Annotated in this window: 53 protein-coding genes (2 of these 53 running past the window's edge); 36 read left to right on the top strand and 17 right to left on the bottom strand. The window is 62.2% G+C overall.

The window, feature by feature from the left end:
• The 3 genes in view from betB to DESFRDRAFT_RS07460 are tightly spaced (at most 10 nt apart) and all read right to left on the bottom strand, a layout consistent with a single transcriptional unit that may run on beyond the window.
• On the bottom strand, positions 1–228 hold the 5' portion of the coding sequence (gene betB, locus DESFRDRAFT_RS07450; protein ID WP_005992650.1) for a betaine-aldehyde dehydrogenase. The gene continues 1,266 nt to the left of window position 1, outside the view; only the first 228 of its 1,494 coding nucleotides appear in the window; the start codon lies at positions 226–228; its stop codon lies off the left edge, out of view.
• A gap of 10 nt (positions 229–238) precedes the next feature.
• Positions 239–1,903: a choline dehydrogenase gene (gene betA / locus DESFRDRAFT_RS07455; RefSeq protein ID WP_005992651.1), complete on the bottom strand. Its 1,665-nt coding sequence runs from the start codon at positions 1,901–1,903 to the stop codon at positions 239–241.
• Positions 1,900–2,658 carry a FadR/GntR family transcriptional regulator gene (locus DESFRDRAFT_RS07460; RefSeq protein WP_005992652.1) on the bottom strand — a complete coding sequence of 253 codons (759 nt, stop codon included), beginning with the start codon at positions 2,656–2,658 and terminating at the stop codon, positions 1,900–1,902. Before DESFRDRAFT_RS07460 ends, betA begins: the two co-directional genes overlap by 4 nt.
• Positions 2,659–3,145: 487 nt before the next feature.
• Between DESFRDRAFT_RS07460 and DESFRDRAFT_RS07465 the strand changes: the two genes are divergently transcribed.
• The 7 genes from DESFRDRAFT_RS07465 to DESFRDRAFT_RS22890 all read left to right on the top strand — a co-directional run bounded on the left by DESFRDRAFT_RS07465 (position 3,146) and on the right by DESFRDRAFT_RS22890 (position 12,213).
• On the top strand, positions 3,146–4,276 hold the full coding sequence (locus DESFRDRAFT_RS07465; protein ID WP_005992654.1) for a class II glutamine amidotransferase domain-containing protein: 1,131 nt from the start codon (positions 3,146–3,148) through the stop codon (positions 4,274–4,276).
• Complete coding sequence (locus DESFRDRAFT_RS07470) at positions 4,240–5,874, top strand: glutamate synthase-related protein (RefSeq protein WP_005992656.1); 1,635 nt, start codon at positions 4,240–4,242, stop codon at positions 5,872–5,874. The genes DESFRDRAFT_RS07465 and DESFRDRAFT_RS07470 overlap by 37 nt, the downstream gene beginning before the upstream one ends.
• 50 nt (positions 5,875–5,924) lie before the next feature.
• The gene (locus tag DESFRDRAFT_RS07475) at positions 5,925–8,255 is read left to right on the top strand and encodes an FAD-dependent oxidoreductase (RefSeq protein ID WP_005992658.1); all 2,331 of its coding nucleotides are present in this window, start codon (positions 5,925–5,927) and stop codon (positions 8,253–8,255) included.
• Between the two features lie 158 nt (positions 8,256–8,413).
• Positions 8,414–10,492 (top strand): pentapeptide repeat-containing protein, encoded by a 2,079-nt coding sequence (locus DESFRDRAFT_RS21200; RefSeq protein ID WP_005992660.1) that lies wholly within the window; start codon positions 8,414–8,416, stop codon positions 10,490–10,492.
• Positions 10,489–10,689, top strand: a complete 201-nt coding sequence (locus tag DESFRDRAFT_RS07490; protein ID WP_005992663.1) for a hypothetical protein — start codon at positions 10,489–10,491, stop codon at positions 10,687–10,689. Before DESFRDRAFT_RS21200 ends, DESFRDRAFT_RS07490 begins: the two co-directional genes overlap by 4 nt.
• A gap of 190 nt (positions 10,690–10,879) precedes the next feature.
• Complete coding sequence (locus DESFRDRAFT_RS07495) at positions 10,880–11,491, top strand: GNAT family N-acetyltransferase (protein ID WP_005992665.1); 612 nt, start codon at positions 10,880–10,882, stop codon at positions 11,489–11,491.
• 530 nt (positions 11,492–12,021) lie between these two features.
• Positions 12,022–12,213 (top strand): hypothetical protein, encoded by a 192-nt coding sequence (locus tag DESFRDRAFT_RS22890; RefSeq protein ID WP_233489579.1) that lies wholly within the window; start codon positions 12,022–12,024, stop codon positions 12,211–12,213.
• A 43-nt stretch (positions 12,214–12,256) separates the two neighbouring features.
• Here DESFRDRAFT_RS22890 and DESFRDRAFT_RS07505 read toward each other — a convergent pair whose 3' ends face one another.
• Positions 12,257–13,174: a DMT family transporter gene (locus DESFRDRAFT_RS07505; protein WP_005992669.1), complete on the bottom strand. Its 918-nt coding sequence runs from the start codon at positions 13,172–13,174 to the stop codon at positions 12,257–12,259.
• Between the two features lie 54 nt (positions 13,175–13,228).
• Entirely contained in the window at positions 13,229–15,493 is a 2,265-nt protein-coding gene (gene topA, locus DESFRDRAFT_RS07510; protein ID WP_005992671.1) for a type I DNA topoisomerase, read from the bottom strand.
• Positions 15,494–15,640: 147 nt separating this feature from the next.
• Between topA and era the strand changes: the two genes are divergently transcribed.
• The 7 genes from era to fliQ are packed head-to-tail and all read left to right on the top strand — an operon-like array spanning position 15,641 to position 20,007.
• A complete protein-coding gene (era, locus tag DESFRDRAFT_RS07515) occupies positions 15,641–16,558 on the top strand; it encodes a GTPase Era (RefSeq protein ID WP_005992673.1) in 918 nt (305 codons plus the stop codon).
• A gap of 57 nt (positions 16,559–16,615) precedes the next feature.
• On the top strand, positions 16,616–17,329 hold the full coding sequence (locus tag DESFRDRAFT_RS07520; protein ID WP_233489580.1) for a YggS family pyridoxal phosphate-dependent enzyme: 714 nt from the start codon (positions 16,616–16,618) through the stop codon (positions 17,327–17,329).
• A gap of 31 nt (positions 17,330–17,360) precedes the next feature.
• The gene (locus DESFRDRAFT_RS07525; protein ID WP_005992677.1) at positions 17,361–17,933 is read left to right on the top strand and encodes a flagellar basal body-associated FliL family protein; all 573 of its coding nucleotides are present in this window, start codon (positions 17,361–17,363) and stop codon (positions 17,931–17,933) included.
• A 25-nt stretch (positions 17,934–17,958) separates the two neighbouring features.
• Positions 17,959–18,567 carry a flagellar motor switch protein FliN gene (gene fliN, locus DESFRDRAFT_RS07530; RefSeq protein WP_005992679.1) on the top strand — a complete coding sequence of 203 codons (609 nt, stop codon included), beginning with the start codon at positions 17,959–17,961 and terminating at the stop codon, positions 18,565–18,567.
• Positions 18,560–18,979, top strand: a complete 420-nt coding sequence (gene fliO / locus DESFRDRAFT_RS07535; RefSeq protein ID WP_043794166.1) for a flagellar biosynthetic protein FliO — start codon at positions 18,560–18,562, stop codon at positions 18,977–18,979. The genes fliN and fliO overlap by 8 nt, the downstream gene beginning before the upstream one ends.
• Positions 18,966–19,724, top strand: a complete 759-nt coding sequence (fliP, locus tag DESFRDRAFT_RS07540; protein ID WP_005992683.1) for a flagellar type III secretion system pore protein FliP — start codon at positions 18,966–18,968, stop codon at positions 19,722–19,724. The genes fliO and fliP overlap by 14 nt, the downstream gene beginning before the upstream one ends.
• 13 nt (positions 19,725–19,737) lie before the next feature.
• Complete coding sequence (gene fliQ, locus DESFRDRAFT_RS07545) at positions 19,738–20,007, top strand: flagellar biosynthesis protein FliQ (protein WP_005992685.1); 270 nt, start codon at positions 19,738–19,740, stop codon at positions 20,005–20,007.
• 184 nt (positions 20,008–20,191) lie between these two features.
• On the opposite strand, the gene DESFRDRAFT_RS07550 is transcribed toward fliQ, so the two are convergent.
• The 7 genes from DESFRDRAFT_RS07550 to DESFRDRAFT_RS07585 form a co-directional block, all read right to left on the bottom strand.
• A complete protein-coding gene (locus tag DESFRDRAFT_RS07550) occupies positions 20,192–21,010 on the bottom strand; it encodes a sugar phosphate isomerase/epimerase family protein (RefSeq protein ID WP_005992688.1) in 819 nt (272 codons plus the stop codon).
• Positions 21,011–21,225: 215 nt separating this feature from the next.
• Positions 21,226–21,990 (bottom strand): hypothetical protein, encoded by a 765-nt coding sequence (locus tag DESFRDRAFT_RS07555; protein ID WP_005992690.1) that lies wholly within the window; start codon positions 21,988–21,990, stop codon positions 21,226–21,228.
• On the bottom strand, positions 21,991–24,216 hold the full coding sequence (locus DESFRDRAFT_RS20710; protein ID WP_005992692.1) for a L,D-transpeptidase Cds6 family protein: 2,226 nt from the start codon (positions 24,214–24,216) through the stop codon (positions 21,991–21,993).
• A gap of 11 nt (positions 24,217–24,227) precedes the next feature.
• Entirely contained in the window at positions 24,228–24,824 is a 597-nt protein-coding gene (gene pyrE / locus DESFRDRAFT_RS07565; RefSeq protein WP_005992694.1) for an orotate phosphoribosyltransferase, read from the bottom strand.
• Between the two features lie 142 nt (positions 24,825–24,966).
• Positions 24,967–26,268: an adenylosuccinate lyase gene (purB, locus tag DESFRDRAFT_RS07570; RefSeq protein WP_005992696.1), complete on the bottom strand. Its 1,302-nt coding sequence runs from the start codon at positions 26,266–26,268 to the stop codon at positions 24,967–24,969.
• The gene (locus DESFRDRAFT_RS07575) at positions 26,265–26,606 is read right to left on the bottom strand and encodes an FmdB family zinc ribbon protein (RefSeq protein WP_005992698.1); all 342 of its coding nucleotides are present in this window, start codon (positions 26,604–26,606) and stop codon (positions 26,265–26,267) included. The genes purB and DESFRDRAFT_RS07575 overlap by 4 nt, the downstream gene beginning before the upstream one ends.
• A gap of 415 nt (positions 26,607–27,021) precedes the next feature.
• On the bottom strand, positions 27,022–28,188 hold the full coding sequence (locus tag DESFRDRAFT_RS07585) for a homocysteine biosynthesis protein (RefSeq protein ID WP_005992701.1): 1,167 nt from the start codon (positions 28,186–28,188) through the stop codon (positions 27,022–27,024).
• A gap of 198 nt (positions 28,189–28,386) precedes the next feature.
• Here DESFRDRAFT_RS07585 and DESFRDRAFT_RS07590 point away from each other — a divergent pair, with 198 nt between their 5' ends.
• The 6 genes from DESFRDRAFT_RS07590 (at position 28,387) to DESFRDRAFT_RS07615 (ending at position 37,892) form a co-directional block, all read left to right on the top strand.
• Positions 28,387–29,724 (top strand): DnaA/Hda family protein, encoded by a 1,338-nt coding sequence (locus DESFRDRAFT_RS07590; RefSeq protein WP_005992703.1) that lies wholly within the window; start codon positions 28,387–28,389, stop codon positions 29,722–29,724.
• A gap of 187 nt (positions 29,725–29,911) precedes the next feature.
• Entirely contained in the window at positions 29,912–31,102 is a 1,191-nt protein-coding gene (dnaN, locus tag DESFRDRAFT_RS07595; RefSeq protein WP_005992705.1) for a DNA polymerase III subunit beta, read from the top strand.
• Positions 31,099–33,531 carry a DNA topoisomerase (ATP-hydrolyzing) subunit B gene (gene gyrB, locus DESFRDRAFT_RS07600; protein WP_005992706.1) on the top strand — a complete coding sequence of 811 codons (2,433 nt, stop codon included), beginning with the start codon at positions 31,099–31,101 and terminating at the stop codon, positions 33,529–33,531. The genes dnaN and gyrB overlap by 4 nt, the downstream gene beginning before the upstream one ends.
• 236 nt (positions 33,532–33,767) lie before the next feature.
• Complete coding sequence (gyrA, locus tag DESFRDRAFT_RS07605) at positions 33,768–36,212, top strand: DNA gyrase subunit A (RefSeq protein WP_005992707.1); 2,445 nt, start codon at positions 33,768–33,770, stop codon at positions 36,210–36,212.
• Complete coding sequence (locus tag DESFRDRAFT_RS07610) at positions 36,188–36,991, top strand: tetratricopeptide repeat protein (protein WP_005992708.1); 804 nt, start codon at positions 36,188–36,190, stop codon at positions 36,989–36,991. The genes gyrA and DESFRDRAFT_RS07610 overlap by 25 nt, the downstream gene beginning before the upstream one ends.
• Positions 36,992–37,010: 19 nt before the next feature.
• Positions 37,011–37,892, top strand: a complete 882-nt coding sequence (locus DESFRDRAFT_RS07615) for a PilZ domain-containing protein (RefSeq protein WP_005992709.1) — start codon at positions 37,011–37,013, stop codon at positions 37,890–37,892.
• Here the strand turns inward: DESFRDRAFT_RS07615 and DESFRDRAFT_RS07620 are convergent.
• Positions 37,882–38,649 (bottom strand): Mut7-C RNAse domain-containing protein, encoded by a 768-nt coding sequence (locus tag DESFRDRAFT_RS07620; RefSeq protein ID WP_005992710.1) that lies wholly within the window; start codon positions 38,647–38,649, stop codon positions 37,882–37,884. The genes DESFRDRAFT_RS07615 and DESFRDRAFT_RS07620 overlap by 11 nt on opposite strands.
• A 94-nt stretch (positions 38,650–38,743) precedes the next feature.
• Here DESFRDRAFT_RS07620 and coaBC point away from each other — a divergent pair, with 94 nt between their 5' ends.
• From coaBC to DESFRDRAFT_RS07655, 7 genes are all read left to right on the top strand, one after another.
• Positions 38,744–39,964, top strand: coding sequence for a bifunctional phosphopantothenoylcysteine decarboxylase/phosphopantothenate--cysteine ligase CoaBC (coaBC, locus tag DESFRDRAFT_RS07625; protein WP_005992711.1), 1,221 nt, complete (start codon positions 38,744–38,746; stop codon positions 39,962–39,964).
• Positions 39,940–40,566, top strand: a complete 627-nt coding sequence (locus DESFRDRAFT_RS07630; protein WP_005992712.1) for a hypothetical protein — start codon at positions 39,940–39,942, stop codon at positions 40,564–40,566. The genes coaBC and DESFRDRAFT_RS07630 overlap by 25 nt, the downstream gene beginning before the upstream one ends.
• Positions 40,535–41,893 (top strand): NfeD family protein, encoded by a 1,359-nt coding sequence (locus DESFRDRAFT_RS07635; RefSeq protein ID WP_005992713.1) that lies wholly within the window; start codon positions 40,535–40,537, stop codon positions 41,891–41,893. Before DESFRDRAFT_RS07630 ends, DESFRDRAFT_RS07635 begins: the two co-directional genes overlap by 32 nt.
• Positions 41,894–41,903: 10 nt before the next feature.
• Positions 41,904–42,764, top strand: coding sequence for a slipin family protein (locus DESFRDRAFT_RS07640; RefSeq protein WP_005992715.1), 861 nt, complete (start codon positions 41,904–41,906; stop codon positions 42,762–42,764).
• A 61-nt stretch (positions 42,765–42,825) separates the two neighbouring features.
• A complete protein-coding gene (locus DESFRDRAFT_RS07645) occupies positions 42,826–43,833 on the top strand; it encodes an NAD-dependent epimerase (protein WP_005992717.1) in 1,008 nt (335 codons plus the stop codon).
• Positions 43,834–43,909: 76 nt separating this feature from the next.
• The gene (locus DESFRDRAFT_RS07650) at positions 43,910–44,200 is read left to right on the top strand and encodes a GAK system XXXCH domain-containing protein (RefSeq protein ID WP_005992719.1); all 291 of its coding nucleotides are present in this window, start codon (positions 43,910–43,912) and stop codon (positions 44,198–44,200) included.
• Positions 44,201–44,279: 79 nt separating this feature from the next.
• On the top strand, positions 44,280–45,047 hold the full coding sequence (locus tag DESFRDRAFT_RS07655; RefSeq protein ID WP_005992731.1) for a ParA family protein: 768 nt from the start codon (positions 44,280–44,282) through the stop codon (positions 45,045–45,047).
• 138 nt (positions 45,048–45,185) lie between these two features.
• Here DESFRDRAFT_RS07655 and DESFRDRAFT_RS07660 read toward each other — a convergent pair whose 3' ends face one another.
• The gene (locus tag DESFRDRAFT_RS07660; protein ID WP_005992734.1) at positions 45,186–45,617 is read right to left on the bottom strand and encodes a hypothetical protein; all 432 of its coding nucleotides are present in this window, start codon (positions 45,615–45,617) and stop codon (positions 45,186–45,188) included.
• A gap of 154 nt (positions 45,618–45,771) precedes the next feature.
• On the opposite strand from DESFRDRAFT_RS07660, the gene DESFRDRAFT_RS07665 reads away from it, so the two are divergent.
• The 7 genes from DESFRDRAFT_RS07665 to DESFRDRAFT_RS07695 all read left to right on the top strand — a co-directional run bounded on the left by DESFRDRAFT_RS07665 (position 45,772) and on the right by DESFRDRAFT_RS07695 (position 50,925).
• Entirely contained in the window at positions 45,772–46,707 is a 936-nt protein-coding gene (locus DESFRDRAFT_RS07665; protein ID WP_043794208.1) for a ParB/RepB/Spo0J family partition protein, read from the top strand.
• Between the two features lie 89 nt (positions 46,708–46,796).
• The gene (locus DESFRDRAFT_RS07670) at positions 46,797–47,129 is read left to right on the top strand and encodes an STAS domain-containing protein (protein ID WP_005992739.1); all 333 of its coding nucleotides are present in this window, start codon (positions 46,797–46,799) and stop codon (positions 47,127–47,129) included.
• A 211-nt stretch (positions 47,130–47,340) separates the two neighbouring features.
• Positions 47,341–48,105 carry an ABC transporter permease gene (locus tag DESFRDRAFT_RS07675; protein WP_005992741.1) on the top strand — a complete coding sequence of 255 codons (765 nt, stop codon included), beginning with the start codon at positions 47,341–47,343 and terminating at the stop codon, positions 48,103–48,105.
• A 15-nt stretch (positions 48,106–48,120) separates the two neighbouring features.
• Positions 48,121–48,963, top strand: a complete 843-nt coding sequence (locus tag DESFRDRAFT_RS07680) for an ABC transporter ATP-binding protein (protein ID WP_005992743.1) — start codon at positions 48,121–48,123, stop codon at positions 48,961–48,963.
• On the top strand, positions 48,963–49,868 hold the full coding sequence (locus DESFRDRAFT_RS07685) for an MlaD family protein (RefSeq protein ID WP_233489581.1): 906 nt from the start codon (positions 48,963–48,965) through the stop codon (positions 49,866–49,868). Before DESFRDRAFT_RS07680 ends, DESFRDRAFT_RS07685 begins: the two co-directional genes overlap by 1 nt.
• 1 nt (position 49,869) lies before the next feature.
• Complete coding sequence (locus DESFRDRAFT_RS07690; RefSeq protein WP_005992747.1) at positions 49,870–50,508, top strand: ABC-type transport auxiliary lipoprotein family protein; 639 nt, start codon at positions 49,870–49,872, stop codon at positions 50,506–50,508.
• 12 nt (positions 50,509–50,520) lie between these two features.
• On the top strand, positions 50,521–50,925 hold the full coding sequence (locus DESFRDRAFT_RS07695; RefSeq protein WP_005992749.1) for a DnaJ family domain-containing protein: 405 nt from the start codon (positions 50,521–50,523) through the stop codon (positions 50,923–50,925).
• On the opposite strand, the gene DESFRDRAFT_RS07700 is transcribed toward DESFRDRAFT_RS07695, so the two are convergent.
• Positions 50,891–51,514, bottom strand: coding sequence for a TetR/AcrR family transcriptional regulator (locus DESFRDRAFT_RS07700; RefSeq protein ID WP_005992750.1), 624 nt, complete (start codon positions 51,512–51,514; stop codon positions 50,891–50,893). The genes DESFRDRAFT_RS07695 and DESFRDRAFT_RS07700 overlap by 35 nt on opposite strands.
• Positions 51,515–51,630: 116 nt before the next feature.
• Between DESFRDRAFT_RS07700 and DESFRDRAFT_RS07705 the strand changes: the two genes are divergently transcribed.
• Positions 51,631–52,899 (top strand): flavodoxin family protein, encoded by a 1,269-nt coding sequence (locus tag DESFRDRAFT_RS07705; protein ID WP_005992751.1) that lies wholly within the window; start codon positions 51,631–51,633, stop codon positions 52,897–52,899.
• A gap of 170 nt (positions 52,900–53,069) precedes the next feature.
• Here DESFRDRAFT_RS07705 and DESFRDRAFT_RS07710 read toward each other — a convergent pair whose 3' ends face one another.
• Positions 53,070–54,095 carry a glycosyltransferase family protein gene (locus DESFRDRAFT_RS07710; protein ID WP_005992752.1) on the bottom strand — a complete coding sequence of 342 codons (1,026 nt, stop codon included), beginning with the start codon at positions 54,093–54,095 and terminating at the stop codon, positions 53,070–53,072.
• Positions 54,096–54,238: 143 nt separating this feature from the next.
• Here DESFRDRAFT_RS07710 and ilvD point away from each other — a divergent pair, with 143 nt between their 5' ends.
• Positions 54,239–55,915 (top strand): dihydroxy-acid dehydratase, encoded by a 1,677-nt coding sequence (gene ilvD, locus DESFRDRAFT_RS07715; RefSeq protein WP_005992753.1) that lies wholly within the window; start codon positions 54,239–54,241, stop codon positions 55,913–55,915.
• A gap of 166 nt (positions 55,916–56,081) precedes the next feature.
• Here ilvD and bla read toward each other — a convergent pair whose 3' ends face one another.
• Positions 56,082–56,325: the end of a class A beta-lactamase gene (gene bla, locus DESFRDRAFT_RS07720; protein ID WP_407918614.1), read on the bottom strand. Its footprint extends 593 nt past the window's final position; 244 of the gene's 837 nt are visible here — the last part of the coding sequence; its start codon lies off the right edge, out of view; the stop codon is at positions 56,082–56,084.

The following is a 56,325-nucleotide window of genomic DNA, read 5'->3' on the forward strand; positions in this document are numbered from 1 at the left end:
GTCGCCAACGCGTCGCACCATGGCCCCGCGCTTGGGGGCCGGCACGTCGGACCAGACGCCGCGGTCGAAGGCGCGGCGGGCGGCGGCGATGGCGGCCAGCGCATCCTCGCGTCCGGCATCGGCCACCTGGGCGAGCGTCTCGCCCGTGGCCGGGTTGACGGTCGGGCGCGTGGCCCCCGAGGCGGCCGGTCGCCAGACGCCGTCGATAAAGAGCTTGTCGAAAACCATGTTCGCCTCCTTAGACGGCGTCCGGGGAGGACGCGGTTGCGGGTTCGTGGCGGTAAAAGGGTCGCGAGGACGGCTCGGGCGGCGTGTTGCCGAGAATGGCGTCGGCGGCCTTTTCAGCCAGCATGAGCACCGGCGCGTAGATGTTGCCGTTGGTGATCGTCGGCATGACCGAGGCGTCCACCACGCGAAGGCCGCGCAGGCCGTGGACGCGCAGTTTCCCGTCGGTGACGGCCATGGGATCGCTCCCCATCTTGCACGTGCAACTCGGGTGGTAGGCGCTCTCCCCTTCCCGGGCCACGAAATCGAGGATCTGCTCGTCGGTCGCCACGTCCGCGCCCGGAGCCAGCTCGTCGCCCCGCAACTCGTCGAAGGCCGGCTGGTTGAGGATCTTCCTGGCGCAGTGGATGGCCTCGACCCATTCCTTGCGCTCCTTTTCCGTGGACAGGTAATTGAACAGGATGCTCGGATAGACGGCCGGGTCGTGGGAGGTGATCTTCACGCGGCCGCGCACGTCGGTGTTCATGGGGCCGACGTGGACCTGATAGCCGTGGCCGGCGGCCGGGGCCGAGCCGTCGTAGCGGATGGCGATGGGCAGAAAATGGAACTGGAGGTTGGGGTGGCCAACCTCGTCGTTGCCGCGAATGAAGCCGCCGGCCTCGAAGTGGTTGGTCGCGCCGATGCCCTTGCGCAAAAAGAGCCATTCCAGGCCGATTTTCGGCTGGTTCCACCATTTGAGGGCCGGGAACATGCTGACCGGCTTTTTGCAGGCGTACTGGACGTAGAGTTCCAGATGGTCCTGAAGGTTTTCGCCCACGCCCGGCAGGTCGGCCACGGGCGTGATGCCAAGCGAGGCGATCTCGTCGGCGTTGCCCACGCCTGAAAGCTGGAGCAGTTGCGGGGAATTGATGGCCCCGCCGCAGCAGATGATCTCCCCGCCTTTGACCTCGCGGACCTTTCCCCCCCGGCGGTATTCCACGCCCACGGCCCGGTCGCCCTCGAAGAGGATGCGGCTGGCCGTGGCCCGGGTCACGATGTCCAGGTTCTCGCGGTTCTTGATGGGGTGGAGGTAGGCCCGGGCGGCGTTGTGGCGGCGGCCGCGATAGGTGGTGCGGTCGAAGCGGCCGAAGCCTTCCTGGCGCTCGCCGTTGACGTCGTCGGTCAGGTTGTAGCCGGCCTGGACCGTGGCCGCAAAAAAGGCGTCGAAAAGCGGATTGTCGCATTCAGGGGTGGTCAGGGCCAGGGGGCCGCCCACGCCGTGGTAGCCGTCCGCCCCGGCAAGGCGCGTCTCCACGCGCTGAAAATACGGGAGGACATGGGCGTAGCCCCAGTCTTCGAGGCCGTCGTTCGCCGCCCAGTTCTCGTAATCCCCGGCGTTGCCCCGGATGTAGATCATGCCGTTGATGCAGCTCGAGCCGCCGAGGACCTTGCCGCGCGGCTGGTAGATGCGCCGGCCGCGCATGTACGGCTCGGGATCGGATTCGTACCACCAGTTGTAGGTCTTGCCGGCCAGTGGATAGGTCAGGGCGGCGGGCATGTGGATGCGGAAATCGAACCGGCGGTCCCAGGGCCCGGCCTCGAGGACCAGGACCTTGTGCTTGGGATTGGCGCTTAGGCGGTTGGCCAGGACGCACCCGGCCGAACCGCCGCCGACGATGATGAAATCATACTGCTTCATGTCTGCTCCTTTGGTATCCGGTCCGCGTCGTCCTCGCCGCCCCGCTCCAGGCGGCGGCGCAGCCAGGCGTAATGCAGGGAAACGTGGGACAGGGCGGCCAGGGGCTCGCGCGCGGCGATGGCCCGGGCGGTGTCGCGCCAGTTGGCCACGGTGCGTTCCCGGCAGCCAGGGTCTTCGTACAGGGCCATGTCCAGGGAACTGAACCCGAGCTGCACCGCGCGCATGATCCATTCGAAGACCGGGTTGTCGGCCATGCGGGCAAGCGCCAGATTGCACTCGCGGTCGCGCTCGGCCACGAGGTCGAGGTCCGGGGCGTCGCCGGCGGCCGCCGCGGCCAGCGCGTCGGCCAGGCCGGCCAGCTCCCGCATGTCCGCTTCCGTGGCCCGGGCCACGGCCATGACGATGAGCGCCCGGTCCACGGTCTCGCGAAACTCGATCAGCCGCGCCGGCGACACCTGGCGCTGCTTGAGGAAAAGGGCCAGGGACTCGCTGACGTTGTCCACGCCCACGGCCTTGACGTAGGCCCCGCCGCGCGCGCCTTTTCGGATCTCGAGCAGGCCCTTTTGCTTCAGCGCCCGCAAGGCCTCGCGCACCACGCCGCGCGAGGTGCGAAACTGGGCTTGCAGCTCGCGCTCGCTCGGCAGGCTTTGCCCCGGCGCAATGGACCCGTCGGTGATGGCGGCTTCGATTTGCAGGGCCACGTCCTCGCTGGCCCGACCCGGCCGGGCCGGGGAAAACAACAGTACGGCTTCCATGGATGGCATCCTTAATGGTCCTACCTTAATTCCCAATTATTGCGAAAAAATGCCGAATAAACCCATTATCAACATAAAGCCGCGACAATTGGTAGGACCTTTGGTAAGCAGGGGTTGCGGCGCTTGTCAAGCCGTCGGCGTTTGACGCGCGCCATTTCGGTCTTATTATCCACAACTGGGCGTATGGGCCGGGATTGGCGCGGCCCGCGCCGTGACGGGTGGGACGGCGCATGCCTCCGGGAAGGGAGGCTGTGGAAACCGAAGAATCGTCGGCGTGATCGCGGGCGAGGCGCATGCCATCTGGCCTGACTTTTCAAAAAAGTTGAAAAGTCACAGGGGCATCGGATTTCGCTAAAACAATCTTCCGCTGGAAATTATTTACATTTTTCGCAAGAGGACCCCTTTTTTTATTTTTTGCTTTACGCTGCCCTATTTTGTCACTATGAAAAAACCCCCCTCAAATAGATAGCGTTATTCGGAGTAGACCATGTGCCGCTTATTCGCCCTCAGCAGCCGGGACCCCGTGTCCCCCATGCGCGCCATCGAGGCCCTCAACGTTATGAAGGAAGGACACGACGGCTCCGGCGTCGGTCTTTTTCTCCATGACCTGGGAGGACCCTTCGGCGAGATGAAGGATGCGCCGATCCTTTCCGGCATCTTCACGGACGACGGACTCAAGCGCCTCGACGCCTTCATGGACGAACGGGGGTTCGTCACCAAGTCCACCCTCGTGCTCGACCCCAAGACCAAGATTCCAGCCGGCACCCCGGTACGCGGAACCTACATGGCCCGGGCCTACGAGGTCCCGGCCGACCTGAAAAGCAAGGGTCAGGCCGAGCGCGAACTCACCTATATGAGCATCCGCGTGGCGCTCCGGCTCATGGGCGAGGCAAAGGAAGACATCCGCGTCTTCTCGTTCTGGCCGGACACCATCATGGTCAAGGAAGTCGGCGACCCGCTGACCGTGGCCGAATACCTCGGCCTCGACCGGCCGGAGCTTTTTTGCCGCCGCATCCTGGCCCAGGGCCGGCAGAACACCAACTACGCCATCAACCTCTACGCCTGCCACCCCTTTTTCCTCCAGGGCGTCTGCACCATGACCAACGGCGAGAACACGGCTTTCGTTCCTATCAAGGAATACCTGCTCTCGCGCGGGTTCGAAGGCTACATGGGCTACCAGTCCGACTCGGAAGTCTTCGCCCACATCATGCATTTCACGCTCAAGCGCCTAGGCCTTGGCATCGAATACTACAAGCACGTCATCACGCCGCTGTCCAACGCCGAGATGGAAGGCCATTCGGACCGCGAATTGCTTGCCCGCATCAAGCAGACCTGCCGCAAGCTCATCATCGACGGTCCCAACTGCGTCATCGGCTGCCTGCCCGAGGGGACCATGTTCATGGTCCAGGACCGCAAGAAACTGCGCCCCGGCGTGGTCGGCGGAAAAGACGGCATCTTCGCCTTCTCCTCGGAAATCTGCGGCCTCGACGCGGCCATCCCCGATCGCGACGAGCATGCCGACTTTCAACCCATGCACCTGGACACGGCCATCGTGCGCCCCGAATGCCAAGAGGTCACCATATGCAATCAACTGCAGTCATTACCCCGTCCACACTAAGCGTCAACGACATGCCCTGGCAGGTGGACTGGGACATCAACACCTGCGCCCTGTGCGGCCGTTGCACGTCCGTGTGTCCGGTCAACGCCATCGAACTCGGCGTATTTCGCAAGCGTATCCTCAAGACGCCGGAAGCCCTGGAAAAAAAGGGCAAGTCCCGCTTTTCCGTCTATTACGGCATCCGTCAGCGCACCGACCCGGCCTACCACTGCATCGGCTGCTCCATGTGCAACATGGTCTGCCCCAACAACGCCATCACCCCGCGCCTGCGCCCCGAAGCCACCACGCTCAAGTTCCACAACAACCGCGGCGGCCAGGCCCGCACCCGCGGCGGCCGGCGCAACGATCCGGGCAGCCTGCTCGACCAGATCAAGTTCATCCGCATCTCCATGCTCACCGACCCGGCGCTCGACGCCGGCCGGCACGAGTTCGAGCTGCGCACCCTCCTCGGCCGGGTGCAGCCCCCCGAGGAAGGCCTCCACGCCCTGGAAGAACACGCCTGGGTGCCGGCCGTGCGCGAGATCTACCCGCTGATGATCGGCTCCATGTCCTTCGGCGCCCTTTCCCCCAACATGTGGGAAGGGCTGATCATGGGCGTGACCTACTTAAACGAGGAAATGGGCATGCCGGTGCGCATGGCGACGGGCGAGGGCGGCTGTCCGCCGCGCCTTTTGCGCTCCCGCTTCCTCAAGTACGTGGTGCTCCAGATCGCCTCGGGCTACTTCGGCTGGGACGAGATCATAAAGGCCCTGCCGGACATGAAGGAAGACCCCTGCGCCATCGAGATCAAGTACGGCCAGGGGGCCAAGCCCGGCGACGGCGGGCTCCTCATGTGGTACAAGGTCAACAAGCTCATCGCCGCCATTCGCGGCGTGCCCCAGGGCGTGTCCCTGCCGAGCCCGCCCACCCACCAGACCCAGTATTCCATCGAGGAGTCCGTGGCCAAGATGATCCAGTCCATGTCCATGGCCTGGGGATTCCGCGTCCCGGTCTACCCGAAGATTTCCGCCACCACCTCGGCCACGGCGGTGCTCAACAACCTCGTGCGCAACCCCTACGCGGCCGGGCTCGCCATCGACGGCGAGGACGGCGGCACGGGCGCGGCCTACAACGTCTCCATGAACCACATGGGGCACCCCATCGCGTCCAACCTGCGCGACTGCTACGAAGACCTGTGCACCGCCGGCAAGCAGAACGAGATTCCGCTCATTGCCGGAGGCGGCATCGGCAAAAACGGCAACCTCGCCGCCAACGCCGCCGCGCTGATCATGCTCGGCGCCAGCGCCGTGCAGTCGGGCAAGTACATGATGCAGGCCGCTGCCGGCTGCCTGGGCTCCGAGCGCGACCGGTGCAACGTGTGCAACATCGGCGTGTGCCCCAAGGGCATCACCTCCCAGGACCCGCGCCTGTACCGGCGGCTGGACCCGGAAAAGGTGGCCGAGCGCCTGGTGGACGTGTTCCTCTCCTTTGACACCGAACTGCGCAAGATCGTCGCCCCGCTCGGACGTTCCACGTCGCTGCCCATCGGCATGTCCGACGCGCTCGGCATCAGCGATTACCACGCGTCCCAGCGCCTCAAGATCAAGTACGTGGTCTAGGCGGCGGCCCGGCGAAACAGAACCCCAGCAGCAGCAAGGCAGCAACGCACATGGCACAGCAAAGCGTTACCATACACGGCATCGAAAACGGCCACCGGGTGGATTCCCGCATCCTCGAGGAGCGCATCCAGCGGGCCGTGACCCAGGGAGCCCGCGAACTTCTCGTCGAGGCCGACGGCCAGCACGGCATCGGCGGCCGCCTTTTCGTCTCCCGCAACGAACCCATCACCGTGCGCGTCACCGGAGCCCCGGGCCAGCGCACCGGCTCCATGGGCTTCCCGGGCACGAAAATCATCATCGACGCCCCGACCTCGGACGACGTGGGCTGGCTCAACGCCGGGGCCGAGATCGTAGTGCTCGGCAACGCCGGCAACGGCGCGGCCAACGGCATGGCCCAGGGCAAGGTCATGGTCGCCGGCAACCTTGGCGCGCGCGGCATGACCATGACCAAGCGCAACCCCAAGTACGCGGCCCCGGAAATGTGGGTGCTTGGGAGCGTTGGCGACTATTTCGCCGAGTTCATGGCCGGCGGCACGGCCGTGGTCTGCGGCTTTGAGCCGCAAAACCCCGACAATATCCTTGGCTACCGGCCCTGCGTCGGCATGGTCGGCGGCCAGATCTTCTTCCGCGGCCCCTACAAGGGCTTCTCCCTGGCCGACGCCAAGCTCGCGCCCATCGACGACGCGGCCTACGCCTGGCTGACCGAAAACCTGCGCGCCTACCTCGACGCCATCGGCAAGCCGGAACTCTACGAGACCCTGGCCGTGCGCGAAGAGTGGCAGCTTATCGCCGCCCGCACGCCGGTCGAAAAAACCGGCCGGGTCCGCCGCTCCATGGACGAATTCCGCGCCAACGTCTGGGATGCGGAACTCGGCAAGGGCGGACTCATCGGCGACCTGGACGACAGCGACAGAAGCCCCATCCCGCTGATCGTCAACGGCGAGCTGCGCCGGTTCGTCCCGGTCTGGGAAAACAAGAAATACCTTTCGCCCTGCCAGGCCAGCTGCCCCACCGGCATTCCGGTCCAGAAGCGCTGGCAGCTCGTGCGCGACGGGCTCATGGACGAGGCCATGGATCTGGCGCTGGCCTACACGCCCTTCCCGGCCACGGTCTGCGGCTACCTGTGCCCGAACCTGTGCATGCAGGGCTGCACGCGCAACATCGGCCACATGCTGCCCCTCGACACGGCCCTGCTCGGCAAGGCCAACGTCAAGGCCGGCCATCTGCCCAAGCTCCCGCCCCTTTCCGGCAAGCGGGTGGCCGTCATCGGCGGCGGCCCGGCCGGCATGTCCGTGGCCTGGCAATTGCGCCTGGCCGGCCATGACGCCGTGATCTACGACCCGGCCGAAAAGCTCGGCGGCAAGATTTCCGCCGCCATCCCCGCCAGCCGCATTCCCCAGGAGGTCCTGGAGGCCGAAATCAAACGCGCCCAGGAAGTCCTGCCCCATATCCGGTTCCACAAGGCCATCACGGGTGAGGAATTCGCCCAGATCGTGGCCGACTACGACTTCACGGTCCTGGCCGCCGGCGCCAGCATCCCGCGCATGCTGCCCGTTCCCGGCAAGGAGCTGGCCACCCCGGCGCTCACCTTCCTCAAGGCCGCCAAAAAGGGCACGGCCAGGGTCGGCAAGACCGTGGTCATCATCGGCGCGGGCAACGTGGGCTGCGACGTGGCCACCGAGGCCGCGCGCCTGGGGGCCGAATCCGTCACCCTCATCGACATCCAGACCCCGGCCTCCTTTGGCAAGGAACGCAAGGACGCCGAGGCCGCGGGCGCCAAGTTCAAGTGGCCCTGCTTCACCAAGGAGATCACGTCCGAGGGCGTGACCTTGCAATCCGGCGAAGTGATCCCGGCCGACACCGTCATCCTGTCGGTCGGCGACGTGCCCGACATGGACATCCTCGACGGCACCATCGCCACCGAGCGCGGCCATGTGGTGGTCAACGACATCTACCAGACGAGCAACCCCAAGGTGTTCGCCATCGGCGACATCGTGCGGCCGGGGCTCCTCACCCAGGCCATCGGCATGGGCCGCGAGGCGGCCACCGCCATCATCGACATCTTCGCCGGCAAGCGCCCCCATACCGATACCCGCGAGCGCATCGACTACGACCGGGCCAAGCTCGAGTACTTCGATCCGCGCATCATGGAACTGGGCGACCTCAAGAGCTGCGCCAGCCAGTGTTCGTCCTGCGGCGCCTGCCGCGACTGTGGCGTCTGCACCATGATCTGCCCGACGGGCGCGATCTCGCGCAACCAGCTCGAAGACAAGGAATTCGAGATGGTCTCCGACCCCGCCAAGTGCATCGGCTGCGGCTTTTGCGCCAATGCCTGCCCCTGCGGCGTCTGGAGTCTGGTGGAGAATACGCCGCTGGTCTGACCCGGCATCCCGCGCAAATGAAAAGGGCCGTCTCATGCGAGGCGGCCCTTTTTTATCGGAAGCGCATTGACACATACGCAAGGCAAATATAGTGGTGTAAATAGAACTCCAGTCCGTTGCCTGGAAAATCCCCGACGTTCGACGTCCGAGGAATCGCCATGGCAGAGTGCAGCACAAAACATCTTGATGAACTCCGGGAAGCCATTCACCGCGATTCCGTTTTGATTTTCACGCATTTCTTGGCGTATCTCGCGATACTCATCTATTTTTTCATTGCCCTCCTCGGCACGAACGACGAAGCCATCCTCCGCGAAACGGCTAAGGATATTCCATTTATCAACATTACGATTCCCTTTTTTTGGTTCTTCACCCTTGGCCCCTGTTTTATTGCGATGATGCATATCAATCTCTTGATTAACTATTACTATATATCAAAGAAAACATATGGTTACAAAAAGTACCTGTCTTCGTTCAACTCGACGGAGCACCAGCAACAACAACATCTTGATTTGTATTCATATTTTCTATTTACAAGTTTTATTATTGACACTGAGATGTCACCAATATTGAAAATGCTGATTCGAATTATTCTTTGGATCTTTAATATCATTTTCCCCTGGACAATCCTCTTTCTCTTCCAAGCGGTATCCCTTCCTTATCACAGCAATGTTTTCATAACCGTGCAAAGGCTCGCAATATTAATCGACGTAATCATAACATTGAGGCTCATACCAGATATAACGTCAGGTGTTTTTGGAAACTATCCAACGCTAAAGGAATGGAAGAAAAACAAAGGAGAATTCATCAAAAAAACATATGCCGTCCTAAAAAAAAGCATGGTAGTATTTTACTTAGGCATACTATTTATTATCTTAAGTACTTTCTTCCTGACAATACAAGGCGAGTTTGTCGACCATTTCCGGAATGATATCTTAACATACATTGACAAGCGACTTAATGTATGCTCGAGCATACTGGACCCGATCACTTCAATATTCATTGATAAAAAAGCAGCGGAATGTAAAACAGCTGGGACTAAATACAAACACAGTTCCAGCTTTATCACTTTTTTAGACACAATATCTCAAAGAAATATCGATATTCAATATGCCATATTATCATTGCCGGATAAGAATGTGAATAAAATATTTCGGTGCCAAAATGAATATCCTGAAACCAATTGCGCAGACGAAATAGCAAAACAAATCAACCAAAAGCATCTCGATCTTCGAGGAAGGAACTTGGAGAATTCGAATTTTAAGTTTTCATTACTTTCTTCTACACTTTTTATTGGGGCAAATCTTTCTGGATCAAATATGCAAAAAGCGCACGCGCAATATTCTTATTTCATTCACGCAAGACTAGAAAATGTTGACCTGAACAACGGATGCCTTAAACATGCAAACTTCAAAAGTGCAAATTTAAAAAATGTTAATCTAAAAAATGCGAATTTACAGTATGCGGATTTGACCGAAGCGAATTTAGAGGGAGCAAATCTTGAAGATGCCGACCTTCAAGGAGCAATTCTTGATGGAGCAAATCTTTGCGGAGCAAATCTTAGAAACAGCAAGCTTACAGGAGCAACACTAATTAACACTGCACTTTATGGCGCAGACTTATTTAACGCGAATCTAGATATAACATATATCAAAAATTCTACATTTAATGGGAGTAATATTCAACTAACTTCATTTGAAGGATCACTTATTGACGATACACTTTTTGAACTTACAAATATAAAAAATGCAAGTTTTTATCTCGCAACAATTGAAGAATTAAACACCACTGGCAGCCATATAAATATGGAACAGCAATCCACCTGCTGCCCATGTAATAATAAATACATTAAAAACACAGACATAGATCAACAACAAATAAAAACAATAATTGCGAACATACTCACGTCAATATCAGATTCGAAAAAAAAGGAACTTGTCGAACTAAGGCTCCAAGGGATACAAAGCGATATACAACGTGAAAACATCACTCTTTCTTTTAAAGGCCCATGCCGTAATGACCCTAAAAAATGTAAAAAGCTGACAGAGCTGCTGGATGCTATCCTCAAAGAGCACCCACGGGGAGAAAGATACATGACAATACTTAGAGAAAAGTTAAAGAATTGCTGTGCAAACAGCGACATACTCTTGACCGAGCAGCCGTCAAGTTACCCATCTATTACATATCCTCCTCTTTTTTACTTCCCCATGTGTCCGGCAAATGGTGACCTCCAAAATTGAAACAAAGAATTTCCACACAACTGGAGTCTTTTTGCACGTCGCCCCATACTGAAACCCGCCAGTGCATCGACTTCGATCGGGCTAAGCTCAAGTACTTCGATCCGCGCATCATGGAACTGGGCGACCTCAACAGCTGCGCCAGCCAGTGTCCGTCCTGCGGCGTCCGGAGCCTGGTGGAGAATACGCCGCTGGCCTGACCCGGCTTCCCCCGCGCAAACGAAAAGGCCGTCTCGAGTGAGGCGGCTTTTTTTATTGGCGCAGCGCCGCGCTTGGCGCGCGATTCCAGAAGAAAGGCGGGGGCGGCTGCGATAAGGCCGCCACCGCGCAAGTTGCTCTCATGTACCGAAAAAGCTAAAAAACGGCGTTCAATCAGAATGGAGTTCGCCCATGGCAGACACGAACGCGGCTTCCCTTGTTGCCCGGTCCCTGGCCGCCGCCCTTGTGGATGACCCATTTTACCAGGCGATCAGTGTGGAAAGCGGCGACGATGCGTGCCTTATGAACCGGCTGACGCGCTATTTCGAGCATTCCATCACGGAAGGATGCGCAATCGGTGATGTCGCCCGCGCCGGAGACATCGGCGCCGCCATCTGGATCACATCGCGCGATGCGTCCCTTCTGCATAAGGCACGCGACGAAAAACTCGCCGCCATCTCCGAGGTATTGGGCCCGGCAGGCTTTTCAAACTACCAAACCATCGTTGCCGCCATGGAGCGCAACCTTCCGACGGCCATCGACCCGGCCTGCTGGTATCTCTCGATCATCGGCGTCGCGCCGGACAGCCGCAGCCGGGGAATCGGCGGCGGCCTGCTGTCGCCCATGCTGCGCAAAGCCGACTCGCTGACGATGCCGTGCTTCCTGGAAACCTTCAATCCCCGCAGCATTCCTTTTTACCAACGCCTTGGCTTTGCCGTCATCGAGACCCTCGTCGAACCCCTGACAGGGGCCCCCTACCAAGTGATGCTGCGAACTCCCAGACAAGATCGCCTCGCCGCCTGAGAGCAACCGAATGCGCTTCACCGAGCGGCGTCTGGGGATCAATAGTATTCATCCCCTATTCAAAGCGTATGTCCCCGCTGCACCCCATTCCCCATACCTCCCCCGACAAAGCCTTGCGCCGTTGCACGCAGGCGCTCATTTTGACACTGTGCGTCGAAGGCATTTCCTGGCCATTTGACTCTTACGAATTCATAATATTTTCACATCTACCGCCCATACTCTATGACTGGTTGCCTTTTTTACTTTCCTTTACTGTAATCTCCACGGAACTTTACAGCGTCTTCCTGCCAATCCGCTATTTTAGAAAAGCACGTTTTCGCTTACTCTACCAATTTTTCATTGTTCTCCTTGCCCATAGCATCATAAGCCACACCAACCCTTCCTTCACCAATATCCATTCCTACCACGCCTTCCGGAAAAACGAGCGTGAATATATCGCCAAATCGTACTGTTCCGGAAAGCTGCCCCTGGGGCGGGGCGATTGCGAACGCTACGTACGGTTGCCGCAAAAGTGGCAAGCGCTTTCGCTTATGAGCGACCATGTGGATATCGAATGCTACACCATGCGGCCGCAGGCGCTTTTCTACACGCGATGGGGATTTTTCAGTTACTGGGAAGCGCTTCTGTACCGGTTCGACGGCAGCTACCCCGACGATCCGCTCATTCTCAGATCATACAAGATAACGCGGCTCGACGACCATTGGTTCTATATCGTGCATTGATGCGCCCCGGCCGTCCGAAACCGGGGAGGGGCAGAAGTGGCTGCTATGACGCGGCCCGGCGCAACCGAGGCCGCACGCGCCAGGTGGCGATCATGATGCCGCAGGCGATGCAGACGCCGCCGGCCACATGGAAGGGCGCGATGCGCTCGTTAAGCACGAGGGCCGCCTCCACGGCGGTAAAAAGCGGCAGGGAGTAATAGACGAGGCCGGCAAGCACCGGGCCTATGGCCGTAATCGCCCTGGTCCAGAGGAGATAGGCGGCAAAGGAGCAACCTATGCCGACGTAGAGGACGCCGCCCGCCACCTTGGCGCTGACGGTCGGCACAGGCAGGAAGGCCATCTCCCAAACCAGCCCCGGCAGGGACAGCAAAAGCCCCCAGGTGAAGGTGGCGGCGTTAAATCCCTCGAGGGAGACATCCTCCGGCCGGTAACGCGTGCAAAAGGAATACACGCCGAAACAAACGACCCCGCCAAGGGCCCACAAATCGCCGGCGGCAACGTGCACCCGGGCGAGCGCCCGCCAGTCGCCCCGGGAGAACAGTATCAAGACGCCCAGCAGCACCACCAACACGCCGCCCAGCCGGCGGGGCGTTACGGGCTCCCCGTGGAAAATCCGGGACAGGATGATGATGGTGATGGGGGCCGTGGGCACGAGCAGGGCCATGTTGAGGCTGGCCGTGGTCTGGGCGGCCTTGTAGACGAGGGTATTGAGCGCCGTGACGCCAAGGAGCCCCATAAAGGCCATAGAGCGCCAGCTGCGGCGCATGCCGGGCCAGTCGGCCTTGAGCTTCGGCAGGGCCAGGGGCAGCAGGCAGACGAGCGCCACCAGCCAGCGCCAGAAATTGAGCGTGAACGGCGGGATGTCGTGGGCAATGCCCCGGGCGGCCACGAAATTGCCGGACCAGAGCACGGTCGCGCCAAGGGCGGCCAGAATGCCGACCGAACGGGGAGACACGGGCATAGACAACTTCCCGTGCCGCCGCCTGGCAACCGGGCGGCGGCGCTGTCACAGGGCCTACGACTCCCCGTCCTCGTCCTTCTTGTCCGAAACCGACCGCCGGTAGCGGCAGCCCCGGTTGGGGCAGGCGATCACCTCGCCGTCGCGGGTCTTCTTGCGCACCAGGATCTTGGAGTCGCACTGGGGGCAGGGCTCGTTGACCGGCCAGTCCCAGACCGCGAAGTCGCACTGGGGATAGTGGTCGCAGGCGTAGAACACCTTGCCCCGCTTGGAGCTTTTCTCCACCAGCATGCCCTCGCAGCCCTCGCGGGGACAGGGGACGCCGGTGGAAAAGGGCCGGGCGTACTTGCAGTCCGGCCAGCCCGTGCAGGCGATAAACCGGCTGCCCGTGCGGGACTTCTTGACGACCAGCGGCTTGCCGCACTGGGGGCACTCGCCCACGGCCGCCACTTCCTCGGGCTTGCGTTCCCGGGGAATGACCGCGCCGTCCGGGGCGCGGTCGAACTCCTTGGTGTTCTTGCACTCCGGATAGCCCGAACAGCCGAGGAACTCGCCGGCCTTGCCGAAGCGGATGACCATGGGCTTGCCGCACAGCTCGCACTTGACATCCGTTTCCTTGCCGGCCTTGACCTTGGCCATGTCCTTGGCCGCCTTGGCCAGGGTCGGATAGAAGTCGTCGGTGAAGTTCTTTAAAAGCCCCACCCAGTCGCCCCGGCCTTCGGCCACGGCGTCGAGGGCTTCCTCCATTCCGGCCGTGAAGCCCACGTCCATGATCTTGACGAAATGCTCGGCAAGGAGATCCGAAACCGTCTCGCCAAGTTCGGAAGGCACGAAATGCTTCTCCTCGAGCCGGGCGTAATCGCGGTCGAGCAGGGTCGAGATGATGGCCGCGTAGGTCGAGGGCCGGCCGATGCCCTTTTCCTCCAGCTCGCGCACCAGCGAGGCTTCGGTGTAGCGCGGCGGCGGCTGGGTGAACTTCTGGTCCTTTTTGAGCTCAAGGAGCTTCAGTTCCTGGTCCTTGGTCAGCGGCGGCAGCATCTTGGCCGCATCCCCGGCCTCCTGGCCGTAGACCTTGAGGTAGCCCGGGAAGATGAGCCGCTCGCCCTTGGCCTTGAACAGTCCCGGCCCGGCCGTGACGTCGACGGCGGTGTCCCAGAAGCGCGCCTCGCTCATCTGCGAGGCCACGAACCGCTCCCAGATGAGCTTGTAGAGGGAGAAAAGGTCCTTGGGCAGAAGCGTTTTGACATCGGCCGGCGTCAGCGTCACGTCGATGGGCCGGATGGCCTCGTGGGCGTCCTGGGCCCCGGCCTTGGACCGGAAATGGCGGGCCTTTTCCGGGTAATATTCGGGCCCGAGGCTTGCGGTGATGAATTCCTTGGCCGCGTCCCTCGCTTCGTCGGCAATGCGCGTGGAGTCGGTACGCATGTAGGTGATGAGCGCCACCGTGCCCCGCTCGCCGAGATCCAGGCCCTCGTAGAGCTTCTGGGCCGCGCCCATGGTGCGCTTAGCCGAGTAGCCCAGGCGCTGGTTGGCGGCCTGCTGCAGGGTGGAGGTGATAAAGGGCGGGGGCGGCGATTTCTTGCGTTCCTTTTCCGTGACCGACGTCACCACGAAGGGGTTGCCCGTGATCGCGGCCTCGGCCTCCTCGGCCGCCTCGCGGCTGCCGATCTCCACCTTCTTGCCCCTGTACTTGGCCAGCTCGGCCTCGAACTCCGGGGGCGCGTCGCCGGCGAGCCGGGCCTTAAAGACCCAGTACTCCACCGGCTCGAAGGCGCGGCGCTCCTTTTCGCGGTCGACCACCAGCCGCAAGGCCACGGACTGCACCCGGCCGGCGGAAATGCCGCTTTTGACCTTCTGCCACAGGATGGGGGACACCTTGTAGCCGACCAGCCGGTCGAGGATGCGGCGGGCCTGCTGGGAGAGAAAAAGTTTTTCGTTGATGTCGCGGGGGTGGGCCAGGGCCTCGCGCACGGCCCGGGCCGTGATCTCGTTGAACTGGATGCGGTGGATGGGCGCGCCCGCGTCCTTTAAAATCTCGGCCACGTGCCAAGCGATGGCCTCGCCCTCGCGGTCCGGGTCAGGGGCCAGATAGATGGTCTTGGCCGAGGCCGCCGCTTCCTTGAGCTTGGAAACGACTTTCTGCTTGCCCGGAATGATTTGATATTGCGGCGCGAAGTCCTCTTTTTCATCCACCCCGAGCTTTTTGGAGGGCAGATCGCGCACATGGCCAACAGAAGCTTCCACGGCATAGGCATTGCCGAGGAATTTCTTGATGGTCTTCACCTTGGCCGGCGACTCGACGATAATAAGGTCCTTTCCCATGGCAGGCGTGCTATAGCCACCCCAAGGTGGCAAGGCAAGGGTTGCCGTTTGTTTCCTTGCGGGCTACTCGTTATTTTTCGTTGCCGTCATATGACTTTTTAACAAATTAAACAGCGGTTGCCCAAATACCGCGCACCGGAGACGCCCTTGGAGCGCGCCCAACGTTTCGGCCATGTGGTCATGCTCGGCCCCACCAACGCCGGCAAGTCCACCCTGCTCAACCGGGTGATCGGACAGAAAGTGTCCATTGTTTCGCCCAAGCCCCAAACCACCCGCAACAGCATCAGCGGCATCCTGACCGAAGGCGACGCCCAGGCCGTGTTTCTGGACACGCCGGGGCTGCACCGCCAAAAACGCGGCATCGCCCCGCTGCTTTTACGCAGCGCCTACGCGGCCCTGGGGCAGGCCGACGTGGTGCTGGTGCTCCTCGACGGCGCCCGCTACGCCCGGGACCCCGACGCCCTGCGCGCCGACCTGCGCCCCGTCGTCCAGGCGCTGACGAACGCCAAAACGCCTGTTGTGGTGGCGCTCAACAAATCCGACGCGGTCAGGGACAAGGCCCGGATGCTGCCGGTTCTGGCCGCCATCGGCGAAGCCCTGCCCGGAGCCGAACTTTTCCCTGTCAGCGCCCTGACCGGCCAGGGCGTCGCGGAACTCTTGACCGCCCTTTTCGCCCGCCTGCCCGAAGGGCCCCACCAATACGACCCGGACGAGATATCAACGGCCCCGGTGCGTTTTCTGGCCGGCGAGATCGTGCGCGAAAAGCTCTTTTTGGCCCTTGGCGAGGAACTCCCCTACTCCACGGCCGTGACCGTGGAAAACTGGGACGAAAAGAGCAAACCCGGGCTGGTCAAAATTCTGGCCACCATCCTGGTCGGCCGGGAAAGCCACAAGCCCATGGTCATCGGCAAGGGCGGCGAGCGCATCAAGGACATCGGGGCCAAGGCCCGGGCCGAAATCGAAGAGATGATCGGGTCCCAGGTGTTTTTGGAGCTGTGGGTCAAGGTCCGGCCGGACTGGGCCGCCGACCAGGGACTCCTGCGCGAGTTGGGCCTTGGGGAATAGGCCCATGGCCCGGTTTTACATCGCCCGCCCATGCGGGTAGGGTCGGGGAATCAAAAAGTGACGGAAGTCGGAGACAGGTTGGTGGAAACGGACGCGGCCAAACGCCTGGCCCATGTGAAGGGGCGCATTGCCGACGCCTGCGCCGCTTGCGGCCGCGACCCGGCCGCGGTGACGCTGGTGGCGGTGTCCAAGCTTCACGACGTCGCGGAAGTCGCGGCCATGGCCGCCTGCGGCCAACGCATCTTCGGGGAATCCTACATCCAGGAGGCCCTGCCCAAGATGGAGGCCGCCCCGGCCGGGCTCGCCTGGCACTTCATCGGCCATCTGCAGCGCAACAAGGCCAAGCTGGCCGTGGCCCGCTTCGCCCTGATCCACACGGTGGACAATGCCGACCTGGCAGGAATATTGCAAAAAAGAACCGCTGAAGCGGGCCTGACCCAGGATATCTGCCTCCAGGTCAATGTGGCCGGGGAATCGCAGAAGTCCGGCGTCGATCCGCGGCGCCTGCCGAAACTGGCCGAAGCCGTGGCCGCCATGGGCGCCTTGCGCCTTGTGGGCCTTATGGTCATTCCGCCGGTCTTTGACGATCCGGAAGGCGCGCGGCCCGTTTTCGCCCGGTTGCGGACACTTCGCGACGAGCTGGCCAGCCGGCTCGCGCTGCCGCTTCCGGTTTTGTCCATGGGCATGAGCGGCGACCTGGAGGCCGCCGTCATGGAAGGGGCCACCCACGTGCGCGTAGGCACGGATCTGTTCGGCCCGAGACAGCGATAACGCGTTATATTTCCGACACCGGGAGACGCATATGGCAGACGCGCCCGAAGCACCCGAAGAGAAAAAGAAATCCGGTTTCCTCAAATACGTCATCCTGGTGGTGCTGCTGCTCCTGCTCGGCGGCGGGGGCTTCTTCGCCTACCAGTATTTCTTCGTGGCCAAGCCGCCGGCAACGGCGGAACAGGCCAAGGAACAGGCCCAGGCCGAGGAGAAAAAAGCCGAGGAACAGCATGCCCCGGCCGAGGAAAAGAAGGCCGAAGGCGGCCACGGCGAAGCCCAAAAAGGCGGCCATGGCGGCAAGGAAGCGCCTTCCAACCTGGTGGCCCTGCCGGCCTTCGTGGTCAACCTGGCCGACCCCAACGCCCGGCGCTACCTCAAAATCGTGCTCAGCGTGGAGATGACCGGCAACCCGGAACTGCTGGAAGCCAACCAGGCCAAAATCCGCGACGCGCTGTTGATGCTGCTGTCCACCAAAACCTCCCAGGATCTGAGCACGCTCGAGGGCAAGATCCTGCTGCGCAAGGAGATCGTGGACCGCCTCAACCAGGCGATCGGCCAAGCCAAGGTGGCCCGGGTCTATTTCACGGACTTCGTCATTCAATAAGCGCGTCGCCGCGCGAGGGATTTCCATGACTCCCGACGACATCGATCAGGACAAACTGGCCGCCGAATGGGCCTCCGCCCTGGAGGACCAGGAGGACGAAAAACCAGCCTCCCAGTCGGACATCGACGCCCTGTTCGACCAGCCTTCCGGCGATTCCGCCCCGGCGGGCGGAGGTGGAGGTGGAGGCGGGGTCGAAGGCGGTGGCGGTGGCGGTGACGACGCCCTGGCCGCCGAATGGGCCGCCGCCCTGGCCGACGAGGAAGAGCAGTCCATCAAGAGCGAACGGGACCAGGAAACCCTGTCCCGACAAAGCGCCGCCGCCCAATTCAAGAATTTGACGCAGGAAGCCAAGGCGCCGCGCCCGGAAAACGTGCGCCGCGACCTGGACTTCATCCTGGACATTCCGCTCGACGTCTCGGCCGAACTCGGCCGCACCAAGCTGCTCATAAACGAGCTGCTGCAACTCGGCCAGGGCTCGGTCATCGAGCTCAACAAGCTGGCCGGCGAGCCCCTGGAAATCTACGTCAACGGCAAGCTGGTGGCCCGGGGCGAGGCCGTGGTCATCAACGAAAAATTCGGCGTGCGCTTAACCGACATCATAAGCCCCATCGAACGGGTGAAACAGCTTGCCTGATCCCGCGACCGCCGTCACCGCCACCGCGCCGCCGATGCCCCCGGCCTCGGACTACGGCCTAGCCGGGGCGGCCCTCCACATGGGCCTGGCCCTGCTCGTCATTTTGGCGCTCATTTTCGCCGCCTACTGGGTGCTGCGCCGCTTCGGGCCGAAGCTCGGCCTGGGGCCGGCCGGCCGGGGCGGCATGTTGCGGATCATGTCGCACCTGAGCCTCGGTCCCCGTAAAAGCATCATTGTGGTCCGATTCTTGAATGGCAAAAGCGAACCCAAGGATCTGGTCCTTGGCGTCACGGACCACTCCATCACGCTTTTGACCGAGGACGATGCGCCCCATGACACCGCTGCCGCAACCGATTTCGCCGCCGCGCTGGCCGACAAGACCAGCCGCCCGGGCGGCGATGCTGCTTCCTAGCCTCCTCTGTCTCCTGACGCTGGCCGGCCTGCTGCTCACCGCCGCCGCGCCGGCCCTGGCCCAGGACACCCCGAGCCTGACCCTGTCCCTGGCCGCCGGCCAGACCCAGCCGGAACGCGTCTCGACCCTGCTCGAGATCCTTTTCGCCCTGACCGTCCTGTCCCTGGCCCCGGCCTTCGTGCTGACGGTGACGTCCTTCACCCGCATCATCATCGTCTTCTCGTTTCTGCGCCAAGCCATGGGCGTGCCCCAGGTGCCGCCGTCCCAGATCCTGGCCAGCCTGGCCATCTTCCTCACCTGCGTCATCATGTACCCCACGGGCAAGGCCATAAACGACGACGCGCTGCAACCCTATCTCAACGAGCAGATCGGCTTCACCGAGGCCCTCAAAAAGGCCGAGACGCCGCTTCGGGAATTTCTCTTCAAGCATACCCGGGAAAAGGACCTGTCGGTCTTTTACACCGTGACCAAGATGGAGCGGCCCAAGGACAAGGCCGAGGTGCCGACGACTATGCTCGCGGCCGGATTCATCATCAGCGAACTGAAAACCGCGTTCACCATCGGTTTTCTCATCTACATCCCGTTCCTCATCCTGGACATGGTCATCTCGAGCATCCTTCTGGCCATGGGCATGATGATGCTGCCGCCGGCCACCATCGCCATGCCGTTCAAGCTGCTGCTGTTCGTGCTGGTCGACGGCTGGGGGCTCATGGTAGGCTCCATCGTCAACTCGTTTAATACGTAAGGAGGTCCGTACCATGACGACGGATATGGTTGTGGCCCTGGCGCGACAGGCCATCGAAACGGCGCTTTTTCTGGCCCTGCCCATGCTCGGGGTGTCACTGGTCGTCGGCGTGGTGATCTCCGTGCTCCAGGCCGCCACCCAGATTCAGGAAATGACCCTCACCTTCGTGCCGAAGATCCTGTCCATGTTCATCGCCCTTCTCGTCGCCTTCCCCTGGATGATGGACAAGATGATCAATTTCACGAAGGAGCTTTTCATGAACATTCCGAACTACCTGCGCTGAGGCGGCGGAACAGCCTGCCGCCTGCCCCCGCGTCCCGGCCCTGAAAGGGGCCAAACACGCCTTCTCGCCCGCTTTTTACCGAGCGGCGCACCTCTCATCGTTTTATCCTGAAAAAGGCCGTAAGAGGCCGTCCGCGGCCCGTAACGGGTCGACGGCGGTGTTGCCGATCAACGGACTCGCGGCGTCAGCCGGCGAAGAAGTCCGGCCGGGACCCGGCGAAGGCCAGGGCCTGGGCGTAGCCGGCGGGCGTGTGGGGCTCGAAGGTCACGGTGGGACGCAGGCCGCGCCGGGAAAGCAGCTCGAACAGCGCGTCAAAGGGAATGCTGCCCTGTCCCGGTCCCAGGTGCTGGTCGAAGCTGCCGTCGTTGTCGTGCAGGTGCATGTGGAGCAGATAGGGCGCGAAGGATGCGACCCAGTCGGCCAGATCGCCCCGCACGCTGCCCCCGGCGAAACTGTGCCAGTGGCCGATGTCGAAGCAGATGCCGACGCGCTCCCGGGCGGTCTCGGGCAAGCGTTCGCGCAGCGCCTCGACCGCGCCGCTGACCGTGGCCGGGTCGGTTTCGTGGGTGTTTTCCAGGCAAAGGGGCGGGTGCCCGGGCCAGGAAGCCAGTACCTCGGCCCAGGTATCGGCGGCGCGGGCCGCCCAGCCGCTAAAGGAACGCATGTAGAGAAAGCGGTTGTAGGCGCTGTGCCCGACCATCCGGTCGGGGGCGTAGACGGCCGCCGTTTCCAGGGCCGCCAGCAGCCTGTCCCGGGTGGCCGTCCGGATGCGGGCGTCGGCGCTGCCGGGCTGGAGATCGAAAAACGGCAAATGCAGCGTGCACGGCAGGCCGGCGTCCGCCAGCCGCCGGGCCAGCTCCCGGTGCCAGGCAGCCGGCTTGGCGTCCATGAGCAGCGGATCGAGGCCCAGTTCCGGCGGCACCCGACCCTCCAGATGGCGCAGCACCAAAGACGGATCGCGATCGGCCACGCGCAGGTTCAAATTGACGTAGTACCGGGTCATGGGTGTGCCTTATCGAAAATGAAGCCGGGGGAGAACCTTTTTGAAAAAAGGTTCTCCCCCGGACCCCCTCTCCAAAAACTTTTAACGGTATCTGTATGTTATTCGTCAACCATCTGAAAAGGTAAAAAGTTTAGGAAGGGGAGAGCGCGAGAGGGGCTACTGCCCTTTGCAAAAGGGTTTCCCCCTCTCGTACTTTCTTCACGCTCATAAACTTCTTATTCCTTCATCGGGTACGTCTGGGCGAAGATGATCTTGCCGGCCGGGTCCAGCACCGTGAGTTTGAGGGCGTAGACGTCCCGGGGGGAAACTTTTTGCGGCAAGGGCAGGCTGGCCGACATCTGCTTGAAGTGCTGGATCTGGAAGGACAGTTCGTCCTTGTCGGCCGTAAGCGGCAGCAGGCTGGCGTCGTTGCCGACGAACGCCACCTCGACGCGGCCGGAAAGGTTGGTCTGCTGGGGCGTGACGTTGCTCAGATCGAAGTTGAGCGCCAGCTTTTTTCCTTCGATCTTCACGCGCAGGTTGTCGATGCCGACCTCTCCCGCGTCCACATGGGCCAGCAGTTTCGCCAGGTCCGGGCGCTCCGCCTTGGCGGGCTCGCGCTCCTTGCCGCCGCTTTTCGGAGCGTCCCCCCCCGCTTCGGTCCGGGGCTTCCACCAGCCCGGATCGTCGGGGTTGTAGGAGCCGATCAGGGTCTCGAGTTCGGTGAGGTCACGGGTTCGCAGGACTTTTTCGATATTTTCCAGACGAATGAGCTTTTCGCCGACCGCGTCGAGTTCCTTGCGGGTCTCGCCCTGATGCCGGGCCAGAAGCAGGTTGTCCTGGCGCAGATGATAGGCCACGGCCACAGCCGCCGCGAGAAGGAGCAGCAAACCGAGGGGAACGAGCCACAGGCAGCGCAACAGCCACACCGACGTCCGGTAACGGCGCACACCGGCCCCGTCGCGCAGAAGAAGGATGTCTATTTTGCCGCCGGCCGCCATCTACATCCGGCTCCACTGTTCCTCGACAATGGCGTACCCGTTGCCCGACGGCTCGATATAGAGCGTCTTGCGGCCATGGTCCCCACCGCCGTCCTTGCTGGCGTAATCCTGGACGCAGGTGACCACGAAGCCGTCCTTGCGGGGGCGGATGCGCACATCGGACAAGTCGACCTTGCTTGGGGCCTTGTCCTTCCACAGATCGGCCTTGTCCTCGCGGATGGCCTGACGGCTCCTGCGGTCGCCCTGGACGGCGTTTTCGGCGTAAAAATCGCTGTAGGCGTCGAGCCTGCCGCTTTCCCAGGCCTTGCGCCAGGATTCGACCATGGCCGCGACAGCGGCTTCACGCTCTTTTTCCGTGGCTTTTTCCGGAGCCTGGACCTTGGTCGCGGTCGCCGCCCGGGGCGCGCCCGGAGCAGGCGCCTGGGGCGTGGCGGCAACGGTCACGGGAGCGGCGTTCGGCGCTTCCGGGCGGTTCTTGGACCAGCGCTCGGCACTGATGAGCAGCCGATCGCCCGACGGCACGAGGGTCAGGCTCTTGAAACCCTTGCTCTCCCGGCGGCCCTTGGCCTGGTAGACCTGGGCGCAGACCACGTCGAAGCCGTCCGAAACCTTGCCGGCGGCCACGATCCGCATGTCCACGCGTTCGGGCTTGGCCCCCCGCCACACGCCTTCCTTCTGGCGGCGGATGGCGTCCTTGCCGCGCAGGTTGCCCAGGCGCGCTCCATCGGCGTAATAGCCGAGGTAGCCGTCCATGTCGGCGTTCTCCCAGGCCTTGCTCCAGCCGGCGACCATGGCGGCGACGCGGGCGGTTTGCCCGGCGTCCAGGGGCGCGGGACCGGCCTGCGTCGCGGCCGGGGCGGGAGCCCAGGGGCCGGAGGCGGCGTCCGAAACCGCTTCCGGCCGGACTTTGGCCGGAGACGGAGCCGGCGTGGCCACAGCCACGGTGACGGGCGCGGGCGGCGTCGGGCCGGCCGCCGGAGCGGGAGCCGGCTTCACGGGAGTCGCCGGGGCCGGTTGCGCCGGAGCCTGGGCAATGGCCGCGGGCGCGGGCGGCACCTGGCGCATGGCGTCCGTGGCCACGGACACGCCGGGCGTGCCCTCGCCGCTTTTGGCCACTTCCAGAATGGCCTCGTCCTCGGGCGTATGTTGCGGGGCAAGCGACAACGAGCCGAAAGCCTTGCGGGCCATCTTCTCCATGATCGCCTGATGGGCGTCCACGAGCTGGCGGACCTGCACCTCTTCCTCGCTCGGGCTGTCTGGCTTGCGGGTATCGGTGTCCGCCTCGTCGGGAGAAGCCGGCTTGCCGGCCGTCTTGGCCGAAGCCAGGGTGACGGGCATCTCCTCGTATTCCATGCCGATGATGCGGAAGCGCCCGTCCGTCCCGCGTTGCCAGTACAGGCGTTTGACGCCCTGCGAGGTCAGGGTCGGCGAGCGGTAGAGCTGGACGAAGTAGGTGACCCAGTAATCGGGCCCGGCGAGGGCCCGCACGTCGGCAAGATCCACCTTGATCCAGGGCAGAACCTTGAAAAGCCGCTCCTTGTGGCCGCGAAAGGCGGAAAAGGGCTTGCCCTCGGTGATGGAGAACTTTTCCGGGTCGTGAAAATCGAAAAAGGCCGGGGATTTATTCTGCCAGGCCTTGGCCCAGGCGTAGGTGTCGGCCACCACCTCCTTGGCCTCTTCGCGCAGCGCGGCCGAATCCTTGCCGCCCAGGCGCACCTGGTCGGCGATGACCACGGGCATGCCCTCGGCCAGCTCCGGGTCCACCCGGTGGATGTTGGCCATGCTTAAGGCCACGCAGCCCTGGGTCTCGTAGGGAGTGATGGGATGGCCCCGGCCGTGGATCCAGATGCCGTGGCCGGACTTGTGGCGCAGCACGTCGGCCGGGTTGGGAAAGTCGAGGGGAAAGGCCAGATCGCCGTAGAGGTCGAAATTGAGCCCCGAGGACTTGCGCCGGGTAATGAAATAGACCCCTTCCGGGGTCTTGAGATCGCCTTCCTTGAATTTGTCGCCCAGGGCCTGGCCCGTGGCGCAGGGAATCTCGGTCAAAACCCGCAGCGGGCTGTGCCGGGACAGCAGGGCGAAAGATTGGGCTTTCTTGTCGACAGCCACGAAACGCGACGGTGTGGAATCCATGTCCACGATGTCCGCCGTCCATTCGCCGCTCGCCCGGCTGCCGCAAACAAGCACCAGACAGGCGGCGGCAATGATTGGGCCAATGCGCTTCATGGCCTCTCGCGTCATGTGCCCTGTTGGTTGCCGGCCGCGGCCAGCAGGGCGTGTCGGGTAAAAATGGACAGGAGCGGAAAGCCGCGTTCGGCCAGACGTTCGCCCCCGCCTTCCTCCCGGTCGAGCACCGTGACCACGGCCCCGACCGCGAGGCCCGCGTCCTGGACCCGGTCGATGACCGTCATGAGCGTGCCGCCGGTGGTCACCACATCCTCGAGCAAGGCGACCTTATCCCCGGGGCGAAAATTGGAAAGGCCCTCCAGAAACTGGTTGGTGCCGTGCCCCTTGGCGGCCTTGCGCACGATGAACGCCGGCATGGGCCGGCCGCGCACATGGGAAACGAGGCTGACCGCCGTGACCAGCGGATCGGCCCCCAGCGTCATGCCGCCGACGCCGACGATGCCTTCGGGCAGCAAATCGAACAGCAGATTCCCGATGAGCCAGGCCCCTTCGGGATACAGCGCCGTCTGCTTGCAGTCGAAATAATAATCACTTTTGCGGCCCGACGTCAGGGTGACTTCACCGGCCCGGTAGGACTTTTCCAGAAGCAACGCGGCCAGACGACCACGCATGGCCCCGGCGTCCAATTCCCCGCACGCAAACGACATTGAGATTCCCCGTCTTGCCCGATTCTCTGATGCGTACCAGATAATGGGCCGGTTTGAAAAGCGTTTCGCCAGGCCGTACGGCGGCCGGCGGCGTTTTTTCCGCCCCGCCCCGACACGGCGTCTCCGGTCCGTCTGGGACGGATCAGGAAATAGTGCCGAACACGCGGGAATAAATCAAATCTTCGTGTTTGAGATAATAGCCCGGATCAAAGAGCGCATCGAGAACCCCGGCCGTCAGCCTGGCCGTAATGGCCGCATCGGCGCGCACCGCGTCCGGAAACGACTTTTTGCCTTCCCAGCAGGCCATGGCCACCTTCTGCACGGCCTCGTAGGCCTTCTGCCGGTCCATGCCCGTCTCGATCAGGGCCAGAAGCACGCGCTGGGAATAGAAAAGCCCGTAGGAAGCCATCATGTTGCGGGCCATGTTGTCCGGGTTGACCTTGAGATTTTGCAAAATCCTGGTCAGCCGGGCCACGGTGTAGTCGGCCAGAATGGTGGAATCGGGCATGATGACGCGCTCGACCGAGGAATGGGAGATGTCGCGCTCGTGCCACAGGGCCATGTTCTCCATGGAGGCCAGGGCGTTTGTGCGCACGAGCCTGGAGAGGCCGCAGATGTTTTCCGCCGAGATGGGATTTTTTTTGTGCGGCATGGCCGAGGAGCCCTTCTGGCCCTTGGCGAAGCCTTCCTCGGCCTCGAGCACCTCGGTGCGCTGCAAATGGCGCAGTTCGGTGGCCATGCGCTCCACCCCGCCGGCGAGAAGGGCCAGGGAGGTGAAAAAGGCGGCATGGCGGTCGCGCTGCACGATCTGGGTGGAAACCGGGTCCACGGCCAGGCCCAGGCGACCGAGCGCGATGGACTCCACCTTGGGGTCGAGGTGGGCGTAGCCGCCCACGGCCCCGGAAATCTTGCCCACCTTCACCCCGGCCACGGCCGCGGCCACGCGTTCGCGGTGGCGGGTGAACTCGGCGTAAAACGAGGCCATCTTCATGCCGAAGCTGAGCGGCTCGGCATGGATGCCGTGGGTGCGGCCGATCATGAGCTGGCCCTTGTAGCGCATGGCCAGATCGCGGATGACGTCAAGCAGCCCGTCGACGGTGGCGAGCACCATGTCCCCGGCCCGGCCGAGCAACAGCCCGTTGGCCGTGTCCACGATGTCCGAGGAGGTGCAGCCCAGGTGGATGAACCGGGCGGCCGGCCCCACCCGCTCTTCCACGGCGGTCAGAAAGGCGATGACGTCGTGACGGGTGACCTGCTCGATCTCGAGGATGCGGTCCACATCGAAATCGGCCTTTTGGCGGATGATCTCCATATCCGCCGCCGGGATGCGGCCAAGCTCGGTCCAGGCCTCGCACACGGCCAACTCCACCTCAAGCCAGGCCCGGAAGCGGTTTTCCAGGGTCCACAGCGCGCCCATGGCCTTTCTGGTGTAACGCTCGATCATGCGTTCTCCTTGGCGTCGCCGCCGGATTCGGGGGATTGGCCGTCGTCTTCCTCTTCTTCCTCGGACAAAGGAACGGAAGGATCGCGGGCAAGCTGGGGGATGGGCACGGTGGCGCCCTTGATGGTGCCCTTGCCGTCTTTCTGGAAGGAGCCGGGGCGGCGTTTCACGTAATCGGTGGAATAAAAGCCGGTCCCCTTGAGCGCGAAGGCGGACAGGGAGACGATGCGGGAGGCTTTTTGGCCACAGTGCGGACAGGCGGCGTCGCTCTCGTCGCCGGCCCGGCGCAGCTCCTCGAACACCCGGCCGCAGGCCGGACATTCGTATTCATACAAGGGCATGGGAGCCCCTCCGGTACTTTTTGAAAAGGCAATGCGAGAGGGGAAACCCTTTAAAAAGGGTTCTCCCCTCTCGCGCTCTCCCCTTCCTAAACTTTTCAGCTGCAGAAGATGTTATCGCGACAACATCACCATACCACGAAAAGTTTTTGGAAGGGGGGTCCGGAGGGAAACCTTTTTTCAAAAAGGTTTCCCCCGGGCATCTTTTCCTAAAAATAGGCGCTAGGCCTTTTTTTCGGCAATGGCCTGGCGCACGCGCTCCTTGAGGCGCTCCTTGCGGCGCTTGCGGCGGCGGTCCAGTTCCTTATGGCGCTCGATCTTTTTATGCTTGGACATGGCGTACCCTCCTGTCTGGTGAAAGAACTCGATGCCGTAGCAAAGGAAACGCGGCTTGTCCAGCCGCAATGCGGCATCCGCCCTATTCCGAGGGAATGCGCTCCACCGGCTCGGTCAGCAGGAACTTGCCCTGCTCGATCCAGGATTTGAGCGTTTGCGCCACTTCCAGGGACATGGACAGGCTCGTGACCGGCACGGCCTGGGTCGGCTTGCCGTTTATGACCACCTCGCCCGACCGGCATTCGGCGTAGGTGACGTAACCGAGCACGCGGCCGATGCCGTTGGGGTAGTCGTGGCCGTAGTCCTTGACCGGCAGTTCGATGTCGGCATCGGAGACGCCGGTGAAAAAGGCCATATCCTCGTTTAAAATGGGAATGGGGATGCCCACGCCCACGGCCATGGACACGCCATAACCGAGCACGGACACCGCCCGCACGTAGCGCGGGTTCATGCCCTTGAGGTCGCCCTTGACCATGAGCGTGCCCGAGGCGGAAAGCGGAATGCCGCGTTCGTTGCGCTTGGGTTTGGGATCGTGCTGGGTGCCGGCCCCGATGACATAGCCCACGCCGCCGCCAAGGAAGATACGGGTGCCGAGCCCGATGGTCTTCAAATAGGGGTCGTTGAAAAGCGGCGACAGTTCGCCGGCGGTGGCGAAGTTGGCGTTTCGGGCGTTTGGCCTAAGCGGCCCCATATAGGTGTAGACGATGCGGCTGGTGAGGTTCACCGCCACGTTGTAGTTCTGGTAGCAGTTGCGGGGATTTAAAAGCGCCGCATACTTGAGGTCGGCGAGCGTCACGTCCTTTTCCAGGCCGCGGCGGGGATAGCAGTCCGTGCCGTAGGCCTCGCACCAGAGCCGCACCGCCTTGCCGCGCAGAAGATCCTCGATGACGTGGGCGCCGCCGTACTTGAACCGGCCCGGATGCACCTTATTCAGGGGATCGTCCTTGGGCAGCTCCGTGGCCCCGAGATAGGCGTCCACGGCGGCCAGGCCGGCATGGGCCGGGATATTGTTGAGCCGGACCTTCTGGGCTTTTATGGTCGGGGCTTCCTGGCCGAAGTTGAAAAGCATGCCCGAGGAGCACATGGGCGAAAAGGTGCCCGTGGCCACCACGTCCACTTCCTTGGCCGCCTTGACCTTGCCCAGGCGTTTTACCGCATCGACCATCTCGGCGGCCGTCAGCACCACGGCCTTGCCCTGTTCGATGCGCTTGTTGATCTCCGCGACGGTTTTTCTCACCTCATGGGTCATGGCGACTCTCCCTTCGGCCCGCCTTGCGGCCGGCAGGGGCTCTATTTGGCCCATTTCGGCCTTATTGGCAACTCGGTGAGGTCCCCCCTTGGCTTCAAAGTGAAACTAGGCTATAAAGGCATTTCCTGGCGGCCTGGGGGAGAGGCCCGGATATCGTACCCAACACACCAATATGCTTGTAAAATTTAAAGCGGACCGATGAAGCCCGCGCCTGTGATCGATTCCGGTGACGGCGTGCTCAAGGACGACCTCCGACAGCATTTGTCGCGCACCTGCCCCGACCAGGAGCTGCGTCGCTGGTACGACCCGCTCGGCCTTTCGGTCAGCGAATCGGAGCACTGCTGCCTCGTCCGCTTTCCCCACGCCTATTTCGCCACCTGGTTCGAAACCTCCGTGCGGGATCTCTTCGAAAAGGAAGTGGGCCGGTTCCTCGGCGACGGCTACGCCGTGCGCTACCAGACACGCTGCGGCGGGAGCGACAAGCGCCAACCCCTGGCCACCCTGCGGGCGGTGACGGATTTCCCCTACGGCCACCGCTTCACCTTCGAGACCTTTCTGGCCAACGAGAAAAACCATTTCCCCCTGGCCCTGGCCCGGGAAGTGGCCGGCGGGCGCGAGGCGCGCTACAATCCTTTTTTGCTTTGCGGCCCTTCCGGCGCGGGCAAGACCCATCTGCTGCGGGCCATGGCCAATGCCGTGAGCCGCTCGCGCCCCAGCGCCGCCGTTTTTTTCGGCTCCATCGACGACATCGGCAACCGCTATGCCGACCCCACGGCCAACCCCCACGAGATCCGCGCCGCCATCGTGGCCAGCGATTTCCTTTTCATCGACGAACTGGCCGACGTCAAACGCGATCCCATCCTTGAACAGGAACTGGTGCTGCTTTTCAACGCCTTTCACGACGCGGGCAAGCAGATGGTCTTTTCCTGCCGGGAGCGCGTGGCCTCGTGCGATTTCGGCCCCACCCTCAAGTCGCGGCTGGAATGGGGGCTCATGGTCCATTTGAAGCTCCCGGACCTCGACGTGCGCGTGCGTTGCGTGGAGCACGCCAACCGCGACAAGCGGCTGGGGCTCTCCCGGGAACAGACCCTCACCCTGGCCAGCCGGTTCGAGGGATTCCGCCAGCTCGAAGGGGTGTTGCTGCGCATCGAGGCCTTTCGCCGCCACACCGGCCAGGAGCTGACCGACGCGGAACTGGCGCGCCATATCCGCCTGTCCGAGGACCGCAAAGCCCCGGAGCTGACCCCGGAGCGCATCCTGGCCATCTGCGCGGAGCACTTCACGTTGGGCGTGGCCGACATCACCGGCCATTCCCGGCGCAAGGAACTGGTTTTCGCCCGCCAGACCGCCATGGCCCTGTGCCGCGCCCTGCTCGGCATGTCCTACCCGGCCCTGGGCAAGGTCTTCGGCGGCAAGGACCACAGCACTGTTCTTTACTCGATTCGAAAATTCCAGCAATTACAGGATGCTGACAGAGATACGAAATTGATGTTCCGCCAGTTGGCGAAAAAGTGCCGCCAGGGAAGCCCGGCATGAGGCAACGCACGCGGCACGGTTCCCTCCGTCACCGGAAAGACGCTTCGTGGTTTCCTTTTTTTAAAAGTTATCACGGAAGGTTATGACAAAACGGAACAAACGAAACGTCCTCTACTGATCCAACAAACCTTTTTCCTTTTGCTTGAAGAAAGACGGCGTGCGTTTCGCGCCGGCCAAGGAGATGCGCATGCAGCTGAAGGTTTTCCGAAACGACATCATCGACGGCCTGCAAAAATCCTCAGGCATCATCCCGGCCAAGACCGGGGCCGCGTTTTTGCGCACCATATGGCTCGAGGCCGCTGGCGACGTCCTTCGCATCCTGTCCACGGACTCGAGCCTTGAATTCACCGGGCAGTACGCGGCCAAGGTGACCGAGGAAGGACTTTGCGGCGTGCAGGGCAAAAGCTTTTTCGAGCTGGTCCGCAAGCTGCCCCCCGGCGAGATCGGGCTCACCCTCGACGCCGAGTCCGGCAACCTGCTCATCAAGCAGGGCTCGCGCCGGTACAAGCTCCCCGTGTCCGACCGCAACTGGTTCCAGAACTTCTCGCCCTTTCCCGAGGAAGGCGCGGTCACCTGGTCCGGCGACTTCCTCCAGGAACTCATCGACCGCGTGGCCTATTGCATCTCCGACGAGGACACCATGGAGGCCATGGCCTGCATGTTCTTAAAACCCGCCGACGAGGCCAAAGTGGAGGTCTGCGGCTTAAACGGCCACCAGTTCTCTCTGGTCGGTTTTTTAAACGACGACATCCACACCATGCTGCCGGCCGAGGGCATCCTCATCCAGAAGAAATACGTGGCCGAACTCAAGCGCTGGCTGACCGCCGACGAGATCGAGCTGGCCATAAGCCAGAAGCGGCTTTTTTTCCGCACCCAGGAGAAGGATCCGGAAAACGAGGCCGCGACGCCCAAGATCGAAACCTTCAGCCTGCCGCTGAGCTACTACCAGTACCCGGACTACAACACCTTCGTGTCCAAGCTGGCCACGGACGGCGTTTCCACGCTCGCCATCAACCGCGACGAGCTGATGGACGCCCTGGAGCGCGTGGCCATCTTCAACACCGACAACAACCGTTGCGCCTACTTCCTGTTCGACGGGCCCAACGAGCTGTCGCTGCGCAGCCAGGGCCAGGAGGCCGGCGAGGCCACCGAAACCCTGGAGTGCGCCTTCACCGGCAGCCTGGACAAGGTGGCCTTCCCCACCAAGGACCTGCTCGACATCCTCGGGCATTTCCATTCCCCAAAGGTGACCCTGGCCATGACCGGCGCCGAAGGGCCCTGCGGCATCACCGGCGAGGAAGACGGCGACGGCCTGGTCATCATCATGCCCATGAAAATCGTGGAAGAGACGTATTATAGCGAGGAAGACATCGCATGAGTCAGGACAACGCGCCCCAGGCGAGCCACGGCCCGCAAGCCTACGACGCCAGTTCCATCACCGTTCTGGAGGGCCTTTCGGCCGTGCGCAAGCGCCCGGCCATGTACATCGGCTCCACCGACTCCCGGGGCCTGCATCACCTTGTCTGGGAAGTCGTGGACAACTCCATCGACGAATCCATGGCCGGATTTTGCGACCGCATCGTCGTGACCATCCACCTGGACAACTCGGTGACGGTCTCGGACAACGGCCGCGGCATCCCCGTGGACATGCACCCCAAGGAACACCGCCCGGCCGTGGAAGTGGTCATGACCGTGCTCCACGCCGGCGGCAAGTTCGACAACGAGACGTACAAGGTCTCGGGCGGCCTGCACGGCGTCGGCGTTTCCGTCGTCAACGCCCTGTCGGAATACCTCGAGGTCACCGTGCGCCGCGACGGCAAGAAGCACCAGCAGCGCTACGAGCGGGGCGTGCCCGTCACGCCCCTGACCGTCATCGGCGAGGCCGATGTGACCGGCACCACCATCCGCTTCAAGCCCGACGAGGAGATCTTCGAGACCAACCAGTTCAACCACGACACACTGGTCAAGCGTTTCGAGGAGCTGGCCTACCTCAACCGGGGCCTGGAGATCGACTACCGCGACGAGCGCACGAACGAACGCGTGACCTACCGTTTCGACGGCGGCCTCAAGCGCTTCGTGGCCGACCTCAACGCCGGCGAACAGACCATCCACGACATCATCGACGGCACGGGCGAGATCGACGGCATCGTCACGGACTTCGCCCTGCAATACAACGCCAACTACAAGGAAGAGGTGCTGACCTTCGCCAACAACATCCGCACCCGCGAAGGCGGCACCCATCTGGCCGGGTTCAAGACGGCGCTCACCCGGGCCATCAACACCTATATCGAGAAGTCGGACCTGCCCAAGAAATTCAAGCAGAAGCTGACCGGCGACGACGTGCGCGAGGGCCTCACCGCCGTCATCTCGGTGAAACTGCCCGGACCCCAGTTCGAGGGCCAGACCAAGACCAAGCTCGGCAACTCCGAAGTGGCCGGCATCGTGGCCAAGGTCGTCTTCGAAGCCATGAACGTCCATTTCGAGGAAAACCCGAAAGACGCCAAGTCCATCGTGGAAAAGGCCGTGGACGCGGCCAGGGCCCGCGAAGCGGCGCGAAAGGCCAAGGAGCTGGTGCGGCGCAAGGGCGCCCTCTCCGACCATTCCCTGCCCGGCAAGCTGGCTGACTGCCAGAGCAAGAACCCCGAGGAATCGGAACTCTTCATCGTCGAGGGCGACTCGGCAGGCGGCTCGGCCAAGCAGGGGCGCGATCCGCGCTTCCAGGCCATCCTGCCCCTTCGCGGCAAGATCCTGAACGTCGAGCGCACCCGCACCGACAAGATGCTCGGCAACAAGGAAATCCGAAACCTCATCACCGCCATGGGCCCAACTCCGGCCATGGGCGAGGAGGACGAGGAGAAGGAAGCCGAGAACTACGCGCGCCTTCGCTACCACAAGATCGTCATCATGACCGATGCCGACGTGGACGGCGCGCACATCCGCACCCTGCTCCTCACCTTCTTCTTCCGCCGCTACGAGAGGCTCATCGAGAACGGCTACATCTACATCGCCCAGCCGCCGCTCTACCGCGTTTTCAAGGGCGATTTCGAGAAGTTCATCAAGGACGACGAGGAACTCTCCACCTTCCTTATGGGCCGCATCGGCCAGGATGTGACCGTGGCCTCAGGCGAGAAGGTCTTCTCCGGTGAAGCCCTCTCGTCGCTTCTCGAGAACATCCGGTCCCTCGAGGCGCGTATCCATGAGGCCGCCGCCTACGGCCTGCCCGAGGAGATACTGACCATTCTCCTCGGCTACGACCGCCTGGCCCCGTCCGATTTCGCCAGCCACGAAACCTTTCCCCAGGGACTCGTTCCCTACCTGAGGGAAAAAGGCTTCGAACTCGAAATCGAAGCCGAGGAGATCGACGACGAAAAGCGGCTCTACGCCGTGTTCATCGCCGCCAACCAGGCCAGGCACCGCATCGCCGTGGAGTTTTTCAGCTCCAAGATCTACCGCCATGCCCACGAAACCTATGGCGAACTGCTGGCCGAATGCCCGGAAATGCCGCTGACCATCACCCGCAAGGAGGAATCCAGGCAGGTGGCCAGCTTCTTCGAACTCTACAAGGCGCTCATGGACGACGCCTTAAAGGGCATCAACATCCAGCGTTACAAAGGCCTCGGTGAAATGAACCCGGAACAGCTCTGGGAAACCACCATGAACCCGGAAAAACGCAGCTTCCTGCAAGTCTCCATTCAGGATGCCGGCGACGCCAACGACATCTTCGACCAGCTTATGGGCGAAAAAGTCGAAGGCCGCCGTACCTTCATCGAACGCAACGCCTTAACGGTGCGGGAGTTGGATATTTAAGAGGGGGAAGGCATCCGGGGGGAAACTTTTCTGAAGAAAAGTTTCCCCCCGGACCCCCCTTCCAAAGACTTTTAACGATGTAATGGTGTCTGCGGAAGATTGCAGAGAAGAAATCAATATAACCCATTAAAGGGTCCAGGGGAATTATTCCCCTGGCGGGGTCCAGGGGCAGCGCCCCTGGTGGGGTGGTGTAGGAGGGGCGAAGCCCCTCCTACCCGCGCCGGAGGCGATATACCGTGAGTAATGTGATCAACATTGAGGAAGAGCTCAAGAAGTCCTATTTGGAGTACTCCTTGAGCGTCATCATCGGCCGGGCCATTCCGGACGTGCGCGACGGGCTCAAACCCGTGCACCGGCGCATTTTGTACGCCATGCACGAGTTGTCCAACACGTTCAACCGGCCGTACAAGAAGTCCGCCCGCGTCGTCGGTGACGTTATCGGTAAATACCATCCGCACGGCGACCAGTCGGTCTATGACGCCTTGGTGCGCATGGCCCAGAATTTTTCCATGCGCGATCCCATCGTGGACGGCCAGGGCAACTTCGGCTCCATCGACGGCGACGCCGCGGCGGCCATGCGATACACAGAAGTGCGCATGTCGCGTCTGGCCAGCGAATTTCTGGCCGACATCGAGAAGGAGACGGTCGGGTTTCGTCCGAACTACGACAACTCCTTAAACGAACCCGAGGTGTTGCCGACCAAGGTGCCGAACCTGCTTTTAAACGGCTCCTCGGGCATCGCCGTGGGCATGGCCACCAACATCCCGCCCCACAACCTGGGCGAATTGTGCGACGGCCTGCTGCATCAGCTGGACAACCCGACCTGCGACATCAACGAGCTGCTCGCCCTGGTCAAGGGGCCGGATTTCCCCACAGGCGCGTCCATTTACGGCGGCAAGGGGCTTATCGAGGCCTACACCACCGGGCGCGGCTCCATCAAAATCCGCGGCAAGGCCGAGATCGAGGAGCGGAAAAAGGACCACCAGTCCGTGGTCATCCGCGAGATTCCCTACGCCCTCAACAAGTCGTCGCTGGTGGAAAAGATCGCGGCCCTGATTAATGAGGGACGCATCGAGGGCGTGTCCGACCTGCGCGACGAATCCGACCGCAAGGGCATCCGCATCGTCCTCGACCTCAAAAAGGGCGTCATTCCGGACATCGTCATCAACGCCCTGTACAAGTACACGCCCCTTGAGACGTCTTTCGGCATCAACATGCTGGTCGTGGCCGACAACCGGCCGGCGCTCCTTAATATCCAACAAGTCCTCGAGCATTTCCTCAGCCACCGCCGCGAGGTGGTGCTGCGGCGCACGGCCTTCGACCTGCGCAAGTCCGAGGAACGCGCCCACATCCTCGAAGGCCTGCGCATCGCGCTGGACAACATCGACGAGGTCGTTTCCATTATCCGGGCTTCCAAGAACGCCATCGAGGCCCGCGAGCGCCTGATGGAGCGGTTCGGACTGTCCGAGCGGCAGGCCCAGGCCATCCTGGACATGCGCTTGCAGCGCCTGACCAACCTCGAGCGGCAGAAGCTCATCGACGAGTACAACGAGCTTATAAAGCTCATCGAGTACCTGCGCAGCATCCTGGAAAACGAGGAAGTGCTTCGCGGCGTCATCCGCGACGAGATCACGGAGATCAAGGACAAGTACGCCACGCCGCGAAAGACCGAGATTCTCGAGGACCTGGAAGGCATCAACATCCTCGACCTCATTCCGGACGAGGACGTGGTCATCACGCTTTCCCGGCGCGGCTACATCAAGCGCACCAAGGTCGACAGCTATCAGCAGCAAAAGCGCGGCGGCAAGGGCGTGGCCGGGGTCTCCACCTCGGGCGACGATTTCGTCCAGTCCTTTTGCGCCACCACCAACCACCAGCAACTGCTTTTATTTACCAACCTCGGCCGCATGTTCATGCTGCCCGTGCACCAGATTCCCGAGGGACAGCGCACGGCCAAGGGGGCGCATATCGCCAACCTGCTCCCCATGGACAAGGAAGAGTTCGTCGCCACGGCCCTGGCTATTCGCGAATTCTCTTTCGAGCGCTATTTCCTCTTTGTGACCCGCAAGGGCATGGTCAAGCGCTCCTGCACCGACCTCTACAAGAACTGCCGCAGCACGGGCATTATCGCCGTGACCCTCAAGGAAGGCGACGAGCTGCTGACGGTCAAGGAAATCGACGACAACGCCGAAGTGCTTCTGGCCACCAACCAGGGCCTGTCCAACCGGTTCCACATCTCCGGCATCCGTCCCACGGGCCGGGCGGCGGCCGGCGTCAAGGGCATCGCCCTGAAAGGCCAGGACCGCGTTGCCGCCGGCGTCATCATGACGGGCAACGGCCGTAACGAGGTGCTCACCATCTCGGCCCACGGCTACGGCAAACGCACGTCCATCGAGCATTATCCGCTGCGCAACCGTGGCGGCTCCGGCGTCATCAACATGCGCGTGACCCCGAAAACGGGGCAGGTCATCGGCGCGGTCATGGTCAACGCCGACGACGAACTGCTGCTTCTCACCTCGGCCAACAAGATCATCCGCCTGTCCGTGTCCGACATCAGCGCCGTGGGCCGCGCCACCCAGGGCGTGATGCTCGTGCGCATGGAGGGCGAAGTGACGGTCACCGGATTCGATCTGGTCGATCCGAGCGATCCCATCCAGTGTCAAACGTCCGAGCTTTCCTGAAGCCCTTCCTGACAGGCGGCCTGATTGTTCTGTTTTTTGTTCAGGCCGCCTGCCACGGGCCTGAGAGATCGCCCGGGGACGCGCTTCTCGACGGAGCCAGACAGGCCTTTCTCGACGGTCGCTACGGCGACGCCGAACACGACTACCAGACCTACCTGGAACGCTTTCCCAAAGGCACGGCGCGGCTCGAAGCCTGGCAAAGGCTTGCGGATATCAGCCAGGATATCCGCGTCTCCCCGCGAAAAGCCGCCCTGCTCCTGGAGACGGCGCTGCTTGAAAACGCCGGCAATCCCGCCGTACAGGCCAGCCTGTCCCTGCGGGCCGCAAGCCTGCGGCTGGAGGGGAAGGATTACGACGGGGCGACGAAGCAGCTGACGCGCGTCATCGCCCTTCCCGGCCTGGATACGGGCATGCTGGCCAAAGCCTGCCGGGAACTGGCCCATGCGCGCATCCAGGCCCGGGATACGGCCGGAGCCCTCGAGGCCTATACGCTTTGCCGGACAAAGGTGACCGATCCCGGGCAACGATCCCAGTGCGATTTGTCCAAGGCCCGGCTTTTGATGCAGCTGGACCGGCTTCAGGAAGCGGAACCGATTTTGCAGGAGCTTTTTGCCGACAAGCGTCTTCCCGCTTCCGTTCGTGGTGAGGCCGGCTTTGCCCTGGGCCAGTTATCCGAAGACGGACATGACAAGAAAGCGGCCCGAAAGTATTATGAACAGGTGCGCGATATGTATCCCAACCCGCTGGCGGTTGCGCAAAAACTGAAATATCTGAAATAATTCTGTTGGATACCACGACATGGTCCTGGACATGCTGCGCAAGAAGAAATCCCCCCGTGAGGAAGAACAGGAACATCGGCGCAATGCCGGCATCCTGGACGAAGCCATGGCCCAGCGTTCCAAGGTCCACGTCAAGTTCGATCAGCAGGCCACCAGCCTCACCGGCGTTACGGCAAGCATCATGGCCATGAACGACGCCGGGCTCGTGCTGGAGCTCAGCGGCCTGTCCACGCTTAAGGAACGTTTCGTCGGCCAGAGAATCGAATGTTTTTTTAAGATTGTTGAACGCGAGCAGCGCCACCGGGAAATATTTTATACCTTTGCCACGACCATTTTGCGCATCCGCAACCAATCCGAAAAACTTCCGCAGATCGCCGTTTCCTTCCCCGGTTCCCTGCAAGGGGCCCAACGCCGCAAAAGCCTGCGCATGAAGCCCTCCATGGACCAGTTCACGCATATCGCGCTTTGGCGCTACGATGCCGCCGGCGGCTTCGACCTGGCCAAGCCCACCGTCTCCCACGGTCATTTCAAAAATTCCCTGGCGCTTCTGGAAAACATCTCGGCCGGCGGCCTCCGCCTGCTCTTGCGGCGCGATCTGCTTAAGGAAAAAGGGCTTTCCCCGCAAAAGGGCGATCGCTTCATCCTCTTTTTCACCTTCGAGGAGAACAGCCCGAAACTGCGCGGTGAATACTGGCTGGTCGGCAAGATCAACAACATCCGGCCCGATCCCGTCTCCCATGACATCACCTTGGGGGTGGAATTCGTGGCCAACGGCGTGCGTCAGGCGGAGTCCGGCAAGGTGGAGTGGAACAAGATTATGGACAACGTCATCGACGACATGGCCCAGCGCATTTACGAATGGCATCTGGCCCTGTACCGCGACAAGGGACTCAACGGCTGATTGTCTCCTCCCCTTTAAGAATCTCCCGTATCCATCCCCGCATATGCTCGTAATGCGAGCCCGCCCAATAGATGCGGCCACACTCCGGGCACATCGAGAATTTTTCGTAATAGCGCTTTGTCTTCGGCAACAGCCGGTCCAGGATGTCCTTTTTATCCACCGGCGCAAGCTCCCGGTTGCAGCGCAGGCAGCGCGTGAACGCGCCGTAAGGCGGGGTCAGCCCGAAGGCGCGCAGGATGTCGCGCAACTGTTCCTGCGGATCGTTGGCCCGGATCAGCCGGCCATACATGATCTTGGACCGCTTCAGGCAGCTGACGTCCCGGGACAGGGCTATACGCCCTTCTTCCGCGGCGATGCGGGCCAGCTCTCCGTCTTCCATGTCACGATCGTAGACCGCGTCGTATCCGAGCAGCCGCAGGAGCGTGGCCAGCCGGCCGACATTGGCGTCCGCAACGAAACGCTGCTTAGGAAGGGGAAGCGGTGTCGGCCGCAGCAGGGTCGGGGTGAAGACGTCGATGGGGAAAACGGCCGGTTCGATTGTGATGCGCTCGCCCGGGGCCAGCCTGTGTTCGAATCCGACCGGCCGATCGTCGGCAATGATGCCGTGGATTTCGGTGTGGGGCGGCCCCAGGGCCTCGATGACGTCCTTGATCGAGGCTTCGCGCGTCACAGGATACACGACTACGCCGTTTGCGGCCGGTCGCCGCAACAGTTCCCGCAAAGCGCCACGGAAGCGCAATGTGGCCGCCTTGTCCATGGACCACCCCCGACCTGACCTTTACGCTTCTCCCGCCTTTGCCGTATACCCCCATCATCCGGCTGCTTATTTCCCATAGCCGCAGGAAGGCTTTATGACGTCAACACATTGTGATTTCAAAGGATATAGTGGCCGTCGCGTCCATCTCGGCGTGACCGGTTCCGTTGCCGCCTTCAAGGTGCTGTCCCTTCTGCGACGGCTTGTCGCCTCGGGCGCGTCCGTGGGCGTGACCTTGACCACGGCCGCCCAACGTTTCGTCACTCCGCTTTCCTTTGAGGCCTTGGGGGCCGATCCCGTTTACACCGACATGTTTTCCCCGGAAGCGGCCAATTTCGCCCATCTCGCACCGGCTCAGGCCGCCGACGTCCTGGCTGTCGTTCCGGCCACGGCCGACATCCTGGCCCGTTTGTCCTGCGGTCTGGCCGGCGATTTGCTCGCCTGTCAGGCCCTGGCCTTCGAAGGGCCTGTGGTCGTTGCTCCGGCCATGAACCCCCGGCTTTGGAAGGCGGCCGCCACCCAGGCCAATTGGGCGACGCTTTGTTCGCGCGGCGTCATCGGCGTCATGCCCGATTGCGGGGAGATGGCTTGCGGCGAATCCGGCCAGGGCAGGCTCGCCGAGGAGGACGCCATTTTCACGGCCATCCTCAAGGCCCTCACCCCCCAGGATCTGGCCGGAAAAAAGGTGCTGGTGAGTCTTGGACCGACCCGCGAATATTTCGATGCCGCCCGCTTCTGGTCCAACCCGTCCACCGGCCGCATGGGGGCCTGCCTGGCCATGGCCGCCTGGTTGCGCGGCGCCTCGGTGACGGTGGTTTCCGGCCCTGTTTCCTGGTGGTTTCCGGCCGACGTCACGGTTGTTCCGGTCACAACCGCCGGCCAGATGCACGAGGCCTGCCTGGCCGCTTGGCCGGCCTGCGACATGGCCGTCATGACCGCGGCGGTAGCCGATTTTTCGCCTGTTCCGCATCCCGGCGGCGGCAAGTTCAAAAAGGATGCGGCCGGCAAGGAACTGACCCTGACATTTTCTCCCACCCATGATATCCTGGCGGCAATGGGCCAAAAAAAGCGCGCCGGCCAGAAGCTTGTCGGCTTTTGCGCCGAAACGGACAATTTGCTGGAAAACGCCAAGGGAAAGCTCAGGCGCAAAAACTGCGACCTGATCGTGGCCAACCCCATCGGTCGGGCCGATGCCGGGTTTGCGGCATCGGACAATGAGGCCATTGTCCTTGCCGCTAATGGCCGTGACGAGCACTGGGAAAGCGCGCCGAAAACGGAAATCGCCTGGAAAATATGGGACTCAACGATTCGCTTTTAAACGTGCCGGAACGGCTTCGCGTCTGGCAGCAGGCGGGCATCCGCTATTTTTACGTCGATCCACTGGCCGAGGCGGTCGCGGAGATCGCGCCCGAGCGCGAGTCTGCCCTCCAGGCCGAACCCGCGCCGGATGTTGCGCCCGAACCCGTGAAACCGCCTGTCCAGGTCGGCGAGGACCCGGCGGCCTGGCCCAAGCCCTGGCCCGCGATCTTCGCCAAAGCGCCCGAGCATCCCCGCATTGTCCTGACTTACGAGGCGTTGTCCCTGGACATGACCGGCCGGGCCGATCCCAGGCGCGGCAAGCTCTGGCGGCGGCTTATCCAGGAATTGGACCTTTCCGGGGCCAATGCCGTGGCCTTTTGGCCCTACTGTTTGCCGGACGCCGCCGAACGGGAACGTGACACGGCCATTTTCCTCACCGGCCTGCGGCTTATGCGGCCGGCCGTTCTGGCGGTCTTTGGCGCGCTTTCTCCCGAAACCACGAAATCCTGGCATGGTCACCTGCCCGATCTCGAACCTGTCGTGCTCGCCGATCCCGAAAGGCTTCTCGGCGGCGACATGGAGGCCTGGCATGACGCTCTCGATGCCCTTGGCGGCGGGTAAGCGCTTTTTTTCCGCTTTCCTGCTCATCGCCCCGCTCTTTTTCATTCCAACGCTTTCCCGGGCCCAATCAGCGCCCATTGCCGTTTTTACGGCGACCTTGAGCGCCTCCATCTCGCCGGCCCAGGCCGACATGCTTGACGGGGCCATTGCCGCGGCCAAAAAGGGCGGCGCCGCCTTGCTCATCCTGCGCCTCGATACGCCCGGCGGCGGCATCGAGCCCATGCGCCGCATGGTGACCTCCATCCTCGGCAGTCCTGTGCCCATCGTCATCTGGATCGCCCCTTCCGGGGCCAGGGCCGCCTCGGCCGGGGTCTTTCTTGTGGCCGCCGCTTCCGTAGCCGCCATGGCTCCGGATACGACCATCGGGTCCGCCTCGCCCGTGGGCCCGGGCGGCGGCGACCTTGGCAAGACGCTGCACAAGAAGATCAAAAACGACTTGGAAAGCCTGGTGCGCGGGATGGCACTTTCCCATGGCCGCAACGCCAAATGGTACCAGCGTTTTGTGGCCAATGCCGAAAACCTGACCGCCGCCGAGGCGGTGCGCGAACGTGTGGTGGATTTCATTGCCGTCGACCAGCTGGATCTTTTGACCCAGATCGGCAAGCGCGGCATCGAATCCGGCGGCAAGGTCCTGCGCTTTTCCCCGGATGCCGTGGTCGTCACGGCCTATGACCCCGGTTGGCGCTACGGTGTTCTGACCTGGCTGCTCGATCCGCAGGTGGCGTATATTCTGCTCCTGATCGGCGTTGCCGGCCTTTTCTTCGAACTGACCACGCCAGGGGCCATTTTGCCCGGCGTTATCGGCGGATTGTGCATCCTGCCGGCCCTTTACGCCCTGTCCATCCTGCCGACCAACGTTACGGGCTTATTGTTGCTGCTTTTTGGCGGCGGTCTTTTTTTACTGGAACTGCATGTGACCAGCTACGGCCTTTTGAGCGTGGCCGGCGTGGCCGCGCTTTTTACCGGATCGATGCTGCTTTTCCGCCACAACGGCCATCCCGGCCTGCCGCTTTCCGTCATCGCCCCGACCGTGGCCGGCGTTTCCCTGATCCTGCTTTTGGCCGGTTGGATCGTGGCCAAGGCCCAACGGCAAAAGCCCCGCTCCGGTCTGGAGGCCCTTGTCGGCCAGATCGCCACGGTCCGTCATTTCACGGGGAAAACGGGCAAGGTCTTTGTCAACGGGGAAATCTGGAACGCTACCCTTGATGCCCGTTGCGTCGATTGCCGGCCCCAGCCCGGCCAGTCCGTGCACATCGTCGCCGCAAAAGGCATGACGCTTGTCGTGTCGACCGAGGAAGTCCCCCCGACTTTTACTGAGAACCGGTAAAGGAGGAGCCATGTACGCGTTTATCCCCATCCTGGCCATTATCATTTTTATTGTCGTCACCTCGCTTCGGGTGCTCAACGAGTACGAACGCGGCGTCATTTTCCGGCTTGGCCGCATCATCGGGGCCAAGGGACCAGGGCTTATCCTGCTTTTTCCCATCATCGACCGCATGACCAAGGTCTCCATGCGCACCTTCGCCATGGACGTGCCCAACCAGGACGTCATCACCCGCGACAACGTCAGCATCAAGGTCAATGCCGTGGTCTACTTCCGGGTGGTCGAGCCTATAAAGGCCATCCTCGAGGTCGAGGATTACATGTACGCGACCTCCCAGATTTCCCAAACCACCCTGCGCAGCGTCTGCGGCGGCGTGGAGCTCGACGAGATCCTGGCCCACCGGGACAAGGTCAACGAGCAGGTCCAGACCATTCTCGACCAGCATGCCGGCCCCTGGGGCATCAAGGTCGCCAACGTGGAGCTCAAATACATCGATTTGCCCCAGGAAATGCAGCGGGCCATGGCCAAGCAGGCCGAAGCCGAACGCGAGCGCCGGGCCAAAGTCATCAATGCCGAGGGCGAATATCAGGCCGCCTCGCGACTGGCCCAGGCCGCGGCCATCATCGCCGTGCGCCCAGAAGCCTTGCAACTGCGCTATCTGCAAACCATGCGCGAAATGGCCGCTGAAAGCCATGCCGCCACTATTTTGCCCATTCCTCTTGATTTTATCCGCTCTTTTTTTCATGTTCCGAGCCACGCCGCGTCACCCCAACCGGACCTTGCGCCGGACCTCGCGGCAACGAATCCGAAACCCGATTCCACAGTTGAGGCGCCATCCGATCCGTCACAAGCCAAACAGCCTGGCGACGCGTGATCGCACCGCCAAAGAGGCGTTTTGCAATCGGCGGGCTTTTTTACAGCTATCCAGAGGAACCATGAACATTCTTGTCACCGGCGCCGCCGGATTTATCGGCTTCCATTTATGCCGTCGATTTCTGTCCATGGGTCACACCGTGACCGGCCTGGACAACATGAGCCCCTATTACTCCGTGGCGCTCAAACAGGATCGCATCGATATTCTCGCCGCCGAGAAGCAGTTCCGTTTCGCCAAGGCCGATATGGCCGACCGGCAGGCCATGGATCGCCTTTTCGACGAAGGCAAATTCAGCCATGTGGTCAACCTGGCCGCCCAGGCGGGCGTTCGGCACAGCCTGACGCATCCCGACGCCTATATTCAAACGAATCTGCTCGGCTACTTCAACATCCTGGAAAATTGCCGGCAGCATAAAGTCGACCATTTCGTCTTCGCTTCCTCAAGTTCCGTCTATGGTCTCAATACGACCATGCCTTTTTCCGTGCATGACAATGTGGACCACCCCATCAGCTTGTATGCGGCGTCCAAGAAATCCAACGAGCTGATGGCCCATTCCTACAGCTACTTGTATGGGCTTCCGTGCACGGGATTGCGTTTTTTTACGGTGTACGGTCCTTGGGGACGGCCGGATATGGCGCTTTTCTTGTTTACGAAGGCCATATTGGAAGACAAGCCTATCCAGGTGTTCAATCACGGGCGCATGGAACGCGACTTTACCTATATTGATGATATTGTCGAAGGTGTTGTTCGCGTGACGCAAAATACGGCCACACCCAATCCTGATTGGAATCCCGCTTCCCCTGATCCGGGCAGCAGCGTCGCGCCCTACCGTTTGTACAACATTGGAAACAACAACAGCGTGTCTCTTATGCGCTTTATCGAGACCATCGAAGATGCCTTGGGCAAGAAAGCGATCAAGGAGATGTTGCCGTTGCAGCCCGGCGACGTACCCGCGACGTATGCGAATGTCGACGATTTGATTCGTGACGTCGGATTTAAGCCGTCGACGCCTATTGAAACGGGTATTGCCCGTTTTATTGAGTGGTATAGGCAATATTTTCGGGCTTGATGTTGACAGGATGGATAAGGTACACTAATCGAAGCTGTTACCAACGTTCAAACTGCCTCAAGGACGGACCCAGGTAATGGAATTCCAGACCACGAAACGTGATCTTGAAACGGTATTCTCGAAAATCCAAAGCCAGGTGGCGGAAGCCAGCCTTCCTGAAGAAGCGGATGTGAATCGTTTGGCCCGCTTGGCCCAGCGTCTGCATCAGCAAGCCGATGAAAACTGGATGGACGAGGCCGAGGATTTTTCCCATCTTGCCGGACAGCTGCTTAATGCCGTCAAAAAGGGCGACGTGGAAGGATGCGTCATGCTCGTTGAATCCCTGGACGACGCGCAATCGTATTGCCATCGCATGTTCCGCGACTAGTCTTTATTGTTTCACGTGAAACATGTCTGCGCCGCGGCGCGTTGCGCCCTGGCTGATCGTATGGGATCAAGGAGGGCTCATGGCGCGGGTCATCGTTATTGCCAATCAAAAGGGCGGCGTCGGCAAAACCACGACGGCCGTCAATCTTTCCGCTTCGCTGGCGGTCATGGAAAAAAAAACCCTGCTGATCGATTGTGATCCGCAGGCCAACGCCGGCAGCGGTCTTTCCATTTATCCCGACAAGGTCGACGAAAATCTCTATACGGTGCTGTATGAGCCGGCCCGGGCCAAGGACGCCGTCGTTGGCACCGAACTCCCCTTTTTACACGTGCTGCCTTCCGGTCCGGATCTGGTTGCCGCCGATATCGAGCTGGTGGATAAACCCCGTCGCGAATATTTCCTTCGGGCTTTGATCGAAGGCTTGCAGGCCGATTATGATTATGTCCTGCTCGATTGCCCGCCGTCGCTGGGACTGGTGACGCTGAACGCCTTGTGCGCGGCCAGCGAATTGCTGGTGCCGCTGCAATGCGAATATTACGCCTTGGAAGGCATCGCCCAATTGTTGCGGACCTTTGACCAGGTGCGCAAGCGCTTCAACAACCGGCTTTCCCTGCTAGGCGTCGTCCTGACCATGTACGACGGCCGCAACAAGCTTAATCGCCACGTCAAGCGCGAGATCTGGAAATGTTTTCCCAAGCTTTATTTTCAGACCCTCATTCCGCGCAATATCCGGCTGTCCGAAGCCCCGAGCTACGGCAAGCCCGTCCTGACCCACGACGTCAAATCCCGTGGAGCTTCCGCCTATTTGTCCCTGGCCCAGGAAGTGGTCCGCCGCCAGCCCGTCTGATTTTCGGGCAGTCTTCTTTCTGTGCCCGCGCCCGTTGGGCTGATCCATGGGGCGGCACTCCCGACGGCGTGTTTCACGTGAAACAAAAAAAAGGCCGCTTCCAACCGGAAGCGGCCTTTTGTATCGTGGTCGAATCGGTTATTTATGCTCCACGAACGGCTGGCATTCCACGGTGAGATGCTTCTTGAAATGCTTTTTGAGCACCAGGGACTTGCAGGTCTGGCACTGGAAGGTTACCAGTCCCCCAAGATTGGCCGCGCGCAAACGGAACTTGCGCGGGTCGTCCCGCCGCCAGTCGGGAGTCGAAGCGCCGCAATGGGCGCAGCTCACGTCGTACGTCGGCTGATAGGTGAAATCCCAATAGGCGAGCAAGGTCTCCCAGTCCCCGATGGGTTCGGGACGTTCCTCGGGCTGGGGGCGACAGGACGGGTCCAGCGCATACACCGCTTTCTCGATGGCGGGCAAAACTTTGTCCTTGACGGCTTCCCACAACTCGGGGCTTAACCGTACGCCGCGCAAGGCGCCGGCGGCATCGTAGAGTTCCAGGAAATGGGATGAGATGGGTGGCACGAAGGGCTCCTTGAACGGTTTGATGGATTGGCGCGAGGGCGTCACCGGACAGCCATTTCAAAAGGCATGAAAAGAAGGTAACGTTCCCGTGTCGCGCGTCAAGTCCGGCCACGGATACGACGTGACGCGCAAACGTTGCAAGAAGGAATATGGCATGGCGCAGGCCCAGAAAGGACTCGGCAGGGGACTCGAAGCCCTGCTCGGCGGCTATCGGGACGACAAGTCCGGGGAGGACGTGCAAACCCTTGCCCTGGACGCCATCCGCCCCAACCCGGAACAGCCGCGTCGGGCGTTCGACCAGGACGCCCTGGCCGATTTGGCGGCCTCCATCCGGGAACAGGGATTGTTGCAGCCCGTGCTGGTGCGACCCGTGGCCGACGTTTCGGGCGCGTCCCATGAAATCGTGGCCGGCGAACGCCGCTGGCGGGCCGCTCGGCTGGCTGGCCTGACCGAAATCCCGGTGCTCGTGCGGGAAGTGGACGACGAGCAAAGCCTGGCCCTGGCCATGGTGGAAAACCTCCAGCGCGAGGACCTGAACCCCATGGAGGAGGCCAACGGCCTGCATCTGCTTCTGACCCGCTTCAGCATGAGCCAGGACGCCCTGGCCAAAAAAGTGGGCAAAAGCCGCCCGGCCGTGGCCAACGCCCTGCGCCTGTTGCAGCTCCCCGCGCCCATGCAGGAGGACCTGGCCAAAGGAGCCCTCTCCGCCGGCCATGCCCGGGCGCTGTTGTCCGTTGCCGATCCGGCCCTTTGCGAGGCCTTGTGGCGGCGCATCGTGGAAACGGGATGCAGCGTGCGCGAGGCGGAAGATGCGGCCGCATACGCCAAAATGCACGGGAAACTGCCTGAGGGCGGCGTCAAGCCCGCCCGGGAAAAGACCGCGCGTCCGGCCAGGAAAAGCGTTCTGGAACAGGTGCTGCGCGACATCGAAGGACCGCTTACGGAACGGGCCGGGGTCATGGCCAAGGCGGCGGGTTCGGTCGATCACGGCAAGATCACCTTCCATTACAGTTCGCGCCGGGAACTGGCCGGGCTGCTCGAGCATTTCGGATTGGCCGGAACGTTCGGCGTCGAGGACAACGGGCAATAAGCATCCGGCCTGGCCTTGGCCGCTCGATCCGGCGGCGCTTCGGGCCGAGAGGATTCAAGAAACGCGGGGACGCAGGGAGGCTTACGGGTTTGAACGACCACGACGCGCACAAAGAAGTCCCTTGGCGGCTCACGGCCGGAAGCGACCCCGGTGTGATCGCTTTTTCGGGTGAAATTGATTTTTCGGTTACGCCCGCGGTCAGGGAACGGCTGTGGGAGCTTGTCGGCAAGGCCGGGAAACATATCGAGTTGGATCTGGCGGATTTGACCTATATCGACAGCTCCGGCCTGGCCCTTTTGCTCGAGCTGCGCAAACAACTGGCGGAAGCGGACCGAACGGTGGCTATCCGGTCGATTTCGCCCCAGGTCCGCAAGCTCTTCAACCTGACGCAACTGTCCGATCTGTTCGGGCTGCCCGACTAAGGGGAGGAAAAGAAAGAACCGGGGGAAAACTTTTCTGAAGAAAAGTTTTCCCCCGGACCCCCTTTCCAAAGACTTTCAAAGGGGTATCGGGGTGGGCTGTTAGGAAGGCCGACTCCCGATGAAAAATTTAGGAAGGGGAGAGCGCGAGAGGGGACAACCCTTTTTAAAGGGTTTCCCCTCTCGCTTCCTCCCCAATCGGGAGACATGACACATGGCGCAGGGGGAAGCGGCCACACTTGTCTGGTTGGTTTCGGGGCTTATGCGGTGCGCCAGGGGCACGGTAAACCCGCTGCGACGCACCAAGACGTATCTGCGCTCGCGCACTTGGTCGCACATGGCCTGGATCGGGGCGGATTCGCTGCCGATCATCAGCATCATTTCCGCCTGCGTCGGCATCATTCTGGCCCTGCAATCGGCCACCCAGCTGGAAAAGGTCGGGGCCATGAGCTACGTGGCCAATCTGGTCGGCTATTCCATCATCACCGAACTCGGGCCGCTTCTCACCTGCCTCATCCTGGCCGGCCGGGCCGGCGCGGCCTTTACCGCCGAAATCGCCACCATGCGCATTTCCGAGGAGATCGACGCCCTGGAGGTCATGGGCGTGGACCCGGTGCGGTTTCTGGTCTGGCCGAAATTCGCGGCCATGTGCGTCATGGCCCCGCTGCTCACCCTGTGGGGGGACTGCATCGGCATATCGGCCGGCGGCATCTTTTCCGCCCTGGCCCTGGGGCTTTCCGGCAAGGCCTATTTTCTCCAGACCGCCGGATTTCTGACCATGCGCGACCTGCTCTCGGGGCTGGTCAAAAGCGCCGGCTTTGGCGTAACCATCACCATCATCTCCTGTTGGCAGGGATTTTTGGCCCGGGAGGGCGCGGCCGACGTCGGGCGGCGCACGACCCGGGCGGTGGTGCAATCCATCTTCCTCATGATCCTTTTGGATTTGTTTTTTACGGCCCTCAATTATATCTTCCGCTGAAACAAGGAGCGTTGCGTGGCGGGTCGCCTGGAATCGCCGGATATCAGCTTGCAGGACGTCTGCGTCGGATACGGCGAGCGGGTGGTCCTCTCCGGGGTGGAAACCACCCTCCCCGGCGGGAAAATCAGCGTGATCCTCGGCGGCTCGGGCTGCGGCAAATCCACACTGTTGCGCAACATCATCGGGCTGGTGCCCATCCAGTCCGGGCGCATCGTCCTCGGCGGCCGCGACATGGCTGCAATGGACGCCGGTGAGCGGCTGGTCATGCGCCGGCACATGGGAGTGCTCTTTCAAGACGGGGCGCTCTTGGGCTCGTTGCGCCTGGGCGAGAATATCGCCCTGCCCCTGCGAGAACACACGGAACTCTCCGATTCGCTCATCGAGGAAGTGGTCGGGCTCAAGCTGCGGCTGGTGGGTCTGGGCGATTTCATGGCGTATTTCCCGAGCGAGCTTTCCGGCGGCATGCGCAAGCGGGCCGGACTGGCCCGGGCCATGGCCCTCGATCCGGCCGTGCTCTTGTGCGACGAACCGACGTCGGGTCTGGACCCCATTACGGCCGCCGATATGGACCAGCTCGTGCTCGAGCTCAAGGCCACTTTCGACATGACCATCGTGGTCGTGACCCACGACCTGGAAAGTCTTTACGCCATTGCCGACCATGTGGTGGTGCTTGGCGACGGCCGGATGCTGTTCCAGGGGTCCCTGGCCGATCTGGCGTCCTGCGACGATCCGTTCATCATCCAGTTCCTGCGACGGATGCCGTCCCGGGAAAGCCGGATACTCGAAGAGCCCTGGGCCGACCTCGTGTCGCGCCGGCATGCCATGGCGGCTCCGCCCGCCGCGACCGGGGGGAAATGATGCTGTCTGCCAAGGCGAGTCGTTCGGATTACCTCAAGGCCTACGGAACGTTGCTGCTCGGTCTGTGCATCCTGGGCGCGTTTATGGTGGTCCTTGGCGGGAACTGGTTCTGGGTCAAATACGACCACTACCTCATCCGGTTCACGTCGGTGAAGGACCTGAGCCCCGGCCGCACGGTCAAATACGCCGGCCTGGACATCGGCCGGGTGGCGTCCATCGATCTCGACCCGACCGATCCGCACTACATCGCCGTGGAAATCGACATCAGGCAGGGATTTCCGCTTTACACCGGGACCGTGGCCCGCATCGCCCAAAAGGGATTGGTGGGCGATTACTACGTGCTGCTCGATTTGCGCGGCGCGCCCGGGGAGCGTCTTGCGCCCGGAGGGACGATTCCTTCCCTTCCCACCATGGACCTGCAGGAGCTGGCGGCCAAGGCCGGTGATTTGCTCGATGACATCCGTCCGAAAATAAACGACATCGCCGACAACATCGACAAGCTCTTCAGCAAGGAAAATACCGAATCCCTGCGCCGGGCCCTGGAAAACACGCCCAAGCTGGTGGAGGATTTGCGCCGGGCGGCCAACGATTTCCGGACCAATTGGGACAGGCTCTCGGCTAAGGGCGGCAAGGCGGCCGAGACGTTGGACGCGTCGCTAAGGCGCATGGCCAAGGCCGTGGCCTCCGTGGAAAAGGAACTGGTCAAGACGCTGCAAAACATCCAGCGCAAAACCGACGGCATCGGCGGACTGGTCACCGACGTGCGCCAGGGCTTCAATTACGACCAGGAACAGCTGGAAGATATTCTCAAAAACCTCAACCGGACGAGTCGGGAAGTCAAAGACCTCATGGGCCGGCTGCGCGAGCGGCCCTGGGAGCTTATCCGGCCGCCAGCGGGCAGATGATATGAAGCGTTTTTCCCATGTCGCCGTTTGGATTGTTTTCAGCCTGATCCTGGCCGCGAGCCTTGCCGGATGTTTCGGCAAGCCGCCGCCGCCCCAGCAATACCTGCGGGTGGATCTGGGCCAAGGCCCCTGCCCCGGTTCCGCCAATGCCCAGCAGCGCCTGCCCCTCGGGATCAAGCCGCTCAAGGCCCTGGAGAACCTGGATCGCACCGCGGTCCTGACCGCCCACGACAATGTGCTGACCGCGAGCCTCCAGTACTACTGGGAAGGCGCGCCCCAGGACCTGGTGGGACAGGCCCTGCGCCACGGCATCGAATGCCAGTCCGCGAGCCTGACCCCGGTCGATTACCAGCCGCGCGTGACCCATGACGCGGTCCTGACCGGCCAGCTCACCGCGTTCAACGTGGACGAAACCGATGGCGGCCGGTTCGTGGTGTCGATCCACCTTGACCTGTGGTCCCGGAATCTGGGAACGCGTATTTCCAGCGGGGACTTCAACGCCTATGCGCCGCTGGACAATTTCAGCGGCGACGCCGTGGCCAATGCGGCCTCCGATGCCCTGGGCCGGATCGTGCCCAAGGTCGTGGCCTGGCTCGACGGCGGTCTGCCGCGCATCCAGAAATTCATGCGACAGCAATGATGAGGTGACGCCATGTTTTTGCAGGCCGTGAGCATCATCGCCGAGGAGCGCATTGCCGCGTCCATGCGCAATGGGGATTTCGAGAACCTCGAGGGCAAGGGCAAGAAGATCGTTTTCGAGGACGATTCCATGATCCCCGAGGACCTGCGCATGGCCTACAAGATCCTCAAAAACGCCGGTTATGTGCCCGAAGAGCTGACCCAGGAAAAAGAGATCATCACGGCCGCCGAGCTGCTTGCCGCCGCAACCGACGAGCAGGAACGCTACCGGCAGATGCAAAAGCTCAATTACTTGATCATGAAGGTCAATGCCCGCCGTCGCCGGCCGGTCAACCTGGAGCGGGACGCGGACTATTACCGCAGGGTGGTGGAACGCGTCACAGTCAGGGGTGCCGGTCGGGAAGCGCAAGACCGCTGAGCAGCAAGGCGCAGGCCGCGTCGCTGACGTCCTCGCCATCCGGGGCAAGGTCGCAATCCATCGACAATTGCCCCGCGATGGCCAAATCCGTCAGCCCATGGACCAGGGACCACACGGTCACGGCCAGGACATGGGGCGGTCCCTGGCGGAAAAAACCCGCTTCCTGGCCCCGTACGATGGACGCGACCAGCGAGTCGAAGGCCCCCTTCCCCGCTTCCCGCAATTCCGGGTTCGAGTGGTCCAGCCGCGCGGCGTCGCCGAACATGAGCCGGTACATGGCCGGCCACGCGACGCCGAGGTCGATGTAGCATTTGCAAGACGCCAGGAATTGCCCCCGGGCGTCCAGGTTCGCATCGGCCGAGATATTGTCCAGCTTGTCATGCAGCCGGTCGAAACCGCGCGTCGCCAAAGCGGCCAGCAGGTCGGACTTGGAGGCGAAGTGCCGATATGGCGCGGCATGGCTCACGCCGGCCGTGCGGGCCAGGTCCCGCAGGCTGAGGCCCCCTCCTCCGTCCCGCTCCAGCAGCCGTTCGCCGGCATCGAGCAAAGCCTTCCGTAGATTGCCGTGGTGATAGGCGTCGTCATGCATGATGGGTCGTCGTGTTCCTTGTCCGGTATTGAAGCAAAAAATGTTGACGATGTCCACATGGGAAGTTACACAGATGTTGCCATTGCCAACATAGATCCACTCCGGGAGGAATCGGTATGGCAAAAAAATGTTTGTTTTTTGACGGGCTCGGGCAGTCTGACGCGGCAAAAGACGTGTTTCGCGGCCTGTTGCGGGAAACGGCCCAAGAGGCCGGCTATGTCCTGGATGTGGTCGATGTGGAACGTCTTTGCGTGTCACCCTGCAAGGGCTGCTTCGGCTGTTGGATCAAGACGCCCGGCCGGTGCCTGATCGACGACCCGTGCCGGGAGCTTGCCGGCCGGCTGATCGCGTCCGATGCGGTTGTCTTCGCCTCGCCCATTGTCTTTGGCGGATTGTCCGGACAGATGAAGACGGTCCTCGAGCGTTGCGTGCTCCCCACCCTGCTGCCGTTTTTCCGCAAGGTCGAGGGCCGTACGCGACATCCCCTGCGCTACGGCCGCAATCCCGACGTCATCAGCCTTGGCTGGTTGCCGCACCGGGATGTCGAGCAGGAGCGCCTTTTTCAAGGGCTTTTGGATCGCAATGCGGCCAATCTGGGTTCTGCCCGCAAAGCGTCATGCGTTGTCCAGGCGGATGCGACCCCGGAAACCTGGCGCGCGAAGCTCAAACAGGCCTTTTCCTTTGGCCAACGCCCCGCTCCCACCACGCGGCCCACAATCGTCATCTGCAACGGTTCGCCGAAACGCGCCGGCAGCGTTTCCGGCATGCTCGGCGGTTATCTGGCGAAATGCCTGTCCGACCGGGGCGCGCGAACGGAAACCGTGAGCCTCTTGGAAGCCGCCGAAAAGGCGGAGGTTTTCGATCGGCTCGTCACGCTGGTGGAGCAGGCGGACGGCGTTGCCCTTGCCTTTCCGCTCTACGGCGATTTTCTGCCGGGCCATGTGACGGCTGTCCTCAGCCAGCTGGCCGCGCTTGGCCCCGGAACCGCCGCCACCCGGCAAACCGGCTTTGTGGCCATCGCCAACTGCGGCTTTCCCGAAGCGCGCAATAACGACGCCGCCCTGGAAGGATGCCGACTGGCGGCGTCGCAACTGGGTTTCGCTTGGCTGGGCGGGGTGTCCGTCGGCGGAGGCGGATTCTATACGGGCCGGGAACTGGAAAAGCTCGGTTTCATGGGACGTCGCGCCCGGCAGGCCCTGGAGGAAAAAGCGGCGCTCCTCGTCGACGAGGCAACCCAAAACGATCTGTCCAGCCCCAATATCCAGGTGCCCTGCCCCATGCCCGGCCGGCTCTATCTGCGCATCGCCGAGATGGGTTGGAAAAAGTCCCTCCGCACGGGCGACAAAACCTCCGACCCCTACGCACGCCCGTATGAGAAGAGATGAGAAAAGAGAAGAGGAAAAGAAATTGCGAGAGGGGGACCCTTTTTGAAAAAAGGGTCCCCCTCTCGCGCTCTCCCCTCCGAAAAACTTTTTACGGTTACAGATGTTGTAGCGATAACACTCTGTAACCGCTAAAAGTCTTTGGAAAGGGGGCCCGGGGGGAGAACCTTTCTTCAGAAAGGTTTCCCCCCGGCACAGTTTGCCATACTCAGAAAGAAACGCCGCTGGGCGTCAGGGAGCGGCAGGTGCTCGTCCACGGCCAGCATGGCGTAGGCCTTGCGCACCTCGTTGTTTGTCGTGGGGAGTTGGGCCAGACGTTTGGCCGGGGCGCGGGAAGCGATCAGGCTTTTGGCCGTGTCGAGGATGGTCTTGGCCCGTTGGGTGATGGTGTGATGGGCGAGCACCGAACGCTTGCCGGCGGCGGCGAAGTCGTCGCAGTGCGGATCGGCCAGAGCGGCAAGCGCCACGCGGGCGGCATCGGCCGGGTCGCCGCGCTTGTAGGTCAGGATGTTCTCCCCGGGCGTAAAAAGGTCATGCAGGCCGTTTCCGGTGTCCTCGGTCAAAACGGTGGCGCCGCAGGCCATGGCCTCGAAAATCCTAAAATTGAGCTCCCCGGCGGCGCTCTGGTTCAGCACGATGCGGCTGCGTTGAAAGACCGGCACATAGCTGCCGGAAGTGGCGAAAAGCGGCGCGCGCTGGCGAAAAGCGTCGAGAAAGGCGCGTCGGGTGGTATTGACCCGGCCATCCAGGGTGCCGACAAAGGAAACAGGGATATCGCGCACCTGCTGCGCATCCCTGTCGCGCCGGGGATTGCAGAAAAGCGGCGACCAGAAGGCGGGGCGGTCCGTCGGGCAGTCGGTAAAAAGCGGCAGAAAATCCTTTTGCGCCACGAAAAAGGCGTCAAACGCCGCGCTGTACGGCACATGCCAGGGGTGCATGTACTGGTCCACGGAATAGCCGATGGTAAGCGTGGGCAAAGTCTCCAAACCGAAAACCCAGGGCACTTCGCAGGAATCGAACCAGAACACGCAGTCGGGATCGGGAAAGCGGGCGGCGAGCAGTTCCCCAAGCCTGTTTCGGGAAAGCGCCTCGGTGAGCCGCACGTCGCACTCGGCCGTGGTGCCGAGCGAGAGCACCTCGTGGCCCATGGCGCGAAAGACAGGGACAAAGGCGGTATGGTGCAGGTTCAGGATGCGCACGCTCCCTCCGATGCGCCCTATGGTGCGTGAAGTGCGCATTTCCTGCAAGCCGCGCCCTTGCCAGCCCGTCCCGTCCTGTGGGAAACTCCCGCCGCCGGTCGCTTCCGGTCGGCCAACACAGTCCAAGGATCAAGGATACCGCCATGCGCAGCTCGCAATTCAAATCAGGATTGGAAAAGGCTCCCCACCGTTCCCTGCTCTACGCCCTGGGGCTCACCCGGGAAGAGATGGAGCGTCCGCTTATCGGCATCGTCAATTCGGCCAACGAGGTCGTACCCGGCCATATCCACCTGAACACCATTGCCGAGGCGGTCAAGGCCGGGGTGCGCCACGCCGGCGGCACGCCCATGGCTTTTCCGGTCATCGGCGTGTGCGATGGGCTGGCCATGAACCACGACGGCATGCACTTTTCCCTGGTCAGCCGCGAGATCATTGCCGATTCCATCGAAATCATGGCCATGGCCCATCCCTTCGACGCCCTGGTCATGATCCCCAACTGCGACAAGGTCGTGCCGGGCATGCTCATGGCCATGCTGCGCCTCAACATCCCGTCGATCATCGTCAGCGGCGGCCCCATGATGGCCGGTTCCACGCCGGACGGCTCCTGCGACCTCATCGACGTGTTCGAGGCCGTGGGCAAATTCAAGCGCGGGGCCATCGACGCGGAAAAGCTCGACGAGCTGGAACAAAACGCCTGCCCGGGCTGCGGCTCCTGCTCGGGTATGTTCACGGCCAATTCCATGAACTGCCTGTCGGAGTCGGTGGGCCTCGGGCTTCCCGGCAACGGCACCATCCCGGCCGTGACCGCCAAGCGGGTGCGGCTGGCCAAGACCGCCGGCATGCGCGTCATGGACCTTTTGGCCAAAAACATCCGGCCGCGCGACATCGTGACCGAGAAGAGCATCGAAAACGCCGTGACCATGGACATGGCGCTCGGCTGCTCCACCAATACCGTGCTGCACCTGCCGGCGGTCTTCGCCGAGGCGGGCCTGTCGCTGACCCTCGACATCTTCGACAAGATTTCGCGTAAGACGCCGAATCTCTGCAAGCTCTCCCCGGCCGGCCACCATTACCTGAGCGACCTCGAGACCGCGGGCGGCATTCCGGCCGTCATGAGCGCCCTGGCCGCCAAGGGGCTGCTCAACCTCGACGTCATGACCGCCACCGGCAAGACCCTTGGCGAGAACCTGGACGACCTCAAGGCGCGGGTCAAAAATCCGGACGTCATCCGAGCCGACGCCCCCTACGCCAACGAGGGCGGCATCGCCATCCTGCGCGGCTCCCTGGCCCCGGACGGCGCCGTGGTCAAACAGTCGGCCGTGGCTCCGGAAATGATGCGCCACACCGGCCCGGCCCGGGTCTTCGACAGCGAGGAGACGGCCAACGAAGCCATCCTCGGCGGCAAGATCAAGGCCGGCGACGTGGTGGTCATCCGTTACGAAGGCCCGCAAGGCGGCCCCGGCATGCGCGAGATGCTCTCCCCCACTTCCAACATCATGGGCATGGGCCTCGGCGCGTCCGTGGCGCTCATTACCGACGGCCGCTTCAGCGGCGGCACGCGCGGCGCGGCCATCGGCCACGTTTCGCCCGAGGCGGCCGACGGCGGCCCCATCGCCCTGGTCCACGAGGGCGACACCGTGGAAATCGATATCCCGGGCCGCAAGCTCGAACTCAAGGTCGACGCGGCCGAGCTGGATAAACGCCGCGCCGCCTGGAAACGGCCGCAAAAGGAAATCACCTCGCCCCTGCTTCGCCGCTACGCCGCACAGGTCAAATCCGCCGCCCAGGGCGCGATCTATAAAGATCCGAAGAAGGGATAGAAAGAATGAACCCGGGGGGAAACCTTTCTGGAGAAAGGTTATCCCCCCGGGCCCCCTTTCCAAAGACTTTTAACGATAACAGACTGCCACCGTTAAAAGTTTTTAGGAGGGGAGAGCGCGAGAGGGGGACCCTTTTTGAAAAAAGGGTCCCCCTCTCGCACATTCCTCACTCCCCCAAAAAATGCTTTACGACCAGTCGCGCGGCGTCGGCCAGGACGTCCCGACGGGCTGGCGCGTCCTTTTGCTGTTGGGTGAAGTAGATGGCGAGGACAATCGGCTTGCCGTGGGGCGGCCAGATGACGGCCACGTCGTTGCTCGTGCCGTAAGCGCCGCCTCCGGTCTTGTCGCCGACGGTCCAGCCGGGCGGCACGCCGGCTCTGATGCTGGTGTCGCCCGTGGTGTTGCCTTTG

The organism is Solidesulfovibrio fructosivorans JJ], from assembly GCF_000179555.1.
Classification (GTDB): domain Bacteria; phylum Desulfobacterota; class Desulfovibrionia; order Desulfovibrionales; family Desulfovibrionaceae; genus Solidesulfovibrio; species Solidesulfovibrio fructosivorans.

Bases quoted from the DNA above. Each gene is read 5' to 3' on its own strand.
- betA (WP_005992651.1), bottom strand. From the start codon at position 1,903: ATGAAGCAGTATGATTTCATCATCGTCGGCGGCGGTTCGGCCGGGTGC.
- DESFRDRAFT_RS07460 (WP_005992652.1), bottom strand. From the start codon at position 2,658: ATGGAAGCCGTACTGTTGTTTTCCCCGGCCCGGCCGGGTCGGGCCAGC.
- DESFRDRAFT_RS07465 (WP_005992654.1), top strand. From the start codon at position 3,146: ATGTGCCGCTTATTCGCCCTCAGCAGCCGGGACCCCGTGTCCCCCATG.
- DESFRDRAFT_RS07470 (WP_005992656.1), top strand. From the start codon at position 4,240: ATGCAATCAACTGCAGTCATTACCCCGTCCACACTAAGCGTCAACGAC.
- DESFRDRAFT_RS07475 (WP_005992658.1), top strand. From the start codon at position 5,925: ATGGCACAGCAAAGCGTTACCATACACGGCATCGAAAACGGCCACCGG.
- DESFRDRAFT_RS21200 (WP_005992660.1), top strand. From the start codon at position 8,414: ATGGCAGAGTGCAGCACAAAACATCTTGATGAACTCCGGGAAGCCATT.
- DESFRDRAFT_RS07495 (WP_005992665.1), top strand. From the start codon at position 10,880: ATGGCAGACACGAACGCGGCTTCCCTTGTTGCCCGGTCCCTGGCCGCC.
- DESFRDRAFT_RS22890 (WP_233489579.1), top strand. From the start codon at position 12,022: ATGAGCGACCATGTGGATATCGAATGCTACACCATGCGGCCGCAGGCG.
- DESFRDRAFT_RS07505 (WP_005992669.1), bottom strand. From the start codon at position 13,174: ATGCCCGTGTCTCCCCGTTCGGTCGGCATTCTGGCCGCCCTTGGCGCG.
- topA (WP_005992671.1), bottom strand. From the start codon at position 15,493: ATGGGAAAGGACCTTATTATCGTCGAGTCGCCGGCCAAGGTGAAGACC.
- DESFRDRAFT_RS07525 (WP_005992677.1), top strand. From the start codon at position 17,361: ATGGCAGACGCGCCCGAAGCACCCGAAGAGAAAAAGAAATCCGGTTTC.
- fliN (WP_005992679.1), top strand. From the start codon at position 17,959: ATGACTCCCGACGACATCGATCAGGACAAACTGGCCGCCGAATGGGCC.
- fliP (WP_005992683.1), top strand. From the start codon at position 18,966: ATGCTGCTTCCTAGCCTCCTCTGTCTCCTGACGCTGGCCGGCCTGCTG.
- fliQ (WP_005992685.1), top strand. From the start codon at position 19,738: ATGACGACGGATATGGTTGTGGCCCTGGCGCGACAGGCCATCGAAACG.
- DESFRDRAFT_RS07550 (WP_005992688.1), bottom strand. From the start codon at position 21,010: ATGACCCGGTACTACGTCAATTTGAACCTGCGCGTGGCCGATCGCGAT.
- DESFRDRAFT_RS07555 (WP_005992690.1), bottom strand. From the start codon at position 21,990: ATGGCGGCCGGCGGCAAAATAGACATCCTTCTTCTGCGCGACGGGGCC.
- DESFRDRAFT_RS20710 (WP_005992692.1), bottom strand. From the start codon at position 24,216: ATGAAGCGCATTGGCCCAATCATTGCCGCCGCCTGTCTGGTGCTTGTT.
- pyrE (WP_005992694.1), bottom strand. From the start codon at position 24,824: ATGTCGTTTGCGTGCGGGGAATTGGACGCCGGGGCCATGCGTGGTCGT.
- purB (WP_005992696.1), bottom strand. From the start codon at position 26,268: ATGATCGAGCGTTACACCAGAAAGGCCATGGGCGCGCTGTGGACCCTG.
- DESFRDRAFT_RS07575 (WP_005992698.1), bottom strand. From the start codon at position 26,606: ATGCCCTTGTATGAATACGAATGTCCGGCCTGCGGCCGGGTGTTCGAG.
- DESFRDRAFT_RS07585 (WP_005992701.1), bottom strand. From the start codon at position 28,188: ATGACCCATGAGGTGAGAAAAACCGTCGCGGAGATCAACAAGCGCATC.
- DESFRDRAFT_RS07590 (WP_005992703.1), top strand. From the start codon at position 28,387: ATGAAGCCCGCGCCTGTGATCGATTCCGGTGACGGCGTGCTCAAGGAC.
- dnaN (WP_005992705.1), top strand. From the start codon at position 29,912: ATGCAGCTGAAGGTTTTCCGAAACGACATCATCGACGGCCTGCAAAAA.
- gyrB (WP_005992706.1), top strand. From the start codon at position 31,099: ATGAGTCAGGACAACGCGCCCCAGGCGAGCCACGGCCCGCAAGCCTAC.
- DESFRDRAFT_RS07615 (WP_005992709.1), top strand. From the start codon at position 37,011: ATGGTCCTGGACATGCTGCGCAAGAAGAAATCCCCCCGTGAGGAAGAA.
- DESFRDRAFT_RS07620 (WP_005992710.1), bottom strand. From the start codon at position 38,649: ATGGACAAGGCGGCCACATTGCGCTTCCGTGGCGCTTTGCGGGAACTG.
- coaBC (WP_005992711.1), top strand. From the start codon at position 38,744: ATGACGTCAACACATTGTGATTTCAAAGGATATAGTGGCCGTCGCGTC.
- DESFRDRAFT_RS07630 (WP_005992712.1), top strand. From the start codon at position 39,940: ATGGGACTCAACGATTCGCTTTTAAACGTGCCGGAACGGCTTCGCGTC.
- DESFRDRAFT_RS07635 (WP_005992713.1), top strand. From the start codon at position 40,535: ATGACGCTCTCGATGCCCTTGGCGGCGGGTAAGCGCTTTTTTTCCGCT.
- DESFRDRAFT_RS07640 (WP_005992715.1), top strand. From the start codon at position 41,904: ATGTACGCGTTTATCCCCATCCTGGCCATTATCATTTTTATTGTCGTC.
- DESFRDRAFT_RS07645 (WP_005992717.1), top strand. From the start codon at position 42,826: ATGAACATTCTTGTCACCGGCGCCGCCGGATTTATCGGCTTCCATTTA.
- DESFRDRAFT_RS07650 (WP_005992719.1), top strand. From the start codon at position 43,910: ATGGAATTCCAGACCACGAAACGTGATCTTGAAACGGTATTCTCGAAA.
- DESFRDRAFT_RS07655 (WP_005992731.1), top strand. From the start codon at position 44,280: ATGGCGCGGGTCATCGTTATTGCCAATCAAAAGGGCGGCGTCGGCAAA.
- DESFRDRAFT_RS07665 (WP_043794208.1), top strand. From the start codon at position 45,772: ATGGCGCAGGCCCAGAAAGGACTCGGCAGGGGACTCGAAGCCCTGCTC.
- DESFRDRAFT_RS07675 (WP_005992741.1), top strand. From the start codon at position 47,341: ATGGCGCAGGGGGAAGCGGCCACACTTGTCTGGTTGGTTTCGGGGCTT.
- DESFRDRAFT_RS07685 (WP_233489581.1), top strand. From the start codon at position 48,963: ATGCTGTCTGCCAAGGCGAGTCGTTCGGATTACCTCAAGGCCTACGGA.
- DESFRDRAFT_RS07690 (WP_005992747.1), top strand. From the start codon at position 49,870: ATGAAGCGTTTTTCCCATGTCGCCGTTTGGATTGTTTTCAGCCTGATC.
- DESFRDRAFT_RS07695 (WP_005992749.1), top strand. From the start codon at position 50,521: ATGTTTTTGCAGGCCGTGAGCATCATCGCCGAGGAGCGCATTGCCGCG.
- DESFRDRAFT_RS07700 (WP_005992750.1), bottom strand. From the start codon at position 51,514: ATGCATGACGACGCCTATCACCACGGCAATCTACGGAAGGCTTTGCTC.
- DESFRDRAFT_RS07705 (WP_005992751.1), top strand. From the start codon at position 51,631: ATGGCAAAAAAATGTTTGTTTTTTGACGGGCTCGGGCAGTCTGACGCG.
- ilvD (WP_005992753.1), top strand. From the start codon at position 54,239: ATGCGCAGCTCGCAATTCAAATCAGGATTGGAAAAGGCTCCCCACCGT.